Below are 45,579 nucleotides of genomic sequence, written 5' to 3' on the forward strand. Positions count from 1 at the left end.
TTAAAGGAGTTGGGCCAGGTCATTGTAATGGTGGGAGACGGTATTAACGATGCCCCGGCGCTGGCGGCAGCGGATGTGGGAATTGCCATGGGGGTGATCGGCAGTGATATCACTGTGCAGGCCGCCAATGTGGTGATTCTAAATGATGATATCTTAAGTGTGCCGCGGATAATCGCTTTGGGGAGTAAGGCATTGTCGGTGATCCGGCAGAATATCGCCTTTGCTCTGGTATTCAATACCGCAATGATAGGATTGGCATCTTACGGGATCATCAGCATGATTGCAGCGGCGGTCTTTCATCAAACAAGCTCACTTGTGGTAATACTTAACTCAATGAGATTATTGAAATGGAAAAAGAGCTTTTGATTTTTAAAAGTTAACCCTAAAGATTGTTAAAATAAAATCTGCCTTGTAAAAAACAACTGCACTTGTGTAAAATTACTAAACATTAAATGCTGTGGAGGTCTGGATTATGAAAAAATCAGCAACTTTATTGTCAATATTAATGCTTGCCTTGATATTTTACGGATGCCAGAAAAAAGAGGATGTTATAAAGATTGGTATCGCAGAAGAAATTAGGGTCAAACCTTGAAAGTAGAAAGCAAATCGCTTTAAATCCTACATTCAAGGTTTAACTCTAATCCCTTGCTTCAAAAATAAAAAATTTTAAAAATAAAAAAAGCGCTTGACAAATTAGATTGAATATGTTAGACTAATCTAACAAATAAAGATGTGTCTAAATAGGGCTTACTGAAAAATGCTAAAAATTTGGATACTATATAAAACGCATTAAATAGGGGTCTGATGAGTTTTTCAGCAGACCCTAAATAATAGTTAATATGGAAAATAAAAAGAATAAAAAGTTAAGTTCACATATGGAAGATTATTTGGAGGCTGTGGTTTTGTAACTGTAAGCATTAGCGGCTGCGGACTGCCGCCTGACAGGCATGTTGACACTCTTACTGAGACGGTTTACAGCGCACTTTATGAAGCAAAAAGAAGCGGCAGAAACCGCGTAAATGTATACGGGGAGGAATTATGAAACCTGTTATTTATCTGCCGGAAATTGAGAAGCTTTTTTGCAATATTGGCCCTTGCACTAGTGCCTGCCTCTCTATGCACCAGTTGAGCGAATCTCTCGGTAATGCCGTTGACGCGAGAGACGGACTTACTCATAACCACTCTCAACAGGTGGCGGTTATAAGCCGTCTAATCGCCCTCGCAATGGGATTTAACACAAAACAGGCGGATATTATTCATATCACGGGACACTTGCACGACATAGGCAAGATTGGGATACCCGACGATGTATTGAAAAAATCAGGCGTATTTACGGAACAAGACTGGAAATGGATGAAAAGACATCCTGAAATCGGGGCCAAGATTTTATCGCCTGTTAAGGTTTTTAAGTCGGACGGCGCAATATGGGAAATAGTTTTATACCACCATGAAAGGTTTGACGGCTCTGGTTATCCGTCCAGGCTCAAAGGCAGGGATATTCCGATAGGCGCAAGGATTGTAGCGGTTGCCGACACGCTTTCAGCTCTGATACAGGACAGGGCTTATAGAAAAGGAAGGAGCTTTGATGATGCGGTTGAAGAAATCCGGAGGCATTCGGACAGTCAGTTTGACCCTCTTATCGTAAAAATTTTCATAGAGATAAACGACGATATCAGGCAAGGGCTGGAGGGAATATGGTCGTAAGCATAATTGACGGAAGGATCCGCATCAGGAAAGCGTGTATTAAAAACACAAAAGCAACAGAAGGCGCAGGTGTAGAATAAGAAAGATAAAACAAGGACTTTAAAGAAGATAATTTTTTAATGTGAAAGTTAGAAATGTCTAACATAGTTATATATCTAAAACAAATGAAAGGATATAATTTATGTTGGAATTCTTTTTAAAAGGCGGCCCTTTGATGTGGCCAATTGCTTTATGCTCGGTGGTAGCCGTTACGGTTGTTTTGGAGCGGTTGTATCACTTTCACCGGGCAAAGGTTAATGTGCCTAATTTTTTGTCCCGGATAAAAAAGTTATTGCAAGAAGATAAAATAAGCGAAGCGGAGAAATTATGCTGTGATTATCCCGGGCCTATGTCGCATATTTTAGCTATAGGTATCCACATCCGTGCAAGGCAATATGAGGAGAAAGAGAGGATAATTGCCCAGGCAGGTTCAAGAGAATTAAGAAGGTTAGAAAAAAATTTAAGAGCCCTGGGAATCATTGCTCATATCAGCCCCCTTTTGGGACTTTTGGGTACTGTTACCGGGATGATAAGAGCTTTTATGAAGATTCAGGAATTAGGCGGAAGGGTTGATGCTTCAGTTTTAGCCGGCGGTATCTGGGAAGCGCTTATAACCACTGCGGCAGGATTATTCGTAGCTATTCCCTCAATGTTCTTTTATCATTATTTTGAGGGAAGGGTGGATAATTTCTCTGCCCAGATGAAAGATGCGGTCGAGTCGCTAATGGAGTGGTTAGGAATTGGAAGACCCTGCGCAGAAAGAAAGAGTGAGCAGTTGAAGGAGGACGTAGAATATGGAGTTTGAAGGACGAAAGAAGATAAGTATGCATTTAGATATTGCTCCCCTGATTGATATTGTATTTTTGTTGCTTATTTTCTTTATGCTCACCGCCAATTTTATAGTGCAATCGGGAATAGAAATAACCTTACCAACTGCAAAAACTGCCGCGCTCCAGGAAGAAGAAAATGTTAGCGTATTTATAAACCATGAAAACGAGATTTTCCTTAATGATAGAAAAATCAGCATTGATGAGTTAAAAAATGCCCTTGAGCAAAGATTAGAAACTACTCCCAAGAAAACTGTAATTCTGAAAGCTGATGAAAAAATAGACTTAGGCTTAGCAGTCCGGGTTATGGATATTGCCAAGCAGGCAAAAGCAGAAGGGTTGGTAATTTCTACTAAGTTAGAGCAGAAGAGCACAAGTGCACAGGAACATAAGTAAGATGGAAAATAGAGTAGTAAAGAATGCATTTCTCATTTCTTTCTTGGGACATTTAATTCTTTTGCTCTTGCCGGGATTTAATTTAGACAAGTTTCAGCCTGGGGAACTCGAAGAAATGCCTATCCGTATAGGAATAAAAACGAGCTCACTTCTGCCCGAAATAGAGGAGATAAGATTGCCAGAGCCTGAGCCAGGGCCTGAGCCAGAGCCGGAACCAGAGCCTGAACCAGAGCCCGAACTTGAACTTGAATCCGAAAAAGAGATAGAAAAAATAATAGTAGAAGCTCCAGAGCCGCAGCCGCCTGTCGAGATATCAAGCGTGAATAAAGAGTCGGGATTAATCCCTGCAGCGCCTATAGCCTCAAAACCGTCAATGCCGTCCGCTTCAGCAGGCACAGGCGCGGATATTGATAAATCCGTAATTATAAGGGCATTTATAGACAAGATTGAATCGATGAAGCATTATCCTTATATTGCCCGCCGAAGGGGAATAGAGGGAGCAGTCCTTATACTGGTGCATTTAGACAAGACAGGCGAGCTCAAAGATATCGTATTAAAGAAGTCTTCCGGTTATGAGATTTTGGACATAAGCGCGGTTGAGCTTATAAAAAAGGCGTGTCCTTTCAGACACGGCTACAATGCGGGGTTAAAGATGGAAATACCGATAACCTATAAACTCTTGAGGTGAAGGGTATGAAACAATCATGTTTGGAAAAAACACAAAAGGGAATAAAAATCTCCCCTAACCCCTCTTTTTCAAAGAGGGGAACAGTTATAGCCCCCTTAGCAAAGGGGGGAAAGGGGGGATTTTCAGATGAAAATATTCGGCGCTCAATGTGTATATACAAAGGAAATAAGGTGCAAAAAGTGCAAAAGACTGCTTATGAAAGGCGAGATATTAGCAATAGAGATAAAATGCCCTAAATGCGGATACATACAGACAATAGGAAAGGAGGTGATAGTGACCGAAAAATAGACATAGAAAGTTGTCATTGCGAGTGAAACGAAGCAATCTCAAGCTTTTACAGAAAGATTGCCGCGAACCCTTCGGGTTCTCGCAATGACAGGCAATTCCTTTGTTTAAGCCCCCCGAGGGCTTGAAAAATGCCAGAGGACTCCGAGTCCCTAAAATAGGCTGTCACGAAAGTCGTTCCAGCCTATGATTACACAGATTTTAGAAAAGATTACACAGATAATACCGACGATGTTTTTAATCTGCGTAATCTGTTTTTTAATCAATGTAATCAAGGGCGGTACTTTTGTGACGCCCTATCCCTGAAAATAAAGGAGGAGGAAAAAATGTTTAGAAGGATGATTTTTGTTTTGGCTGCGATGTTAGTTATATCAGGTTTTTCTACTGCACAGGCAGGGGAAGGCGATGCTATTCTGAAAATCCTGTTGAAGAAGGGGGTTATCACCGAACAGGAATACAAAGCAATTAAAGAAGAGTTGAAAGCGGAGCCTCAAAAGACGCAGATGAAGGAAGAGATAAAAAAAGAGGTTATGGAAGAAGTGGCAAAGAAAAAAGATGAAGGACTTCCTGAATGGACTAAGAGGATAAAACTTTCAGGGCTTATAGAAGGAGATTACCACTGGAAAAAATACAGGGATATTTCCGATAAGAACTCTGATTCTACATCTGACCTCTATATAGGCACTGTTGAGCTCGGGATGGAAACTAAAGTTGCGGACTGGATTTCAGCTAATATAGTCTTTCTTGCCGAGGATATAGGCAAAAATGGTGAAGCAAATGTAACCGTTGATGAGGCGACCATAACACTTCAAAAAGAGGACTTCCCGCTTTATCTCGTCATTGGAAAGAGGACGCAGCCCTTTGGTGTTTTTGAAAACCACCTCGTGACAGACCCGATGACGCAAGATGCCTACGAGACCAATAGAGTAGGAGTAACGGTCGGAGCAACCGGGCCGTTAGGACTTGATGTATCGGCAACCATCTATAAAGGCGAGGAGCAGATGGATAAACTCATCGACGACTCAGAACTGTTTGAAGCAGCCAGAGTCGGCGACCCCGGAGATGACGTGGGATCCTATATCTTGTCCGCATCTATTTCTCCCGAAGATCATCTGAAGTTTTTCGCCAGCTATATATCGGAGCCGGGCAGGGGAAAGAGGAACAGCACGGCAAGCTTCGGTCTCAGCACAGCCATACCCGGCATCGAGGGTTTCAGGCTTGACGGTGAATATATGAAGGCTCTTCAGAGGGAGAGATATCTGGGTCTCGGTGAGGCGTTCAAAGAGGGAGTCTTCTCCGTAACCGCGTCATATGTATTCAATACGAGGGAGAGACGTAAGGATTTGGGAGGAGCAACATTAGAAGAGCGGAAGACCCATCTCCTCGAAGAACCCTTGGAACTCACCTTCAGGTATGAGCGTTTTGACGACGATGAACTGGCAGAGAAGACTTCTTCATGGTCGGCGAAAAACAGGTACAGTCTGGGCGTGAGATACCAGTTTTACAAGGATGAAGAGAAAGGCTTGACGGCATTTGTCGGAACAGAATACAGATATACGAATTACAGGCTTCACAGCAGCCTGACAAACACAAGGGCGGATAATAATAAGGAGATGTTCCTGAAACTCGGGCTGAGTTTCTAAAGAGCATTATGAAAGAAACACGCAAAAAAGAGCTATGGCGCCAGCTTGGGCTTTTAAACATAGGTGAAAGTCAGATATAATGAACATTATATCAGGAGGATAAAATGAAAAAATGGATATTGGTACCAATAAGTATAGTGGCCTTGGTGGCTATTGGCGTTGGTGTGATTATTCGGGCAGTGGCGCCGCAGGTGCCACCGCCACTAGCTGGACATATTCATATGACCGATGGTGGTGGTTATCGAGAGATAATGGACACTTTTGTTAGGAATCAGTTTGATCTGCCGGTGAGTATTTATATCACCGGATCATCAGGGGATTTGCGTGATTATATGAGAGTAGCTCTTGCCAAAGGGAGCATTGGGCGAGGAACACTTTTCTCTTATAATCATCTAGAGGTTCACCGACAGTTTGAAGCGGCACGTCCCTTTGTTGCCGAGTTCCCAGGACGTTTCCCGGTGCGAGAGGAATTTGCTGAGCTGGTTGATCCAAAAGGAGAGTTGCATGTAGTCTGGGTTGATGCTATTGTTATCATCTACAACCCCGGCTTGATATCTCGTGAGAAAGTTCCTTCCACCTTGGGCGAACTGGCCAGGTTTGATCAAAAGATAGGTGTTCCAACTACCGGCTGCATTGGAACCTGGGGGAAGATGGCACTTTATTATCACTTAGGAGAAGAAAATTTTAAAAAACTAATGGCCAATGCCGCAGTGAAAAGTAGCATAGGTGATGTAACAACAGCTGTATGGGATGGTACTGTGGCAGTGGGCATTTCTACCCTAATGGATGTAATGGTAAGAGATGGTGATGTTGGAGTGATTTGGCCTGAGGATGGAGCGATTGCTAAGCCAGCCCTTATGGTTATCCCCGATAACCCAACAGATTATCATCTCCGGCTGGCGGACATTATTATGAGTCCAGAAGCAGCCGAGCTGTTTACGAGAGAGTTCAATATGGCTTCAGCGCTTCCAGATGGACCTGTGCCGGCGATAGTAGATGAAAACGATTTCAACTTTATCTTTATCCCCGCTCAGGCGATAATCTGTGAAATAACTGAGAAAAAGGTAAATCGGATTGTTGGGGATTAAAGAAGGGTAGTTAGGGGCGGGGAATGGACAGTCAAGTGCGTAGGTCTAAACTTAAATACTTGCTCATGGCGCTGCAAATATTTTTTTTCCTTGTTGTCGGCCTTATTCTTTACCGCAAGAGAGAATTACTCCATCGCTTTTGCCGTTATCCGTTCCCCTTTATTATGTGTCCTGTATGTGATTACCCCTGTTTTTTTCAGGGTTATCGCTTGCAGGAGATAATAAAATATGGGGCAGTGGTGACGGGTTTGATAGGTGGTCGCATTTTTTGCGGCGTCGCTTGTCCGTTCGGTGCTGTTCAGGATTGGTTTCATTCTTTAAAGAGGCGAGTGCTTTCCCTAAAGGTGTTCCGCTCTAACAGACCTGACAGTAGGCGGCACCTGCGCATTCTTAAAAGCGGTCTACGGCTTCTTGACAGTGGTTTGCGGTTTTTGAAATATCCCTTTTTCTTGGTGGTGTTTACTTATTCCCTGATTCGCTTTGCGCTAGCCTTCGACTTTATGCCAGAATGGGGACTTGTTCCAGCGATGACATTTACGATGCAGGTTAGAGAATTAGCCGGGGATGGACACATTAATTTTTGGTATTTTTCTCTCAGTTATGTTAATTTTGTGATATTTTTTCTTATCATTGTTTTTGGTGCCGGACTGGTTTTGCATCGCCCCTGGTGCAAATATTTATGTCCTGTTGGTTTGCTTTTTGCTTTTTTAAATAAAATATCATTTTTAAAAATAAGCTTAGAAAGAAAAGGTTGTACGGGATGCAGAAAGTGCCTGGAAACCTGCACAACCGGGAAGAAATTTAGCGAACTGGAACAGGGTTTTGTTTCTGTGGAATGTGTTCGTTGCTATGACTGTGTGTTAACCTGTCCTGAAGGGGTGGTAAATCTTAAGGCCGGTGGCAGAGAGATTAGGTTGCAATAATTTTTACCCCGTAAAACAATGAGATGCTTAACCTTTTAAAACAAGAATCTGTAGCGAATAATTTTTAAGATATTGAAATAAATGTCCGAAATCCGAAGTCTAAATTTCAAAAACACAAGTTCAACGGGAATTGGAAGCGCTCAGACGGGATGATACTGTGAGGTAAGTTACGATATTCTGCTGCTTTTTTTTAAGGCAGACCACTACCTTGCTCCGTTCGTAAGACACGAGAAGTATGATACTTATGCACAAGTGCCCGCCCCGGTTACAGCAGAAATCTTGCATATGACAGAATAGATAAACCGGTAGGTCTGACATAGGGTCTGATAGGAGTTTTTCAGCAGACCCCATATAAACTCTATACTCTGCTTACATATGTTCCTGTTCTTGTATCTACTTTTATTTTATCTCCTTTTTCTACAAACAGAGGAACCTGAACAACTGCGCCTGATTCCAATTTTGCGGATTTTGTTCCGCCTTTTGCAGTATCACCCCTGACACCCGGTTCTGTTTCTGTAACAACAAGTTCAACAAACATCGGAGGCGACACCTCAAGAAGCGCACCATCGCAAAACGATGCACTGATATTCATATTTTCTATTATATAATTGGCTGCTCTTTTAACCTCTTCACTACTCAATTCAACCTGTTCAAATGTTTGCTGATCCATAAAATAAAATGTGTCCCCATCTTTATAAAGATATTGAAGTTCCTTTTCCTGTATATATGCATCCTCAAACTTGGTGCCTCCGTCAAAAGTTCTTTCCAATACGAAACCTGTTTTTATTATCCTTAACTTTGTTCTTACAAATGCAGCACCTTTTCCGGGTTTTACATGTTGAAATTCAATGAGCCTTACAACCTTACCTTCTAACTTAAATGTAAGTCCGTTTTTAAACTGTTCCGTTGATACCATTTCTCCCTCTTTTCTCCTGCTCGTAGACTGCCGCTTGTATTTCGTATACCGCATTACGTCGTCCGTAACCTGTATTTCGTTTTTTTAACAGTATACGGAAATGATATACGGCTTTTACCAGTCACCCGTTATATTATGTTGTGCAACAGACTCTCAGCTTAATACCTCACATCCGCTTTCATGGACAAGAACCATTTGTTCATACCTTACCCCGCCTACACCTTTTATATATATTGCAGGTTCTATTGTGAGCACCATCCCCTCTTTTGCAATATCTTTTGAACCCGAGCCAACATCAGGAGCCTCATGAACATCTATGCCAACTCCGTGTCCTAAACTATGAATAAAGTTTTTGCCAAACCCCTTTTTTTCAATATACCCTCTTGCAATACTATCTATGTCTTTTAATTGGACGCCAGCCCGTATTTTTTCTATTACAATCTTTGATGCTGTTTCAACAATGCTTTTAATTTTTGTAAATTTAAGCCCCCTGGCCCCCGATGTGTTAGTATATGTTCTTGTAATATCAGAACAATATCCTTTTAACCTGCATCCGCAATCTATAAGAACAATATCTTTTTCTATATTTATATCCTGCGGTGTTGCATGCGGATAGGATGACCTTTTACCGCTTGCAACAATTATCGGAAATGAAACAGCCTCTGCGCCTTTTTCTCTTATTTTTTTTTCTATCTCCCATGCAAGGTGTCTTTCGGTAATCTTGGACCAGTCTAATTTAATAATGTCTTGAATTGCAATTTTTGTTAATTCTATTGAATCTTTTATACTCCGTATCTCCTGCTCTGACTTACAGATCCTTAAAGACTCCGGAATACCACTTGCATCAATGAACATAGAATTCGGAACACAGGTCTCCCATTTTTTAATCTGTGAACAGTAAGTTTGTGAAAGGTCATATCCTATTTTACTTTTCAAACCGATGAAATTTTGTAAATACTTTTTAAAAGTAGCCCACCGCACCTCAATGACCTTTGAGTCTTTAATAACAGGCCTTGCCTCTTCAATGTATCTTGCATCAACAAAAAAGAAAGAACTTTCTTTTGAAATAAGAAGAACCGCCTCTTCACAACGGAAACCTGTAAGATAAAATATATTTGAGGGGTTTGTAGTTATAAGAAAATCCAATCCCCTGTGTCTTAATATATCCTGTATATTATTCATCCTTTGTTTAAACATATTGTTTTTTCAATTTATCTTTTCAATCTCTCAATTTGTTTTAGGTAATATTCCGCTTCTTCATATCTTTTAAGAGATATTAAAACATCTGCCAGGGCTTGATAGTATCTTGCTTTTGTAGGATACCTTTTTATTGCAGTTTTAAATTTTTCTATTGCCTTTTCAATTCTTCTTTCATCCCAGTGGCTGGTCTTTAAATACATCCTACCCAGTGCAAAATGGTAAAATGGCATATACGGGTCAAGACGGACAGCCTGCTTATATGCCTTTAGTGCCTGTTCTGCCAGGGTTCTGTCAGCTCTTTTTTCAGTCTGGACACCAATATCAAACTGCCTTTCGTAAATCTGTGCAAGAGCAAAATGATAATCAGCCCTTAAAGGGTCATAAGATATCGCAATTTTAATCCTTGATATCGCAAGATTAAAATCCTGCAGTTTTAAAGACCTGTCAATAGGATTAATAACTGTTTCATATATAATCTCACCCAACATCGGACGGATAAGTATAAATATCAAAAATATAATAATACTGAGACAGCCCAAAAAATTTATTATATCCTTTGGCTTTGTATTTATTGTAAATGTTTTTCTTTCTTCTAACCTTGCGAAAATCCCTAAAAGTAAAAATACAAGAAATACAATTCCCGGGACATAAAGGTTAAAATCACCCATACCATGAAATATAAATGCAAATATTGAAGTGTAAAGACCTATTCCTAATATTCCATTTTTTTTTGCAATGCTGAACCCTTTAAAAAGAAAAACGGCCCATATCAATGAAAACATTACAAGTCCGACAATGCCACATTCTGAGGCGACCTGAACAAAACTATTATGTGCAAGTTGGGTTTCTTCCCCTTCTAATGATTTATAGGTTGGAAACACAGCACCGAATGTTCCGGGACCAAATCCAAGTATCGGACGATCTTTAAACATCAAAAACCCGACCCTCCAGTATTCAATTCGTACCTGTGCAGACCTGTAATATCTATAAACCCCTGGCATATCTGAGGGTTTTTTCCATAACAGAAAACCAGATAGAATAATAAAAACCACACTTAAAAAAACTAATATCCATACCTTAAATTTAAGTATCTGTTTCCAGCCCATTAAAATGAAAAATAGCAACAGGGATATGGGTGCAACAATCCAACCTCCTTTTGAAAATGTAAGAAGAAGTACATACACAGAAATAAGAAGAATGAATATCCACAGTACTTTGAACCTTTTAAAAAAACTATCAAAACTAAATACAGCAATCCCCACAACAGGCAGCATCAAAACAAGATACCCCGCAAATGCAGGAGCATGTACAAATGTTGAAAAGACCCTGTTCTGCATCAGCCTTGCCATAAGGTTAACATTTTGCAGTAGTTCTTTATGGTGCAGCCTTACATATTCACGGGTTATTTCAAAACCCCAGAAGTATTGATATACACCATAAATAGATACTATAAAAAGAACAACCATTGATATTGTAAGCAGTGTCTTCCTTGCATTTTCATTATCACTTATCTGAACAACCGCAAAATAAAGAATAATATACTGAAACCACTGATATATAAAAGTAATACTTCTGTGAATATTTACCGTAAAAATAGTACAGAGCAGAAGAGACAAAAAAAATCCGATTAAGATAAAATCAAGAAAAGTTCTTCTTATTATTATTCTGCCATTCCAGACCTGTGGAAGAATAATAAGGGCAAAAACGGTAATTACACCTATCTGAAATATACTATTAGACCACGCATATGTTAGACCACAGATAAGGGGTCTGACAAATAGAAGAATACACAGGATAAGAAATCCTAATCTTTTACCTTCTGACATTATTCCCTGCTCTTTCAAGAAGAACAATTATTGCAATAATTGCAAGTGCCTGAATAAATATCCAGTATCCACCCCACAGGGTAAGGTCTTTTAACACAATAGCACCTGCTCCTAAACAAAGTGTGGCAAGATATATGAATAAAACTGCTTGTTTCTGTGTCATTCCAAGACTGGTAAGTCTGTGTGAAAAATGTTTTTTATCTGCTGCAAGGATACTTCTTCGTTCTTTTAATCTTATCCACATCACAGAAAATGTATCAAATATGGGAACTGCAAAAAGAAGAAGTGGCATAACAATAACAATCTTACTCCTGTCATCATATCTATAATATGTGGCAATAAGAGATATTGAAGCAAGAACAAGCCCTATAAAAAGACTTCCGGCATCTCCCATAAATATCTTTGCTGGAGGAAAATTAAAAATAAGAAAGCCTGCTGTTATTCCCATCATTAAAGCAAGTATCAGTGATACAAAAAACTGACCTCCTCTGAAACAGGAAACAAAAAACATACAACTTATCACAAACGCCACCCCTGCTGAAAGCCCATCCATATTATCAAGAAGATTGAAAGAGTTTGTAATTCCGACAATCCAGGCAATGGTAAGTATAAGACTTAAAATCGGAGCATCTATAAAAAGAGACATCCTTATTCCACCCCACCAGAGTATAAAAGCAACAAGTATTTCTATGAGAAGTTTTTTTCTTGAATTTAAGGGATGCAGATCATCCCACAGTCCCAGAAGAAAAACAGTTGTTGCTGCAAGCATTACTATCCTTAAAACAGGTATAACTGTTTTAAGCCTTGCATAATGTGAAAACAAGAAGTCTGCAGTATCAGAGGGCAAATAAAAAAACTGCCGATTTAAAACCTCAAATAAAAACAATCCCAAAATTATTGTGACGATGAATGAAAAAAACATCGCAAACCCACCTGTTCTCGGCATAGGTGCGGTGTGTATCTTTCTTTGTGAAGGATGATCTACAATATTAAACACGTGGGAAATAAATCTTGCCAAAGGAATAAACAGGATACACAACACGAGGCTTAACAAAAATACACATCCGCTTATTAAAAGCCAGAATATTTCATTAATATCTTCCCCCTTTTTAAGTCGTTTATCAAACCCATATACTCCTGTTCTATGCTGTCTACCATTGTTTTTATATCAAACCTTTCTCTTACAAATTCCCTTCCCTGTTGACCAATCCGTCTTCTTAAATCCGGGTTTTTCAAGAGTTCTATTATTTTAATGCGAAGCCCGTTATAATCTTTTGCTTGGACAAGATAACCGGTAAATCCATCTTTTACGACCTCACATGCTCCATCTATATCAAATGCAATAACCGGCTTGCCACAGGCAAGTGCCTGCGGAATTGTTCTTGGAAGTCCTTCCCTTAGCGATGTATGAATAAGTATATCCATCGCACCAATAAGTTGTGGTATTTCAGACGGAGGAACAAGCCCTGTCCATATAAATCTCTTTTCTATGCCCTGCTTTTGTGTCTTTTTTTCAAGACTGCTTTTTAAATATCCTCCACCTACAAAAAGAAAATATGTATTCGGAAAACTTTTTATAATCTCTTTTGCACACATAAGGATATAATTATGCCCCTTTAAGCGGACAAGCCTTGCAATCTTTCCTATTACAAAAGCATCCTCTGGGATGCCTATCTTTTTTCTTATACTTTTTGAATCTTCATTAATTTTTGAAAATTCATCCATCTCAATTCCGCTGTATATTGTTACAATCTTATCATGTTTTGCAATTTTAGCACTTATTGCTTTATCTTTCATAACATCTCCGACAGTTATTATCTTACTTGTAAATCTTGCCGTGTACCTCTCAAGGCTTAAATATAAAAGATTAAGCAAAGGGTTTTCAAACCTATGGAAGGCAAGTCCATGTATTGTGTGAGCAATAATCGGAATACCACACCTTTTTGCAGAGATCCTTCCTAAAACACCAGCCTTTGAAGAATGCGTATGAACTATATCAAAACCACCATTTTTTATCAAATCTGTTATTTCTCTATATGCTATTAAATCATAAACAGGATTTATCTCTCTTACTAAATGCGGAATTATTTTTATATCCACATTATTTTTATATGCCCTTTCCAAAAGACTCCCCTCACTTCCGGATTGAGGTCCTGTTGCAAGAACAGATTTATACCCTTTCTTCATTAAACCCTCAACCGTAAAAAGTGTATTTTCCTGCGCTCCCCCTACAATAAGACGGGTAATAATGTGAAGTATTTTTAGTTGTTTCATAACTACGAAAAAATACCTGTCTATCCCCTGACAAGTCGGGGCAGGTTGGGAATCTTAAACAAATTCATTTCACTTTATACAAAACCATTGCCCCTTTTTTGTCAGTAAATACAGGTTCAAGATATTCTGTCATAAAAGACTGAAAAAGCGGGAAGTTGAAATCATTAAGATACCCATAGCCTCTTGAAAGTCTGTTAATCTCACTAAAATTTATATAGATATGTGTAATACCCTGTTCCTTGATTTTGTCTGCAACCTGTGATGCAGAACTGCTTTGTGAAATAATTTTTTCCATAGGATTTCTGTTAAAAACCGAGCTTGATAAAACATCTCTGTCTATGTAGAATGTCTGCGCATCACCAAAAAACAAAACCTTTGAGTCCTGTGGTAAAAGATTAATTGCATTATAGATAGGATATGCAGGAAGTATCCTTGAAAGATAATCAGAATAATTTTCTTTACCAAACAATATTGCTAATGGTTCAAAAGACGCCCATAAAAAAGACATAACAACAAGATTTTTCAAAAGAATAACAACGATAAAGCCTCTTAGCACCTTTGAGCCTATCTTAAACAACATCTCAGGATACAAAAGCAGCGTTTTTTTAAATTCTACTATTGTTCCTATACTGCTTCCGAGAACCAGCGCCATAGAAGGAAGAACAGGAAGGAAGAACCTGTCTATCCTGTGTGTTGCAAGTGCCCAAAAAAAACAATATGCCGAAATCCATAAAACAAACATTCTTGCTTTTCTGTCACAAACAGCCCAAAAAATACCAAGTGGAAGAAGAATAAAATATAAAGCACTCTCGCCGATACCACTCCCCAACAATCTTTCTATAATTACCCTGAACATATCAAGCCCTATGCCTCCTACTCTATGTGCATAATTAAACCTTTCTACAAGATGTCCATCCCATACCCTTCCCTGTTCGCTTAAAATTCCAAACACATTATGTAAAAGAGGAAAAACAGGATTACCGGTTGCTATGATATTTCTTATAAGCCAGGGACAAAAAACTATTAGTATACAAATTTCAAATACAGCAAACAATAAAATTTTTTTAAAAAACACCGCTTTTTGAAAAAATATAAGTATTCCACCTAATAGTGCTACAAATAAAACAGCCGGATATTTAATTGAACAGGCGAAACCGGCAATTATACCGGCAAGGATAACCTTTTTAAGGTCAAGCGCATTTTTTGATATGTTTTCTATCAGTATTGAAACCGCAAGGAATGTATACAGCGCAAGCCCCACATCAACAAATGTTTGTGCAGTATTTAAAAATATTTCTCCTGATACATAAAATATAGAAGCACAGATCAGCCCGCTTGTTCTTCCGCCCCATCTTTTACCCATCTGGTATATTGCAAATAAAAGCAGAATACCTGTAAAAACATTAAAAATCTTTGCAAGACTGACACCCCCTGCTGCAAGTCCTGAAAGATATAGCATCCCCATACCAAAGGGGAAATATGTATAGACATTCTCCGGGAAGGGATATATTCTTCCATGCCTTAACCATATCTTTGGTGCAGCAAGATGGTAATTCAAAGAATCATAACTTATTTCAGGAACAAATGCGCTGGTAATAGAAAAAATTATAGAAAAAAATATACATCCTAAAAGAAAATATTCAAACAATGAAAGTTCTCTAAGTATTTCATTTTTTCTTTTAAAAAAAGCCAATATACTTGAAAGAAGAAGTTTTAAGCTTTTCCGACCCACAACCAGCATCACAAGAAGAGGCATAATAAGTATCTGATTATTTAAAGTAAAAAGCGAACCTACAAGAAATACATATGTTGAATATATACCCATACCTATTGCAATGCTTGAAATCCATTTTAAGAAGATATCATCTTCTTTAATAAACAAAAAGACAATATAGTGTCCAAAACAGGCAAAGGCTATAAAAAACACACATCCTGTAAGAACAGTGAGTATGGGTTCAAAAAAAAGATAAGAGAATAAGTCCCTGTATGAAAAAAGTGCAACAAGAAGAACCCCGGTGCCCCATATTAAAAATATAAATTTTATAGCCAGAATGTCTTTTGTAAAAAATTTATTTTCCATATTTTATTCTAACGCCTTTAAAAAATTCAAAAATCCCCCAACAAGTTAAGGGCAAACTCGTGAAACTTGGGATGGCAACTGGTCCTCTGGCAACTGGTGCTCTGGTGCTCTGGTGCTAAAGGAATATCCCCCTTATACCTTATAAAACTGCCGATTTATATTCAATCCTTGAAAGAACATTTTCACTTAAAAACCTTGATAACTGGTTATTGCCTTTATTATTCCATTTATTTGACTGATGATGCATAGAAAGAAAAAGGTGATACTTTGCCCTTGTAATTGCCACATAAAAAAGCCTGTGTTCTTCTTCAATCTCTTCTTCATCTTCCGTATCGGAATAGTTTGGGATAACCCCGTCCATCAAGCCTATAAGAAAAACACACTCCCACTCAAGCCCTTTTGCAGAGTGGATTGTAGAAAGTGTAAGCGTATCCTCAGGAGCACTGTTATGGATAGGGCCTTCAATGGCAAAATCCGAAAGCATTTCCTGTAATGAATTATACCGTGAAGATATCTGTCCCAATGTATTAATGTCCTGTGCCCTTGTCATCCAGTCATCATAGTTTTCTTTTAATATGGGAAGATAGTATTCAAGCATTCTCCTGAATGCCTGTTCCACGCTATGTCCCGACATATACAGACTATCAATTACAGCCCCAAGCTTTTCAAGGTTCTGCGTGTATTTATGCCCCTGTAAAGATAAAAAGGAACCCCGCAACGTTTTTTCCCTTGAGAATTGCGAAACAAGATTTTTATAAATCTGTTCGGATGTTTTAGGTCCTATCCCCTCAATAAGCCTTAATATCCTGTTCCACGATATCTCATCTTTTTGATTTACCAGTATCTTTAAATATGCAAGTATATCCTTTATGTGCGAACTTTCGTAAAATCTTTTCCCGCCAAAAACCCTGTATGGAATGCCCCTTTTGCTTATCTCAGCCTGAAGAGGGATTGATATGTATGACGACCTGAAAAGAACGGATTGTTCGGACAACGGAATACCCTTTTCTTTCAACTCTTTGATAGTATCTACAATCCACTCAGCCTCATCACAGGCATTATCAAATGCAAAAAGTTTAGGACTTTCACCCTCGCCTTTTTTTACGGATATAAGACATTTTGAATATTTATTTTTCATATTCTGCAACACGCAATTACCTATATTAAGTATGGATTGCGTGCTTCTGTAATTTTCTTCTAACTTTATTACCCTGCACCCCGGAAACTTTTTCGGAAATTCCATTATATTTTTATGCGATGAACCCCTGAACCCGTATATGCTCTGTGCATCGTCTCCTACAATCATAATATTCTTTTTTTCACCCGATAAAAGATATGTGATATCACCCTGCAACATGTTCGTGTCCTGATATTCATCCACCATAACATACTGATACCTTGATGTAATTTTCTTTTGTACATCCTTATTTCCAAGAAGAAATTTTAGGTATAACAAAAGGTCGTCATAATCAAAATATGCCGAATCTTTCTTATACCGGCTATAAGACTGCATAATCCCTTTCAGTTCTTTTACATAGTCAAGGAAATAATAGTACTGCTTCATCAGGATATCTTCAATGGATATAGATTTATTTACAACCTGACTGAATATATTTTTAATGGTCCCCTTTTTTGGAAACCCTTTTACCTTTTCTATCCCCATCCTCACCGTACACCGGTGTATGGCGTCTTCTGCATCTACCTCATCAAGTATTGAAAATGATTCCGGGATATTTAATACACTCCCGTATTTCTTTAACATCTTGTATGCAAAAGAATGAAAAGTTCCGCCTTCAATATTCTGGCATCTCCTGTCATGTATGGATGCGCGGGAAAGCATAGAACCCGCCGCTCTTCTTGTAAATGTAAGAAGAAGTGTTGAAGCAGGACTTATATTATTCAGAACAAGGTTTAACACCCTGTATTCAATGACCCTTGTCTTGCCGCTTCCTGCTCCGGCAATTACAAGAACAGGACCCTCAATGGTCGTAACGGCCAGATACTGTGAAGGATTAAGTAGTGTCTTTAAATCCATAGTTTCTATTATACAATATATCTATTTGATATAATAATATTTTCAAGAAAAGGAATACTATGTTTAATAAATACATACACATAAGAGGGGCACGGACACATAACCTTAAAAATATTTCTGTTAAGATTCCGTTAGGAAAATTAACGGTTATAACAGGTGTTTCCGGTTCCGGGAAATCAAGCCTTGCAATAGATACGCTGTATGCAGAAGGAGAAAGAAGATATGTAGAGTCTCTGTCTTCATATGCGAAACAATTTCTTGAAAGGCTCCAAAAACCGGATATTGATTCTATTGATAACCTCCCTCCTGCTATTGCACTGGAACATAAAAATAGCATCAAAACATCAAGGTCAACTGTTGCGACCTTTACTGAAATACATGATTATCTTAGACTTATCTTTAGCAGAATTGGAAAAATAAATTGCACCTTCTGTGAAAGGATTGTAAAAAAAGATGGTCCCTCAGATATAGCAAATTTCATCTTGAACATAAAAGATGCGGAAGTAGTTCTTATCACATTTCCGATAAACATAATTCCATCAATAAAACAAGAAGAATACTGGTCAAATCTTATAGCATCCGGTTTTATCAGGGTGATGGTAAAAAACAAAGTATATGAAATATCAACAGACCCACCTAAATACATAGATGGGGTTGAAAAAATGTATGTGATTGTAGACAGGCTTAATACAGACCTATTTCTGCCTGACAACTGGCCTCTAATAAAACACAGGCTCATATCATCAATAGAAACTGCATATCGTTTTGGCAAGGGAAAATGTTTTATTATTTATAACAAAAATTTCTTTCCTTTCAGCAATGAACTTCACTGTGCATGGTGTGATATAAAATATCAAGACCAAAGGCCAGCCCTTTTTTCATTTAACCACTCATACGGTGCCTGCCCTCAATGTCGTGGTTTTGGAGATATAATAGAACTTGATGAAACACTTATAGTGCCTGATAAAAGAAAAACCATAAAAGAAGGAGCAATAGAGCCCTGGAACAGCCCCATATATTCATACTTCAAAAAAGAAATTGAAGAGTCTGCAAAGATATACAACATCCCTCTTGATATCCCTTATGAACAGATAGAATCTGACAAAAAGAAGATTATATGGGAAGGAACAGATAATTTTACAGGTATAAAACCATTTTTTGAATGGGTTGAATCAAAGAAATACAAGGTGCAGATGCGTGTATTCTATTCAAAATACAGGAAGTACACAAGATGCCCGCAATGCAACGGCAGGAGGCACCGCAAAGAAGCGCTTCTTACAAAAATAGGTGAAAAAGATATCTCTGAGGTTTGTTCAATGACAATCCCAAAAGTACTAAAATTTTTTGAAAACTTAAAATTAACCAACGAAGAATTAAAAATCTCACAAATACTTATTCAAGAAATAAAAGGAAGACTTAATTACCTTATTGAAACAGGGTTGGATTACATTACACTTGACAGACAATCAAAAACACTTTCAGGCGGGGAAACACAAAAAATTACACTTGCAAGCGCATTAGGCTCTTCGCTTTCAAATACACTCTATGTGCTTGATGAGCCAACAATAGGTCTGCACCCCAGAGATACATACAAACTGCTTTCTTGTCTTAATAATCTGTGTAAAATTGAAAACACAGTTGTTATTGTTGAACATGACAGAGACTGTATCAACCATTCTGATTGGATTATTGACCTTGGCCCTGAGGCAGGAGAATTAGGCGGAAAGATAATATATGAAGGAGAACCAGAAGGCATAAAATCGGCAAATTCACTTACGGGAAAATATCTTTCTTTTAGAAAAAGTGTTTATATAAACACAAAAAAAAGAACGCCTCCAGGGTGGCTTGTCATAAGAGGTGCCTGTGAAAACAATCTTAAAAACATAGATGTAAAGATACCGCTGGGGCTTTTCACATCTGTAACAGGCGTTTCCGGTTCCGGTAAAAGCACACTTATTGATACCTGTATTTATAGAAATATTGCAAGATTAAAGGGTATTCAAACAAAAGACCCGGGAGAAATAAAAAGCATTGAGGGTAAGGAAAGAATATCTGGCGTAAGGTTTGTCGACCAGTCCCCTATAAGTAAAACGCCCCGCTCAACACCTGTCACATATCTTAAAGCATTTGATGGTATAAGAAAAATTTTTGCTTCAACCAATGCATCAAAAAGAAAAGGGCTAACAGAGGCACACTTTTCATTCAACTCACAGCAGGGTAGATGTCCTAAGTGTAAGGGGACGGGATTTGAAATAATTGATATGGTATTTCTTGCCGATGTATTTGTCTCCTGTGATTTTTGTCAAACAACCAGATACAAACAGCAGGTTAGGGATATCAGGTTCAAAGATAAAACTATTGCAGATATACTTCAGATGAGTGTTTCTGAGGCAATAGACTTTTTTAAACCCTATAAAAATATAACAAATCCTCTTGGTGTTTTAAGTGATATAGGGATGTCTTATATAAGACTTGGTCAGCCTGCAAACTCTTTGTCAGCAGGAGAATCACAGAGATTAAAATTAGCAAAAGAACTTTTATTCTCACACAAATCAGACATCCTGTATCTTTTTGATGAACCAACAACAGGGCTTCATTTCAACGATATACAAAAACTTCTCATTGCCCTTAACAGGCTTGTGGATGAAGGGAACACAGTTGTTGTCATAGAACATAATATTGATGTTATTTCATCTTCAGACTGGGTAATAGACCTTGGACCCGAAGGTGCTGATAAGGGGGGCTATATTGTTGCAGAAGGAACGCCTGAACAGATTGCCCATTGCAAAAACTCATATACAGGAAGATATATCCACTGCCCATAACCAAAGAGAACAGGTAGCTGGTGACAGGTGACTGATAGCTGATGACAAATGCCAAATGTCAAATCAAATCCAAAATCCAAATGACAAAAAGTATGACCTGTTGATATCTATTTGATATTTGAACTTTGGGGTTTGTCATTTATCATTTATTTGGAATCTGTCATTGCCATCTCTTTACTTTTTTCCAGATTTTACTGTCAGAATCAATTGTTACTTCCCCTTTTATCTTTCTTCTAACTATAATACCAATCTCAAAGACCTGGCAAAAATCGTTTTATCTTGTCTGAAAATAAAGTATGTTAGATAGAGTGTTCCCTGCACTGTTGCGCACCTCTATCTGCCAGCGATATCCTGTCCCTTGCGCCAGATCACGAGTTACCGTATATGAACTCTCGGTCTACCACTTATCCAGCCTGAACTATAGATGACATTAGCTGGTCCATATGGCTCACGACTGATGGCTACTGCATACGCTGTTACACTGGGGTCTAAACTGCCCCATCGGAGTATTGGTCTGAGGTCAGCAATAACAGGTCCCGGTGGTGATGGACTACCTGGTATTGATAATAGTGGTAAAGGTCCACCCTGTAGACCAAGCCCCAACTCCAGCTGCATTGCTGGCCCTTACTGCCCACCAGTACTGAGTGGCGTTAGCCAGGGCAGGACTTATAACTACCGAGGTAGAAAGGAACAATAAGAACGGTAGGGACTCTATCTATGTTTTCAGCAGTCTGGACTATAATTGCAGGTCTAACACCTTGCTGTTCGTGCCCGCCAGAAGCAGGAATTTCAACGAGATAAATATCTCCGAAAATCACGATAAATTAGCCTCAAAATTACTTAGTGCTTCGTCGCTTAAAGTATCCCATTCGTTAAATTCTTTCTTGAGATGGAAATCCGCTTCCCTCTGCAGAATGATACTTTTTTTAAAGATGCGTATAATATTGAGAAGATTAAGAATCTGTTCATCAGGTATATTCTGCAACTCCTTGATAATTTCTTCTTCATATTTGATTTGCGTATGCATTTCTTACCCTCCTTTCAGATAGGGATAATTATAGATCCATTATATCATAATGGCATCAAGCATGGTTGTTTAAATTTTATGATGTGAGAAGGGCGAAGCTTTTTTAGAGCCTTACCCTTCAGAATCTGTTATCTGCCGTTGCGGGTAGTTTTAGTTCACCAAAGTTTTGGGATTTTAGGAATACGCGGCTTCTTCGGTTCCTTTCGTTTCTCCTCCACTGGCTTTTCTGTCGGTTTCATCTCAGGAATAGTTGGTATCCCATACGACATTTTCTGGTATCCTGCTGGAATTTCAAAAAGAGAATCTGGTTGTTTCCCAATGTTTAGATTTTTATATTCCATTGTCCAATTGCCGTCCTCACCCGCTGACTTTATTGGAAAGCCAGAATCGGTAGTAATCCATTGAAAGATAGTCTCTTTCTTATCGCCCACTTTATAAACTATCCTGTATTTATTGGTTGTTTTTTCATCTATTGTTTCTGTGCCCATAAGTTTTCGTTCAACCTCTCTCCCCCCGGCATCTTGTCTGTAGTAGCCACTACATTTTCAGGCTTTAATGACTGTTCCATATACATCTTCTGGTCAGGCATAAGTATCCAGACTACATTCTTATCCATCCTTGTTATGGTGATAGCCTGAGGCATTTCCATTCTTGTTTTTTCTTTTGTAACAAAAATCTTTCCTGTGACAACTCCAGATTTCGTTGTAGAAACCATGTCAGCAGAAAAATCCTGAGCGAAGGCAATTCCTCCAAAAAGGAAAATTAAAGCTACAATCACTAACACGCCTAAAGTTATTCTACTTTGTCTTTTCATAATGTGTGCCCTCCTTTTTCCTCCCTGCCCGCCCCTACCCACTAAATCTTTGGCAGTGGGAACTCTTCAATGGCGGGAGCACCAGGCACCAGTTCGCCTCTGATTATAATCCCTCATATTAAAAAACAAACCCGGAGCTGTTGAGTTGCTTCCCTGTAGTAATATAATTAACAACTCTGGGTTCGTCATGTTCTGATGTTTTTCCCCGTTTGCACGAGGACAAGATTGTTTTTAAAAATGTTAGTAAGGTTTTTTGTATTTGTTTGTCATCATGCAAACCCCCACTTAATAACAAGTCTATTATATAAATTAAGTTTTGCCAAGTACTTTTTCTAAAAAATTTTTTTGCCTGTTCTTGTTTATCCCCGCCACTGAGAATCTGGCGAGCAGGCACGGGCAAGTCAACGCTCCTTCAGGCTTACTGCACCGCAAGGAAGGACGATAGGGTTTTTCACATAGAATGGATTCTCGAGATAAAGGCAGTCGAGTAAAGGCAAAGGGGTTACGGCTGTGTCGCGTCGTCCGCTGAAGTTATTATGCCCGTTTTCTGGATTCGCGTATTGCCTTTAATATTTCTCTTCTTGTAATACTTTTGCTCAAACCCGGCACATCAAAGGGAGAACGGCAAGAGCGTGTTTTAGGCGCAATAGAAAACATATCGCCTTTGCGCCGACGAATAACAACCTCCTCGCTTTTAGACTCTTCAAGGATGTCTGTCAGTTTCTCGCGGGCCTGTGAATAGGTATAAATCTTCATAATTTATTCCACCACCTTTATTCCAAGTTTTCCTGCAATATCACACATACTATCATCAAGGCTGATGAGAGGTAATTTGTTTTCTATGCAGCACTGCAAATAGTACGCATCATAAGCATATATATTGAACCGCAGAGCAATTTTCATCGCCTCGTGAATTTTTACCGAAACCAACCTGACTACTATGCGCTGCGACAGGTCGAACGCCCGAAGGACTTCTCGATCATTAAGACGCCCTTTTCTTTTTACAGCGATTAATGCATTGCCGATCTCATAGGGCAAAACTTCAGGTGAAATAATGCTTCGTCCGGTAGTTTTATTAATAATCCAATCACGGTCGCTCTCGTCGAGGACAACAGCAAGAAATGCGCTTGCATCTGCTACAATTTCCATAGTTTAATTGTACAACTCAGACATGGAGTTGTCAATATGTATTGTCGAGGGCACTATTATTAAGGCTAACGCAAAACTCAGCTGTGCGGGCTGTTTATGCCGCGTCCGCCTTGAGGCGGTACGGTAGCTGTCCCTCTTTATTAGAGTCCTTAATAAATGTCAATAATCAAGACCCCACTCCCCTCTTTTCCCTCTTTTACTTTTGATGCCGGCTTTTTTAAATTCTGCCTCCATTCTCTCTGGTCCATATGGAGGATATTCTTTTACAAAGTTTAGAATCTGCTCTTCTACTTCTTCTGATACTTTATTGGGCATCTTTGGTCTTCCTCTTATCTTTGACCTTAAACCTTCATCTCCTTCTTTATCTCTTCTCTTCTTCTACTTGTAGAACCACTTTCTACTTACTCCATATCTTTTGCAGAGGGAGGTTATTGGTTCCCGATTTTTATATGGCTCTTCGAATATTCTCAGTCTCATTCTATAAAGACACTCTTTTTCTCCCATACCCGAACCTTCTTTTTGTTAGTATTCTACCGGAGGTTCTGGCATGCGTCAAAGAAATCTTTTTTCTCTCTTTTCCTGCCCAAAATTCTGCTTATTTAAGAGCAAATTTTGGGCAGGTAGAACAAAGATTTGTTACCACCACTTGAATATATTACAATTATTTGGAATTTGTCATTTGTTATTTGACATTTATCATTTATTTGGAACTTGTATTTTGTATCTTGGTGCCGAGGTGCTTGGAAATTATGTTCACAGGCTCTATAACACACTGCCTTTTTATTTTTTCTCCTATGGGCTTAAAAATATTTTGTAAATGTCCAATATTTTTTTTATATGGCAATATTCCTAGTATTTCAGTTTTACTAATTTTTTTTATTATGTTTGGATTGTCTTTCTGGATTATCCTGTTTTCTTTTATAAAATTATTGAATATACAACCTATAAAATTTATTTTTTTAAAATGTATCTGATGGATAGATAAAAGACTATGATTGATACAACCCAGTTTATTACCGACAACAAGTACTACGGGGATATTAAATTTTTTTATCAGGTCTATAGAAAGATAATTACAATTCAAGGGAACCATCAATCCGCCGGTTCCTTCTACAATAATAAAATCAAATATAGATTTTAATTTATAGAAATAAGTTTGTATTTTTGAAATACTTACGGTTTTATTCTCCATCCTTGCAGCAAGATGGGGTGATGCAGGAAACTTAAAAACATAAGGACACATCAAATTTTTATACCTGTGGTAGGTGTTGCTATATTTATCAGAGGTCAAAAATTTAAGATGGGTGTTGATATCCTCTGCTGATGATGAACCTGTTTGAACCCACTTCTGTGTAACAACACTATATCCTTTTTCCAGTAAAAATTTAGCCAGAAGCCCTGTTACCACACTTTTCCCAACGGATGTATCTGTTCCTGCTATAAATATTACATGCATTGCTCCTGCCCTCGTATTAGCCTCTCATTAGAAGGACTCTTTCCTTATCTTTGGGACAGTCCCTTACATAAAAATATTTGATATGTTGCTGTTATATCCTCAAAATGCTGTTTATAGATTCCTTCTGCATAATTTATTTTCTTTTTGTCCCAGTAAAAACCTCTGCTATCACCCTGAACACCTGTGTACTTTATTTTTTTTAAAAGTTCTAAAAAAGATGGATACATTTCCTTTATATTTAACTCTTCAATATAAAATGTTATAAAAACCCTTTTTAAAATCTGCTCTAATTCAATTTTACTTAAAAAACATGAAGATGCTGTTCTGGAATTAGTATTTGTTAGTTTCAGAATTTTATCTAACTCAAAAAAAGTGCCTTTTCCGAATATAGAAAAAATAAAAAGACCATTTTTTTTTAACATTTGTTTGTATCTTGACAAACACTGTTCTAAATTCTCAAGCCATTGAAAACTTGAGTTTGCTGCTACAATATCCATATCCTTAAAATCCAGCTTTTTATCCTCTGCATCTGCAATAAAAAAATTAACACCATCTTTTATCTTTATTTTAGCCAATTGAACCATCTGGGCAGAGATGTCAAAAGAAAATATATCTGCATCTGTAAAACATTTCCTTAAAAGCATTGTAAAATTCCCTGTCCCGCACCCTATTTCAAGTATATTTGGCCTTTCAAAACAAAAACCATTTACAAGCCTTAAAAGTTTTTGACCTGCACAATACTGTATATTTGCATACTTATCATAAAAGGCTGCATACCGTGAAAAATTTTTAATTATCCTATCCTTATCCATCTTATTCCAGTTGCCTGTTACCAGTCATCCGTTCTATGAGGTTTTTGCAACCGCTCAAAGGATCTAAAGGTTCACTAATTCACTGATTATGAACTCAACTGCTTTTTTTTTATTTCTATTTGCAGATGTATTGATTTCTTTTATCTGATTCTGTATCTTTTGTTTTATCTTTTCAATTTCTTTTTTACCTTCCTCATCAATCTGGATTGATATTTTTTCTGCTTCTTTTTCGGCATCTATAATTGCTTCTTCTATGGCCTGTTTTGCTTTTTGTTTTGAAGATGTAATTCTTCTGTGCGCTTCCCTGTGGGCAGATGAGATTATCTGGTCTGCTTTATTTTCTGCTTCCTGTATTTTTGATACGATATCAAGTGCCATATTTTTCCTTTATCTTATCTGAACACCTAATTGTTTAACAATGTTATCTTTTACGCCGTTATGCATATCATCCACCTCTTTGTCGGTAAGTGTTTTGTTTTTTGAACGATATACTATTGAAAGGGCAAGACTTTTTTTCTTTCCAAATACCTGTTTTCCCTTATATTCATCAAATACGAATACATTTTCTATAAAATCGTTTGCGTTTTTTTTTACACACTCTGTTACATCCTGAACTGCTATTTTTTTATCTATAACAAATGAAATGTCTCTTGTAACAGAAGGATATTTGGGAAGTTCGGTAAATACAATGTTTTTGTTGATGTTGCTTTTTATTGAATCTATGTCTAATTCTACCATCCATACATCAATATCTATCTGAAATAAACAGGCCACGCTTTTTTTTACCCTACCTAAATACCCGAGATGTTTGCCGCCGTGTTCAATATTCCAACACATTTCTTCTTCAAACATGTGAAATTCGGATTTTGTAAAATTGATATTTTCTATTTTTAAGTATCCGAGCAAAGAAATAAGGATACCTTTTAAATCAAATATATCAATCTGTCTTTGCTTTTCTTTCCAGTTTTTTTGTGTCCTACCGGAAACTCCAATACAAATCTTTTCAACCTTTTTTATATAACCATCGTCTTTAATATAACAGTGCCCCACCTCAAACAACCTTACACCTTCAATTCCTCTGTTAAGGTTTCTTGATACTCCTGACAGTATACCCGGTATTATCGTAGGTCTTAAAACCCCCTGTTCGGAACTTAAAGGGTTTAATACAGAAACAACAATGTTTTTATCAATGCCACAATTCTGAACTGTTTGAAGGCTATGAAGTGAATATGTATAAGCCTCATATAATCCTATATCGGATAAATATATTCTTATGTTTTTAAGAAAGACGTAATCTTCATCTCCTGATAAAAGTGTATCCTGTCTTACAATTGATATTTTTTCAACCGACAAGGTGTCTCTAAAATTTGTTACAGGAAGTGTTGATTTGAAGATATCATATCCCGATATGCGGGCAACCTCTTCACAAAGGCCCTGTGCCGTGTAGATATCCTGCCTTCTTGGGGGAATGCTTACATACAGTTTTTCTCTTGATACTGTTTTTATATCAAAACCAAGCCCTTTGAATATCTTTCTTGCAGACTGAGGTTTAATATTTTTCCCAAGAAAATTGCCTGCCCACTTGCAATTAAATAATATTTTTTTTGGTTTTAAAGGTTTTTTCCCTTCATCCAATGTTTTTCCAACAATCTTTCCACCTGCAATCTCAGATATCAAAAGAGCAGCCCTTCTTAAGCCACCAAGAACACAACCTGGGTCAACCCCTCTTTCAAACCTGTATGAAGAATCTGTTGAAAGCCCTATGGACCTTCCTGTGTTTCTTATTAAAACAGGATTAAACATCGCACTTTCAAGAAACACATTTTTTGTATTTTCTGTAACCTCAGAGCCTGTTCCTCCGATAATGCCAGCAAGTGCAAGGGGTGTATTTTTATCTGCAATAACAAGAAAATTGTTTGAAAGTTTTCTCTCAATACCGTCAAGTGTTTTTATCGTCTCACCTTCTTTTGCAAACCTTACATAAATGGAATTACCCTGTATAAGGTCAGAATCAAAGGCATGGAGGGGTTGTCCTGTTTCCATTAAAACAAAGTTTGTTATGTCAACAATATTGTTTATAGCCCTTAAACCCACAGATGTTATTCTCTTAATAAGCCACTCAGGGGATTTTGCAACCTGGACATTTTTAATAATTTGACCCGTATACCTGTGGCAGGATTCTTTTGAAGATATATCCACAGACAGGGTTTCTTGCTTGGATATTTTAAGTGTTTCCCACCGAAGGGTTGCTTCTTTGACAGGGTCTTTTATTGTTTTGCCCAAAACCGTTGCTACCTCTCTTGCAACACCGACCATACTTAAACAGTCTGCCCTGTTTGTTGTAACCTCTGCTTCAAGTAAAAAATCTCCAAACATAGGTAGGCTTTCTACCTTTTCTACTTTTAAACCGCAAGAGGTAAGCCTTTTTGCAAGCTCATCAGCTGTCCAGTTAAATTCAATATAATCTTTTAACCAGTTATATGAGATATTCATGTTTTAAAATTGTCTTAAAAATCTTATATCATTTTCAAAAAACAATCTTATATCGGGAATAAGGTATTTAAGCATCGCAATTCTTTCAACCCCCATACCGAATGCAAAACCGGTAAACCTTGCCTTTGAATAGCCAACATTTTGAAAAACATTTTGGTGTATCATTCCACAACCAAGTATTTCTTTCCATCCGCTTCCGTTACATACACCACAACCTTTTCCCGAACAAAATATACAGGACATCTCAACCTCCGCACTGGGTTCTGTGAAAGGGAAATAGTGTGGAATAAATCTTGTTTTTACCTCTTTTCCAAAAAGTGATTTAAGAAAAACCTCTATAACTGCCTTTAAATCTGTGAACCGCACATTTCTATCCACAAAAAACCCCTCTATCTGATGGAACATAAAAGAATGGGTTGCATCTACTGCATCAGGCCTGTAGACCCTTCCCGGAGATACAACCCTCAGGGGAGGTTTTATTTTTTCCATCACCCTTCCCTGAACAGTTGAGGTCTGACTTCTTAATAAAAGATTATTTTCTTTATCAGGCGCGGGAATATCAAGATAGAATGTATCAAAGGCATCTCTTGAGGGATGGTTCTTGGGGATATTAAGCATTGTAAAATTATATTTTTCAGATTCTACCTCGGGACCTTCTATAACAGAAAAGCCCATTCTTATGAAAATATCGCATATTTCATCTATAACCTTTGACAGTGGATGGACACTTCCCTGAAAACCTACAACCGGCATTGAGATATCTATGAAAGGTTTTTCTTCATCGTGCCGAAGAGCGGATAATTTATCATTGATAGTTTGTTCTAATTGCTTGCGCCAGATATTTATTGCTTTTCCAATAACAGGTCTTTCTTCAACCGGAAGATTACCGATACCTGTTAGCATTTCAGAAATAACACCTTTTCTGCCAAGATATTTTATCTTTATCTTTTCTAACTCTTTTATATTTTTTGCAGACTCTACTTCAAGCAATGCAGACTCTCTTATTTTATCAATACCAATGGTCATATCTTTGCAGATGTCGCAGTTTTTGTTAACTCTGTAAATGAAGAGGGGTCGTTTAGTGCTATCTGGGCAAGGACCCTCCTATCTAATTCAACCTTTGCTTTTTTAAGTCCGTTTATAAAACTACTATACATAATATTATTCGCCCTGCATGCGGCATTTAAGGCAACTATCCACTTTTGCCTGAAATCTCTTTTTTTTACCTTTCTATCTCTTGTGGCATAAACAAGGGCCCTTCTTTTTGTTTGGAGTGCATGCCTGTAATGTTTGGACCTTCCAAGATATGCACCTTTCATACTTTTCAAAAGTCTTTTTCGTCTTTTTAGTCTTGCTACATTTGTTTTTACTCTTGACATTTTATCCTCCAAATTTTATTTACATAGTATTGATTAATATGGTAGCAATGAAAGAATCCGTTTTTTCTCAACATTGCTTATCTGTTTTACACCGGAAATTTTTCTCTTTCTTTTTCTATTTTTTGATATTAAAAGATGTCTGTGCCCGGACCTGCTATGAATAATCTTCCCCCTTGCAGTAATGCGAAACCTTTTAGCAGCTGCTTTTACAGTTTTTAATTTTTTCAATTAAATCCCCCCTTATTTGGGTTTTAAAACAACAACTATATTCCTACCATCCTGAACAGGTGCTTTTTCAATTCCAGTCCACCCGGAAGAATCCTGGATAAACCTGTCAAGAGTTAACCGCCCTTTTTCCATATGTATCATTTCTCTACCTCTGAAAGTCATTGTTATCTTCACTCTTTTGCCCTTTTTTATAAAACCTTCCATATATTTAAGTTTTACAAGATAATCATGTTCTGCAATCTTTGGCCTGATTTTTATCTCTTTTACATCAGAAGAGTGTTGTTTCTTTTTTGCCTCTCTTGTTCTTTTCTCCTGCTCGTATTTAAACTTTTTAAAATCCATTACCCTGCAAACAGGGGGTGTTGCATTGGGAGCAACCTCAACCAAGTCAAGACCTTGTTCTCTTGCCATTCTTAATCCTTCTGATAACGTAACAATACCAATCTGCTCACCATTTGCACCTATAAGACGAATCTGAAGTGCCCTTATTTGTGTGTTAATCCTTATAAAACTAGAAATCTTTAATCACCTCCTCCTTGTTTGCCCGGAGCACCAGTTGCCTGTTTTTATTCCAAGGCCTCCTGCCTGCGGTAGGCAGATGTTGTATCGGGGTTATGCGATAAGCCCCTGCAGAGTTAGGTATTCTAACATCCTATTACAAAAGTATCAATTGTAACAATAAACCATGTTATCTACTTTACACTTTTTCTACCCATAATTTTTTAAATTCTTCAGTTATTTTATAACCCAAAGGCGTGTTTATGTTCACCTTATCAGTATCAGTGGTTTTTTCTGTTCCGCCTATATGTAGAGGAGATTTTTGTTTTGTTCTTTGCGAAAGGAATTCCTGAACACCTACAACCCTGGCTCCGCTTTTTTTTACAAATTCTCTTATTGCAATATCATCTGTTATAAATACCATCTGTTTTGGATTGCCTTTGTTCACAAGCTTTTTTATAACATTATCTGCTGGCTCATCTCTTGAAAATATAACACTGCAACCACTATGTCTTTCTATTCCTATTACGCCGCTTTTGCCATCAAAAACAACTACTAACCTGTTTCTTTCGCTTCCGGCACAATTTTTAAGCCTCTGGATAACCAATCTTCTTCCCTGCTCCAGTGAAATATTTTCGCATTCTTTTATTTTGTGCAATATATTATAACCATCTGCAATAAATATAATAGACATCTATCTTATCTGCCTCTTCGCAAATGTGAACCTGAAACTCTGCACCAGCCCTTCTCTTGAATTTTCAATAATAAAAGGGGTATCTGTTTTAATATATGCTTTTATAGGTTCTACTGCTGGCGGTAAAAGGTCCGACTTAAGAATCGAGTCTATACCATTTTTAACAATCCCGCCCACACTTACCACACCTTCAACTGAAGAGTCATTTCTGCTTATAATCCATATCTGTTCTGTTCCGTAGCTTATTCTGTAGATATTTCCGACAAACGGTATAGATATACTATCTTTTACTATGCCTGTTATACGAACAGACTGATTATTAAGTTGAGGACCATTTTTTAAGATATAATATACTTTATCAAACGATGCACACCACAAGAAAAATGCTACAAATATCAAAACGCTTACAGTTATAACCAATTTAATTTTTATTACCGTAGATTATTTTTTCTATAAATCCCATAATGGTCCTTCCACTACATTATAAAATCAATTATTATACCTGTCAACTCATAAAAATACATATTTAGACCGTTGACGCTTCGCTAAAAGTCATCAACGGTCTTGATTACACAGATTTTTGAAAGATTACACCGATTTTGTCGTCGGAGTTTAATCTGTGTAATCCGTTTCAATCTGCGTAATCAGAGATTGTTGGGGTTTTTCAACAATCTCATATTAGGAATGAGAAGAGATTATAAGGTTAAGGTTGAGAAAACAGGTGATAGGTGACAGGACTTCTCGCCAGTGTGTATGGCAGGGTTTTAAGTTCTTAACTTGTCTTTTGCAAAGATGAGGAAAAATGCATAGTATTTTTTTAAAATAAAGAATATAATAAAAATATGGCGATATTGGAAAAAGATAAATTTTTGAGATTCCCTGATATACTTCTTATTCAGGCCTCTGCTGGTTCAGGAAAAACACATACACTTGTGCTTCGTTATCTTCAGTATATCCTTTCAGATAATATCGCACACAATGACATATCCAGTATACTTGCAATTACATTTACAAACAATGCGGCACTTGAAATGAAACAAAAAATATTGAAAAAACTTAAAAATATTGCTATATCCGATAAAAAAGACCCGGAGATTCTTGAAATTGTTCAAATAAAAGAAGACCTATCAAAAAAAGCATCGGATACAGTTGAAAATATACTTAATAGATACTCGGATTTTAGAATTCAAACAATAGATAGTTTTATGAACAGGGTGCTTAACTGTTGCACTTTTGATATCGGACTTCCACCATCGGTTGAAATTACAACCTCTTATTTTGAACTGATAGACTATACACTTTCATTAATCTTAAAAGAGGTTGTTGGGTCTGAAGAATCACAAATTAAAAAAGATTTTGAAGATTTTCTTTCTGTTATTAATCTTATAGAAAAAAATACATTTGTGTGGGATCCTGTTTTTAAAATAACCAAGATATTCAATACACTTTTAGAAGAAGAGGCTAAAAATCTTGGGGAAATAACGGTTGAAAGACAAAACCCAAAGCCCGATAACGCCTTTGACAGGTTTGTAAAAAAATTTGAACTTGTAGAAAATCTTATAAACAATCCTTCTCTTATAAAATCCTCCCATAATCCAGAAGATTATAAAAAAATAATAGAGGAAAAAAACCTTCAGGCTCTTATGTCAAAAACATTTTCAGAACGGACAATGCCTGTTAAAAAAACAACAAGCCCAATATATGAACAAGCAAAAGTCAAATGGGAATCAATAAATGAAGACTTAAAAGAAATTGCCGAATATCTTTCCATTGCCAGATACCAACCGTATTTAAGGCTATATAAAAATTTTAAGGAAAGGCTTCTAAAGATCAAATTAGAAAGAGGATGGATATATATAAGCGATATAAACAAGATGCTTTCTGATTATATAAAAAAAGATACTGTTCCAATGGTATATTTTGGGCTTGGAGATTATCTTTATCATTTTATGATAGATGAATTTCAGGACACGGATATTATCCAGTGGAAAAATATAACACCGCTTATAGAAGAAGGACTTTCCCGGGGCGGCTCACTTTTTGCAGTGGGCGACCTAAAACAGGCAATATATATGTTTAGAAATGCCGATTACAGAATAATGTCAGAGTTTATAAACACCATCAATAACAATTCTCAACACTACAAATATCTTACCAACATCTCAAATAAATGCCGGGTTAAAGACCTTGAAAAAAATTTTAGAAGTGGAAGTGTAATTGTTCAATATGTAGAAAATTTGTTTAAAAACAAATTAAAACAATACATAGAAGATGATAGAACAAATCTTACAACATATACCCAGTATCCGCTTGAAGAAAAAAAGAACAAAGGATATGTTCTTACAAAAATTATCAAAGAGGAAAAGGAAATCTCTACGGAAAAAGATGTGCTTTATGGTTTAATTGAAGATATTAAAAAAAGGCATAGTTATAGGAATATTGCAATACTTTCAAATACCAATACAGATGTTGAAACAATACTTGAATGGCTACAGAATAAACAGATTCCCTCCTGTTCTTACAGCTCTCTGGATATAAGAAAAAGAAAAATCATAATGGAAATAACAAGCCTTTTAAAATTTCTTGATAAACCAACCGATGACCTTTCATTTGCCACTTTTATTTTGGGTGATATATTTGTTAAAAAAACAAAAACAGTCGGAGATGATGTTCTGAAATTCCTTTTTGATTCAAAAGACAAAAAAAAATCTGAATACCTGTATGTCCTGTTTAGAGAAAGTAATTTATTTAAAGATGTATGGAACAAATATTTTGATGTGCTTTTTAAGAATGTGGGCTTTCTTCCCCCATACGATCTTATCTGGCTTATCTTTTATAAATTTGAAGTACTTGAAATTTTTGAAGACCAGACCGGTTTTCTTATGAAATACCTTGAAGCAATAAATACAATTGAGGGGAAAGGGAAAAACAGTATAAATGAACTATTAAAAATAATAGAGGGCAGACAGAGTCAAGAAGAAGCCATCCTTGATATTACGCTTCCGGATTATATAGATGCAATAAGGGTTATGACCTTTCATAAATCAAAAGGTCTGGATTTCCCCGTTGTAATAAATCTTATATACAGCAAACAAAGACAACGGGATGCAATCTACTTTAAAAAAACAGAAAATGCAATAAGTGTCCACTATATAAACAACAGTTTTGCTAAAAAATCTCCTGTTCTTGAATCTATCTATAAAGAAAAACAAACAGAAGATAGAATCCAATTTTTAAACACACTATATGTGGCAACAACAAGGGCAAAAGATGAATTATACAACATAGTTATAAAATCTACAAAGGCGGATGCTTTTTTAAGTATATTTGACGAGTATGAAAATGGACAAAGAGCATAAAAACATAATCTTAACACCCTCGTATAATCTGATTGAATATACAGCAGATATTATACTGAAAGACAAACACTTTGAAAGTCTTGTGGTATTTCCGGGCAAAAGGCCGGGCCATTTCCTAAGAAAAACGCTTCTACAAAAAGGGGATGTTTCACCTCAAACCATATTTTCAATGGATGAGTTTATAGAGGATGCTTTCAAAAAAATAGGACCAGGGTTTCAAGATATAACACCCCTTGACGCTATATCAATCATCTTAAAAATACAACCTTTTGGCATGAAAGGTGAAAACACAATTGAATCTTTTATACCATGGGGATTTAAGATATTTTCAGATTTTGAACAGATGTATATTGAAAATACAAAAACCCGAAAGATAAGAGAAATAGAGACCATACTGGATGAAACATTTCCTGAACAGATAAAAGAAAGGTTCGGAAATTTTTCAGCCTGCTATGAAAAATTTTATCAATACATCCTGGAGAATAAAAAAGCAACAAGGTCTTTTAAGTATAAAGAGATTTCAGAACAAATTCAGCCCGCTCTTTTAAAAAGATTTAAAAATATAATATTTGCAGGATTTTTTGCACTTACAGATTGTGAAAAGACCATCTTTGATAAAATAAAAACACTGGATAATTCAACTTTTATATTCCAAAAATCAGAGTCATTAGGAAAAATGTTTAAGGTGGCTGAATCTGGTTACATTTCAGACACAAACGATACAGAACCGGTATTCCATTTTTACAGGGCATTTGATGTCCATTCACAGATATTTGAGCTTAAAAAACATTTTAGCCAAAAATCTTACCCCTCCGCCGACAGGCAGGGTGCCCCCTCTGATGTGATATGTATCCCTTCTGTGCAAACACTTTTTCCTCTTTTGCAGTATGTTCTTCTGCCGGGTGGAATAAAACACAACATATCAATGGGATACCCTCTTTTTAGAACACCTCTGTTTCTTCTGTTGAATATCTTAAAAAACACAATACAAACAATGCAGTCTGTTCGTATAGAACAGACTTCCAAGGGAAAAGAAGAACAGGTATTTGTTCCGCAGTATCTTCTTTTTGTACTGCATCCATATATAAAAAACATATACCTGAAACAGTCAAGCACCGCTTCTCGTATAATATTCCATACAATAGAAGATTGCCTTATAGATAATGGAAACAGGTTCATAGGATTGGATAGCATAGAAAATGATGAAAAGATTCTCAAAACCAGCTATGAGAAGATTAAAAATGCATTAATAAAAGAGATAGAATATGAAGATATTAAAAAACATCTACGGGAAATACATTCAACCGCACTAAAACCATTTTTTAGAATAGTCAATATCAGGGACTTTTCAGAAAAAATTCAAAGCCTGATATATTTTATATCCAAACAAAGTCCTATAAATTATCACCCCTATGCTGTTGAGTTTATAAAGACAGCCATAGAAGCATTAGAAGACTTAAAAATAAATCTTTTATCAGAAGAAAAATTTTCGTATATTGAGGGTTATTTTAACCTTCTTGAAAATTATATAAAAACAATAAATATTCCGTTTGAGGGAACACCGCTTGAAGGACTTCAGGTTCTCGGTTTTCTTGAAACGAGAAATATAAAATTTGAAAATGTCTACATACTTGATGTAAATGAAGGAGTAATTCCGGATACGAAAAAAGAAGACACAATACTTACACATAGTATAAGAAAGTATCTCGGGCTTCCGACATATGAGCAAAGGGAAATAATCTCAAAACATTATCTTGACACACTCATACTGTCTTCAAAAAATGTCCATATATTTTATATTGAAAATAAAGACAAAGAAAAAAGCAGATTTGTAGAACAGATAATCTGGAATATACAAAAACAAGCCCAAAGTATAGAGGTTGCAAACTGTAAAGATATATTTCTTCCTGTTCAGTTTAGTCAGAAAAACACAGAGCCAATCAAAAAAAACAAGGATTATATTGACTTTCTTCTTAATTTTAAGTTTTCCCCATCCTCAATTGATACATATCTTCACTGCCCTGTCCAATTCTTCTATCAATATATTTTAAAGATTTCAGAGAAAGAAATAATAGGAGAAATAGAGAAGAAACATATAGGTTCAGCGGTTCACAGGATATTAAATATATTCTTCACACCAAGAAAGTTAAAGCCCCTTGTGATAGGAGAAGAAGATTATAAACAAATCCAACAGATTACAGATATTGTATTTGAAGAAGAATATGGAAAATCCATAGAAGGAAGGCTGTATTTGATAAAGATGCAGATTAAAAAAAGAATGACAGACTATCTAAAATATGTCCAAAGCGGTAAAGAAAAAATAGTTATCCAGGAATGTGAAAAACTATATTATGCAGGTATAAAAATAAACTCTAAAACCATAACCCTGAAAGGAAAGATTGACAGGGTTGACAGAAGAGATAATGCTATATTTATCATTGATTATAAGACAGGTTCGACTGTTAAAATACCAAACAAAAAATTTTCAATTACAGAAAGAGAAACTTGGGCAAAAACACTTAATTCTATTCAACTTCCATTTTACATATTTCTGTTTTTGGAAAATAATAAAATACATAATATTGAAAACATAAACAGTCTGCTTGTTGAATTATCAAGAGCAGATATAGAAGAAAAAATGCTGTTTGAAAATAAACAAGTCAGAAGTATCCGAGAGCAAATTTTTCAACAATACAAAGAAGCAATATCCCAGCTCATTGAAGAAATCCTTCAACCTGGTATTGACTTTTATCCGACACAAAATCCTGAAAAAGAATGCCCTAACTGTGTGTTTAAAACTATATGCTCAAAACAATACTTATAAATAAATATCCGCCCCGAGCCTAGTCCCGCCTGTGACAAGAAGACAGATAGCAAGCAGGCGTTGAAGGCCTGAACCTTAACCATTCCACCAATTGTAATTATAACAAAGCATATAATTAGACCCCCTAACCATTATGCAGGAATTTACTGAAATTCCTATATATATAATCAGTTATCTTATCGGTCTTTCTTTCAGCATCTTAAATGTTATACCGCTGCTAGCATCGGGAAGTTTCTGAACCGATTCTGTAAGAAGAAATTCACCTTTTCTTATCCATTCTTTCAAGATGTTTGCAATCTGTTTTGCCTTTGCATAACTTGAGAAAGATGCGGTAGGAACCTCTTTTCCTTGAACTATGATTTTTCCGCTTCTTAGCTGTTTGTAATTTACCTCACCCAAACTTCCGGGCACACACTCAGGATAGTTCTTACTATAATCAACAATCTGTGTCCATATTGCTTCATCTTTTATAGCAGTTGTCTTTGCAACCCCTTCATCTAATACAGGTATCGGTATTCCTATCCCAACACTAAGACTTACGCCATATCCTACAAAAGATGCTCCGATTAACCAATCCGGACTCATCTGTTTTAAGTCACCCATAACAGCAATTGTTCCTGCAGGGGCCTGTGGAACACCGTTTTCTTTTCTCTTCACCGTCGGGTTATGCTGCGTGCCCTGCCATACAACATACCCTGTTCCCCCGCCAAGGAATATCTTTGTTCCAATACCGATTGTTCTGTAATGAGGATCTTTTAACAAGGGTGAAAGCTGTCCTGCGCTGCAATAATTGGCATTCCCAAGATTTGGCTTTAATATACCCATATATGTATATATTGTTCTGTCAGAAGAAAGATTTACTGCAACATTATAATTTTGATAACAATTTCTTGGATTAAAAAGAACGGCCTCATTTAAGTCTTTTATGTTTATAAATGTTTCAAGGTGTTTATTAGGATAACAGTCTGTCCCGTAGGTGCCAACTACGAGTTTAAGATCTTTTCCTGCAACAAGGTCGTGTATTATATGACCTCCCCCGTACTTAAATTCACCCGGATAAATGCTGTTTTTAGGATCATCTCTGGGAAGAGCAGTTGCACCTATCAGTATATCAACAGCAGCAAAACCGGCATATACAGGAACATTATTAATAGTGGCTTCTCCTCCTCCGATCTTTATCCTTGGTTTTGAATGTCCTATATTAAAGTATGCACCCGATGAACACATAGGACCAAATGTCCCTGTTGTCACAACATCAACTTTTTGTGCTGCTTTTGATGCACCTTTTTCGCCAACAATATCTATCATCTCCTCAGCAGTTACTATAACTGCCTGCCCTTTTCTTATCTTTTCATTTATTTCGGTAATTGTTTTTGCCATTGAGCCCTCCTAAATTTCTTCTTCAAGAAACAATTCAGTGGTAAGATACCTTTCGCCCGCATCAGGAAATATCACAACCATTGTCTTGCCTTTGCTTTCATTTCTTTTTGCAATCTCTAAACAGGCCCACACAGCAGCACCTGGATGATATGCCACAGAATATTCCTTCCTTTCTTGCAAGCAGTCTTGATGTTTTTATTGCATCCTCATTTGAAACAGGAATTATCTCATCAATTATGTTTTTGTTTAATATATCCGGAACAGATCCTGCACCAATGCCCTGTATTTTATGGGGACCTGGTTTACCTCCTGAAAGAACAGCAGATGTTGCAGGTTCAACTGCTATACATTTAAGAGAAGGTTTTTTGATTTTAAAACCTCACCCGCACCTGTAAGCGTGCCACCTGTCCCAACGCCTGCAACAAACATATCAATCTTTCTATCTGTATCATTCCATATCTCCTGTGCAGTTGTTATTCTATGTATTGCAGGGTTTGCAGGATTTTTAAACTGCTGAGGTATAAAAGAATTTTTTGTTTTATTGACAATCTCTTCTGCTTTTTCTACAGCCCTTTCATTCCTTTTTCCCCGGGGGTAAGAACAGGTTCACTTCCAAATATCTTTAATAGCTTTCTTCTTTCAAAGCTCATAGTCTCAGGCATAGTAAGTATAAGTCTATATCCCCTAACAGCACAAACAAAAGCAAGGGCAATTCCGGTATTACCGTTTGTAGGCTCAACTACAATAGAACCCTTCTTTAGCAGACCTTCTTTTTCTGCCACATCTATCATAGAAACTGCAATCCTGTCTTTTACGCTGCTGCAATGGTTATAAAATTCAAGCTTGCCCACTATATCTATATTTAATCCTTCAGAAATTCTTTTTAAACGGACAAGCGGTGTATTGCCAACTGCCTTTGTAATATCTGAAAATATTCTTGCCATAGACCCTCTATTTAGAGTGCAGATACATATTTTCTTACCTTCATATCCGGTATTCCAATGCTCTTAAACTTTTTGCACTATCTGTAAGCACTTTAAAATTAAAACTATCAGCAATATCAGTAGCAGCCTCACCTGTCTTTTCCCATATAGAAAGGTCATTTAATAGCCCACCAGCGTCTGCTTTTTTTCAGCAAACCGCCGATTTCAACCCATTTTTGAGCTGTAATTCAGTTTTGCTCCACCCAAAAAAATCTAAAAAAATCACCTTACCCCTTGACAAACATCATATCTTTGTGGTATAATCCTATATACAAGAGGGTGTATAGGATTATGGTAGACTTTCAGGCTGCTGTAGATACTTCCGGGCTTTACGCTAAGCGAAAAAGGTTGCGAGACCAGCTTATAAGCCTTGGGCATATTATTAAGGGCTCTGTAGTAGAGCTTCGCATGTGCTGTGGCAAACCTAACTGCAGATGCAAAAGAGGACAGAAGCATATTACTCCTTACCTTTCTACTCATATCGGTGGCAAAAGCAGGCACATCTACCTTTCTCCTACAAGGAAGAAAGATGCTACTGAGTGGGTTGAGAATTACCATAAAGCACATGAGATTATAAATGAACTCTCTAAACTTAATGCTGAGATATTGAAACGGCGAAAGCCTCGTTGAAAGAAACCTCCCGGGCAAGTGACAGCACACTTGCCCGTGGAAACATGGGAGGTCACCTTGAACGATCTTACAGCCCATTCTCTTACCGGAGTTGGAAGAAAGCTTAACCTTATCAATGTCCGGGTTAACCTGAAACATCATAAACCTTTCCCTAAACCTCCTATATGGAGACTTTCTCATTATGCCTATAAGAAAAGATTCGTCAATATTTCTCCTCAGGGCTACTACGATAAATCAAAGTTAATATCTTCCCTGATTGACTTCTCCTTTGTCCGGAGTTTAACTGCTCACTGTTATAGCCCATTTCCACCGTTTTGCTATGACCCTCCTTCTCTCTTCCTCCTTGATATGTTCCGCTGGTTAGATGGTTTCTCATCAATGGCTCAGTTCTGTAATAGGCTGCATCACAAGGAAAATGGAAGATGCTACCGCACTTATGCCGGTATCTCTTTGGATAATATACCATGTCCGGCAACATTCTGTAATTTCAGAGCCAGGCTTGGCGAACCTCTTTATAATAGAATCTTCCATATCCTTGTTGAGATTGTAGAAGCTCTTGGCCTTATCACTGCTCGTATTCTTTCCCATGATGGCAGTCTTTTTCCCACTGCTGCCCGATATAAGGGTTGTAATTATGCCTGCAAGGATTGTCTTGAGATAAGAGTAACTGATAAAGACTTCATTCATAGGGAAAGAGATAAGATCCTTAAACTCCTTGAGAATCCTTCTAAAATTGACCTTACCAAAGAAAGAAGGGCTTATGCTAAATGCCCGAGAGTGGATTCTCTTCCTCAAAATGTCCATCCTCCTTCAATCATTGTCATGGCTTATAAACTATTCCCTTTTGACCCGGAGCTTGTTAATGAAAAAGACCAGACAGCCAAATTGCTTGGTGTGGAAGAAGATTTAGCCAGGGCTAAATTCATGCTCATTCCCATAAGAAGCAATATCTCAAAAGTAGAACTTAATCTCAAGGGTAATCCTTTCTATGTTAAGTGTCCCAAAGTTCCTGCTGACCTTACTGCTAAGGTCGGATACCGAAGAAGTAAATATAATCCCAATAAGAAAGAAAGGGTCTTCGGTTTTCTTACTACAATTACCACTTCAGTTGAACCTGAAACCGGCCTTGAATTGCCCATTGCTGTCCTCACAGAAGATGGCTCACACCATGATGGTAATTTCTTCATTGCCTTAAGAGAACAAATTAAAAGACATCATCCATGCCTTGAAACTCATATTGATGTCGGTGATTCTGGTTTCGATGATACGGATAACTATGATTACTCAAGAAAAAATGACTCCCTTCCTATCTTTGCTTACAATCCCAGAAATGAAGACCTTACTCAGAATGCTCTCTACAAAAGAGGTTATGACCATAACGGTTATCCTTATGCTCCCTGCAAAGCTACCTGCAAGCCCAATGGATATGATAAGGATGAAAAAAGGTTGTCCTTTATCTGTGCCAAACAATGCCTTTTTTCTCCACAGGCAGTCCCAGAGCCTATTGCTGATTGCAAATACCTTAATAATAGCAATGGCTTTGCCACACACATGCCTGTAAGCAAAAACCCAAGGCTTATCACTGAGATACCCAGAGGTTCAAAGAGATGGAAGAAGATATACAATATCAGAACCTCTGCTGAAAGAACAAATAGTACTGCTAAAACTGACCTTGATGTTATTGATAAACCAATAGTTATGGGGGTCCAAAGAGCTCGTATCCTTGCGGTTTTAGCTTGTATTGCAACGCTCATTAAGAAGTTGTTACATTTCATTATCAATATCACTCTTACGCTTAGAAAGGCTATTAAGTCTTCTGATTCCAAAAGGAAATACTGGAAAGCCCTTAAGTTGCGTGCTCCTCCTGCCTGTATTGCCAGTATCATTAATAAAACCTAACTTCTCCATAAGAATAACTTCCTCTCACTTACCTGCCTGTGCCGGCACAGCAGACAGGTGGCATAGGGGGAGTGTTTTCTCTTGTAGCCACTTTCCCTCCATCTATCCCAAATATCCAGAAATATCATCAAAAATGTCAGTTCCTGTTGATGCCATGGTGACTTTCAATGCCAAATGAGTGGTCATATGCTACCTGAGCCCCCGCTGGAAGGGGCTATTAAATGACCTTAAATGGTTATAAAATTGCATTCTTTAAATTTCTTACTTTTCCGTGACAGGCACCAATTCAAACGTGTCCACGTAGATCGCCGAGACATTTTCAGGATTATTTTCGGCTACGACATAGACAATTTGTCTTACGTCAGGGCGATACTCAATAACATCCGGCAATTCGTACCATTGCCATTCCCGATTATTTACTGCTTGTGCAGGTATGGCAATTAGCTGAACGTTATCGCCCGCCCAATCATTCATATTGAAATAAGCATGCGCATAGCTAAACGCATTTCCAATATCCCCTTTTTTGTCAACCTTGACTCTTACCCGCATTTTGTATTTCAGACCAGTGCCTTCGGTTTCTTTCAAAATATCCCGGATAGACCAAAAGATGGACTGCCCCATAGTCCACGTTTTATCAGCTGTCTGCTTAACGCAGACATCAAACACCATTCTGGTCGGTCACTTCGGAGTACGTCCTGTGATCATTTGGTAGAAACACAGCCTGTATGCTTTTTGTTCCCTGCTTACGATCGGGCTGCAACTGCCGACGCAAAAGAGCTTCGATTTGCGGAAAAAAATCCAAAACTAAATCATCCCGTCCCCATATGCCGGCTCCCGAGCGCTTGGCTCCGATGCGGCGTGCGTTTTCCATAAACCGCCTACAAATCGTTCTCATCCGATCAGAAACTGCGTTAGACTCATCAATAAGGGCTACTGGCTTCCATATCCCTGCCGCATGAAACTCTTTGCGTACCCTGACAACCAGACGATTTTTACCCGGCGCAATCAGATTGCTAACCGGAATAGAGAAAGGTTGATTCCACATTTTTTCCGGCTCAACGGTCTGACTGCCAATCAGCTTTCCATTCAAAAATACATCACAGTAGCCATCGACTGCCCCAAAATGAAAAGACAGTTTGTCCATGGTCGATTGTGATTCGGGAACCTCAAATTCTACCGCATACCACGCCACACCGTGATAGTCATACCCCTGCTCTGTCCAGGAATCGTTTACCTTTATTTTATCCCAGTCCTTAGGACATTGTTCAGCCCAATTCTCTTTGATCCCAACATCATTCGGATCGATTTTGAAATACCATTCCAACGGAAGCGTCATAACAACACCTTCGGTTTGGAAAGCACGTCGAATCATTAAATACCAAACTGCCAAACGTGTGTTCGCCACATGTTGCTTGAATAGATCATTCTCAGCTGCGTTTTCGGCTCTTTCTAAAATGGAATCCGCTTGCGACAGGAACGCATCTGTGTATTGCATTTGAGGTTCAGCCGAAAGTCGCAGAGGGATATTTTGTTCCCTGAACGTTTTATCCACAAAGTCGATATATTCCAAAATATACGGAGCGCCTTGCCCATAATAAAGCCGACAGAATTCCTCGATTACCTTTCGCCCGTCTGTTGTTTCAGGACGCCACATACATTGGGCCAGAAGATAATTCCGCAAGGCACGCAGTTCAGTTGCTTCCGCATAAGTAGCTTCTGCGAACATACCTTTCATGCCCATTTCTCTAAACAGTCTGATATTTTTATCAATAACCGGAAAATTTGGATAAGGTTTAATGTTCGGATGGTCGGCAAGATAATAGCTCCATACATAGAAGCCTTCCGGAAGCATTTTTGACCAGGCGGACATGCTTTTGAAATCAGGGACATTAAACTCACTGGAAGGGTCGTTCAACATGCGTGCGAAATCTACAGCCAAAGGTGCAATCACAACGACGACGTTTTCTTTCAAAACTGTTTTTTTAGGCGGTACAATCGTCTCGCCATAGGCCAATGTGGAAATCCTGATATTGTCATTTGGATAGTTAACTTTAACGGCCTCGGCTATACTATTTACAAACCGATACAAAGTCCCGCCTCTGCTCCCTTCTTCCTCGTTGATCTCTTCGCATTGCGGACATTCGCAGTGATTTTGGTTGTCATTGGGCGCGACGGAAACAAAAGTTAAACTTTCTGAATTATAGTTCGGAGATTTCTTGTACTCATCAATCCATTTTTTTATGGTCTTAATGGATATGGACAAGACGTCCGGGTTCGTCAAGCACAACTGGCCATGCAACGTATCAACCGTTTTTATTCGAACACCATCCACCAGCGCGTAATATTCGGGATGTTCCTTAAAATAAACATCCGAAGGAACCAGAAGACCGAAGGAGTGGTTTGCAGCGCCGATATATTTTGCGCCACCCAGTTTTTTCTCCATCGGCACACAAGACCAATTACCATTCAGCCTTGCTCTGACCGTCCACTTTTCATTTTCATGCCACTTTTCACCTTCATGAGGATTCACAACATTACGCTTTTCAAGCGGTGGATCATAGCGCCGCGATTTAAAATCCAGCGACAGTGACGGCTTGGAGGGAACATGATTGAAATTGGCAGCCAAAAAACGGCATCCCAATTCCTGCTCCAGGAAATCATATACCCCATACAGCACCGCTCGATCGGAATTGCCAAGAAAGACCAGTTTGGAGCCGTCTCTGTAAATGACAAATCCTTCCAGTACGGCGGGGCGCAAATCCTTCGGGATTTGCCCCATGCTGAAACGCACTGTTTTTCCGATGACGATCTCCTTGTCTCGAGCCGCCATCGCATCCGAAACAATATCATACGTTGCGCCAGTCATTTTGTTTAGGAAATAGCGCATCTCCTCTGCGGCATATCTAATCGCAGCCGAGGCGTTTTTGCCGATAACGATCACGTATTCGGTCTTACTCTTCTCAGCCAAAACCAACGGTGCCGGTTCTTGCGCCTGCACGCTTCCAGCACTCAGCATTGTTGTGCACGCGCCCAAGAAAGCGCCCAAGAAAAAGATGGGACAAACACCTTGATAATTTTTTTTCATAAAACACACCTCTCGTTTTAGTTTTTTGATTAACTAAATTATTGCTTTTTTATGTCCTGGCTTCAAGATGTGGTTACAGGTTGACACTCCAGAACCTCTTCTTTTTCATTTTCTATCTTA

Annotated in this window: 43 protein-coding genes and 1 pseudogene; 15 read left to right on the forward strand and 29 right to left on the reverse strand. The window is 37.7% G+C overall.

The genetic code is table 11. The features are described from left to right. The 9 genes from B9J78_05740 to B9J78_05780 form a co-directional block, all read left to right on the forward strand. Window positions 1-366: hypothetical protein (locus B9J78_05740; protein ID MBA2124414.1), on the forward strand; the 366-nt coding region annotated here is incomplete at its 5' end. A 672-nt stretch (window positions 367-1,038) separates the two neighbouring features. After that, complete coding sequence (locus B9J78_05745; protein ID MBA2124415.1) at window positions 1,039-1,704, forward strand: hypothetical protein; 666 nt, start codon at window positions 1,039-1,041, stop codon at window positions 1,702-1,704. Window positions 1,705-1,885: 181 nt separating this feature from the next. After that, the gene (locus tag B9J78_05750) at window positions 1,886-2,548 is read left to right on the forward strand and encodes a hypothetical protein (GenBank protein ID MBA2124416.1); all 663 of its coding nucleotides are present in this window, start codon (window positions 1,886-1,888) and stop codon (window positions 2,546-2,548) included. After that, entirely contained in the window at window positions 2,538-2,966 is a 429-nt protein-coding gene (locus B9J78_05755; GenBank protein MBA2124417.1) for a hypothetical protein, read from the forward strand. The genes B9J78_05750 and B9J78_05755 overlap by 11 nt, the downstream gene beginning before the upstream one ends. Window position 2,967: 1 nt before the next feature. Continuing rightward, a complete protein-coding gene (locus tag B9J78_05760) occupies window positions 2,968-3,654 on the forward strand; it encodes a hypothetical protein (GenBank protein MBA2124418.1) in 687 nt (228 codons plus the stop codon). A gap of 126 nt (window positions 3,655-3,780) precedes the next feature. After that, window positions 3,781-3,942: a hypothetical protein gene (locus tag B9J78_05765; protein ID MBA2124419.1), complete on the forward strand. Its 162-nt coding sequence runs from the start codon at window positions 3,781-3,783 to the stop codon at window positions 3,940-3,942. Between the two features lie 323 nt (window positions 3,943-4,265). Beyond that, entirely contained in the window at window positions 4,266-5,582 is a 1,317-nt protein-coding gene (locus B9J78_05770) for a hypothetical protein (GenBank protein MBA2124420.1), read from the forward strand. A 104-nt stretch (window positions 5,583-5,686) separates the two neighbouring features. Next, window positions 5,687-6,670, forward strand: coding sequence for a hypothetical protein (locus B9J78_05775; protein MBA2124421.1), 984 nt, complete (start codon window positions 5,687-5,689; stop codon window positions 6,668-6,670). A gap of 23 nt (window positions 6,671-6,693) precedes the next feature. Then, window positions 6,694-7,593, forward strand: coding sequence for a hypothetical protein (locus B9J78_05780; protein MBA2124422.1), 900 nt, complete (start codon window positions 6,694-6,696; stop codon window positions 7,591-7,593). 358 nt (window positions 7,594-7,951) lie between these two features. Here the strand turns inward: B9J78_05780 and B9J78_05785 are convergent, their stop codons facing one another. From B9J78_05785 to B9J78_05815, 7 genes are all read right to left on the reverse strand, one after another. After that, window positions 7,952-8,509, reverse strand: a complete 558-nt coding sequence (locus B9J78_05785; protein ID MBA2124423.1) for an elongation factor P — start codon at window positions 8,507-8,509, stop codon at window positions 7,952-7,954. Window positions 8,510-8,662: 153 nt separating this feature from the next. Further along, entirely contained in the window at window positions 8,663-9,706 is a 1,044-nt protein-coding gene (locus B9J78_05790; GenBank protein ID MBA2124424.1) for a hypothetical protein, read from the reverse strand. Window positions 9,707-9,720: 14 nt separating this feature from the next. Further along, on the reverse strand, window positions 9,721-11,535 hold the full coding sequence (locus B9J78_05795) for a hypothetical protein (protein MBA2124425.1): 1,815 nt from the start codon (window positions 11,533-11,535) through the stop codon (window positions 9,721-9,723). Continuing rightward, complete coding sequence (locus B9J78_05800; protein MBA2124426.1) at window positions 11,522-12,577, reverse strand: hypothetical protein; 1,056 nt, start codon at window positions 12,575-12,577, stop codon at window positions 11,522-11,524. Before B9J78_05800 ends, B9J78_05795 begins: the two co-directional genes overlap by 14 nt. 29 nt (window positions 12,578-12,606) lie before the next feature. Continuing rightward, window positions 12,607-13,809: a hypothetical protein gene (locus B9J78_05805; GenBank protein MBA2124427.1), complete on the reverse strand. Its 1,203-nt coding sequence runs from the start codon at window positions 13,807-13,809 to the stop codon at window positions 12,607-12,609. 64 nt (window positions 13,810-13,873) lie between these two features. Continuing rightward, on the reverse strand, window positions 13,874-15,889 hold the full coding sequence (locus B9J78_05810; protein MBA2124428.1) for a hypothetical protein: 2,016 nt from the start codon (window positions 15,887-15,889) through the stop codon (window positions 13,874-13,876). A gap of 139 nt (window positions 15,890-16,028) precedes the next feature. Beyond that, complete coding sequence (locus B9J78_05815; GenBank protein MBA2124429.1) at window positions 16,029-17,924, reverse strand: hypothetical protein; 1,896 nt, start codon at window positions 17,922-17,924, stop codon at window positions 16,029-16,031. A 59-nt stretch (window positions 17,925-17,983) separates the two neighbouring features. Here B9J78_05815 and B9J78_05820 point away from each other — a divergent pair, with 59 nt between their 5' ends. Then, the gene (locus B9J78_05820; GenBank protein ID MBA2124430.1) at window positions 17,984-20,749 is read left to right on the forward strand and encodes an excinuclease ABC subunit A; all 2,766 of its coding nucleotides are present in this window, start codon (window positions 17,984-17,986) and stop codon (window positions 20,747-20,749) included. Between the two features lie 375 nt (window positions 20,750-21,124). On the opposite strand, the gene B9J78_05825 is transcribed toward B9J78_05820, so the two are convergent. The 8 genes from B9J78_05825 to B9J78_05860 form a co-directional block, all read right to left on the reverse strand. Then, a complete protein-coding gene (locus B9J78_05825) occupies window positions 21,125-21,364 on the reverse strand; it encodes a hypothetical protein (protein MBA2124431.1) in 240 nt (79 codons plus the stop codon). Between the two features lie 35 nt (window positions 21,365-21,399). Further along, on the reverse strand, window positions 21,400-21,570 hold the full coding sequence (locus B9J78_05830) for a hypothetical protein (protein MBA2124432.1): 171 nt from the start codon (window positions 21,568-21,570) through the stop codon (window positions 21,400-21,402). Beyond that, window positions 21,564-21,776, reverse strand: coding sequence for a hypothetical protein (locus B9J78_05835; GenBank protein ID MBA2124433.1), 213 nt, complete (start codon window positions 21,774-21,776; stop codon window positions 21,564-21,566). The genes B9J78_05830 and B9J78_05835 overlap by 7 nt, the downstream gene beginning before the upstream one ends. Before the next feature lie 155 nt (window positions 21,777-21,931). Further along, complete coding sequence (locus tag B9J78_05840) at window positions 21,932-22,264, reverse strand: hypothetical protein (protein ID MBA2124434.1); 333 nt, start codon at window positions 22,262-22,264, stop codon at window positions 21,932-21,934. After that, a complete protein-coding gene (locus B9J78_05845; protein ID MBA2124435.1) occupies window positions 22,246-22,632 on the reverse strand; it encodes a hypothetical protein in 387 nt (128 codons plus the stop codon). The genes B9J78_05840 and B9J78_05845 overlap by 19 nt, the downstream gene beginning before the upstream one ends. A gap of 76 nt (window positions 22,633-22,708) precedes the next feature. Beyond that, window positions 22,709-22,990, reverse strand: a complete 282-nt coding sequence (locus B9J78_05850; protein ID MBA2124436.1) for a hypothetical protein — start codon at window positions 22,988-22,990, stop codon at window positions 22,709-22,711. A gap of 134 nt (window positions 22,991-23,124) precedes the next feature. Next, window positions 23,125-23,346: a prevent-host-death protein gene (locus B9J78_05855; protein ID MBA2124437.1), complete on the reverse strand. Its 222-nt coding sequence runs from the start codon at window positions 23,344-23,346 to the stop codon at window positions 23,125-23,127. 3 nt (window positions 23,347-23,349) lie between these two features. Next, the gene (locus tag B9J78_05860; protein ID MBA2124438.1) at window positions 23,350-23,739 is read right to left on the reverse strand and encodes a hypothetical protein; all 390 of its coding nucleotides are present in this window, start codon (window positions 23,737-23,739) and stop codon (window positions 23,350-23,352) included. Between the two features lie 431 nt (window positions 23,740-24,170). On the opposite strand from B9J78_05860, the gene B9J78_05865 reads away from it, so the two are divergent. Continuing rightward, window positions 24,171-24,389, forward strand: a complete 219-nt coding sequence (locus B9J78_05865; GenBank protein ID MBA2124439.1) for a hypothetical protein — start codon at window positions 24,171-24,173, stop codon at window positions 24,387-24,389. Between the two features lie 50 nt (window positions 24,390-24,439). Here the strand turns inward: B9J78_05865 and B9J78_05870 are convergent, their stop codons facing one another. From B9J78_05870 to B9J78_05915, 10 genes are all read right to left on the reverse strand, one after another. Further along, the gene (locus tag B9J78_05870) at window positions 24,440-25,195 is read right to left on the reverse strand and encodes a dethiobiotin synthase (GenBank protein MBA2124440.1); all 756 of its coding nucleotides are present in this window, start codon (window positions 25,193-25,195) and stop codon (window positions 24,440-24,442) included. A gap of 44 nt (window positions 25,196-25,239) precedes the next feature. Continuing rightward, window positions 25,240-26,007, reverse strand: coding sequence for a hypothetical protein (locus tag B9J78_05875; protein ID MBA2124441.1), 768 nt, complete (start codon window positions 26,005-26,007; stop codon window positions 25,240-25,242). 63 nt (window positions 26,008-26,070) lie between these two features. Continuing rightward, the gene (locus B9J78_05880; protein ID MBA2124442.1) at window positions 26,071-26,385 is read right to left on the reverse strand and encodes a hypothetical protein; all 315 of its coding nucleotides are present in this window, start codon (window positions 26,383-26,385) and stop codon (window positions 26,071-26,073) included. Window positions 26,386-26,394: 9 nt separating this feature from the next. Then, the gene (locus B9J78_05885; GenBank protein ID MBA2124443.1) at window positions 26,395-28,500 is read right to left on the reverse strand and encodes a phenylalanine--tRNA ligase subunit beta; all 2,106 of its coding nucleotides are present in this window, start codon (window positions 28,498-28,500) and stop codon (window positions 26,395-26,397) included. A 3-nt stretch (window positions 28,501-28,503) separates the two neighbouring features. After that, window positions 28,504-29,526 carry a phenylalanine--tRNA ligase subunit alpha gene (locus B9J78_05890; protein ID MBA2124444.1) on the reverse strand — a complete coding sequence of 341 codons (1,023 nt, stop codon included), beginning with the start codon at window positions 29,524-29,526 and terminating at the stop codon, window positions 28,504-28,506. Next, entirely contained in the window at window positions 29,523-29,879 is a 357-nt protein-coding gene (locus tag B9J78_05895; GenBank protein ID MBA2124445.1) for a 50S ribosomal protein L20, read from the reverse strand. The genes B9J78_05890 and B9J78_05895 overlap by 4 nt, the downstream gene beginning before the upstream one ends. Window positions 29,880-29,912: 33 nt before the next feature. After that, the gene (locus B9J78_05900) at window positions 29,913-30,107 is read right to left on the reverse strand and encodes a 50S ribosomal protein L35 (protein ID MBA2124446.1); all 195 of its coding nucleotides are present in this window, start codon (window positions 30,105-30,107) and stop codon (window positions 29,913-29,915) included. A 12-nt stretch (window positions 30,108-30,119) separates the two neighbouring features. Next, a complete protein-coding gene (locus B9J78_05905; protein MBA2124447.1) occupies window positions 30,120-30,614 on the reverse strand; it encodes a translation initiation factor IF-3 in 495 nt (164 codons plus the stop codon). A 190-nt stretch (window positions 30,615-30,804) separates the two neighbouring features. Continuing rightward, window positions 30,805-31,299 (reverse strand): hypothetical protein, encoded by a 495-nt coding sequence (locus B9J78_05910; protein MBA2124448.1) that lies wholly within the window; start codon window positions 31,297-31,299, stop codon window positions 30,805-30,807. Next, window positions 31,300-31,719, reverse strand: a complete 420-nt coding sequence (locus B9J78_05915; GenBank protein ID MBA2124449.1) for a hypothetical protein — start codon at window positions 31,717-31,719, stop codon at window positions 31,300-31,302. A 422-nt stretch (window positions 31,720-32,141) separates the two neighbouring features. Between B9J78_05915 and B9J78_05920 the strand changes: the two genes are divergently transcribed. Then, the gene (locus tag B9J78_05920; GenBank protein MBA2124450.1) at window positions 32,142-34,658 is read left to right on the forward strand and encodes a hypothetical protein; all 2,517 of its coding nucleotides are present in this window, start codon (window positions 32,142-32,144) and stop codon (window positions 34,656-34,658) included. After that, complete coding sequence (locus B9J78_05925) at window positions 34,636-37,482, forward strand: hypothetical protein (GenBank protein MBA2124451.1); 2,847 nt, start codon at window positions 34,636-34,638, stop codon at window positions 37,480-37,482. The genes B9J78_05920 and B9J78_05925 overlap by 23 nt, the downstream gene beginning before the upstream one ends. Before the next feature lie 171 nt (window positions 37,483-37,653). On the opposite strand, the gene B9J78_05930 is transcribed toward B9J78_05925, so the two are convergent. Then, window positions 37,654-38,862: a hypothetical protein gene (locus B9J78_05930; GenBank protein ID MBA2124452.1), complete on the reverse strand. Its 1,209-nt coding sequence runs from the start codon at window positions 38,860-38,862 to the stop codon at window positions 37,654-37,656. Window positions 38,863-38,871: 9 nt separating this feature from the next. Then, window positions 38,872-39,806 (reverse strand): annotated as a pseudogene (locus tag B9J78_05935) (cysteine synthase A). Window positions 39,807-40,136: 330 nt separating this feature from the next. Between B9J78_05935 and B9J78_05940 the strand changes: the two are divergent. Then, the gene (locus tag B9J78_05940) at window positions 40,137-40,475 is read left to right on the forward strand and encodes a hypothetical protein (GenBank protein MBA2124453.1); all 339 of its coding nucleotides are present in this window, start codon (window positions 40,137-40,139) and stop codon (window positions 40,473-40,475) included. A 57-nt stretch (window positions 40,476-40,532) separates the two neighbouring features. Further along, complete coding sequence (locus B9J78_05945) at window positions 40,533-42,374, forward strand: hypothetical protein (protein MBA2124454.1); 1,842 nt, start codon at window positions 40,533-40,535, stop codon at window positions 42,372-42,374. 261 nt (window positions 42,375-42,635) lie between these two features. On the opposite strand, the gene B9J78_05950 is transcribed toward B9J78_05945, so the two are convergent. Beyond that, on the reverse strand, window positions 42,636-43,043 hold the full coding sequence (locus B9J78_05950) for a hypothetical protein (protein MBA2124455.1): 408 nt from the start codon (window positions 43,041-43,043) through the stop codon (window positions 42,636-42,638). Further along, the gene (locus B9J78_05955; protein MBA2124456.1) at window positions 43,033-45,459 is read right to left on the reverse strand and encodes a hypothetical protein; all 2,427 of its coding nucleotides are present in this window, start codon (window positions 45,457-45,459) and stop codon (window positions 43,033-43,035) included. Before B9J78_05955 ends, B9J78_05950 begins: the two co-directional genes overlap by 11 nt. Window positions 45,460-45,579: the final 120 nt, after the last annotated feature.

It is taken from the genome of bacterium Unc6, assembly GCA_013626165.1.
In the GTDB taxonomy this organism is placed as follows: domain Bacteria; phylum Omnitrophota; class Gorgyraeia; order Velesiimonadales; family Velesiimonadaceae; genus Velesiimonas; species Velesiimonas alkalicola.

What these genes read in the sequence shown, in the direction of transcription:
- B9J78_05745 (MBA2124415.1), top strand. Translation starts at nt 1,039, where the DNA reads ATGAAACCTGTTATTTATCTGCCGGAAATTGAGAAGCTTTTTTGCAAT.
- B9J78_05750 (MBA2124416.1), top strand. Translation starts at nt 1,886, where the DNA reads ATGTTGGAATTCTTTTTAAAAGGCGGCCCTTTGATGTGGCCAATTGCT.
- B9J78_05755 (MBA2124417.1), top strand. Translation starts at nt 2,538, where the DNA reads ATGGAGTTTGAAGGACGAAAGAAGATAAGTATGCATTTAGATATTGCT.
- B9J78_05760 (MBA2124418.1), top strand. Translation starts at nt 2,968, where the DNA reads ATGGAAAATAGAGTAGTAAAGAATGCATTTCTCATTTCTTTCTTGGGA.
- B9J78_05765 (MBA2124419.1), top strand. Translation starts at nt 3,781, where the DNA reads ATGAAAATATTCGGCGCTCAATGTGTATATACAAAGGAAATAAGGTGC.
- B9J78_05770 (MBA2124420.1), top strand. Translation starts at nt 4,266, where the DNA reads ATGTTTAGAAGGATGATTTTTGTTTTGGCTGCGATGTTAGTTATATCA.
- B9J78_05775 (MBA2124421.1), top strand. Translation starts at nt 5,687, where the DNA reads ATGAAAAAATGGATATTGGTACCAATAAGTATAGTGGCCTTGGTGGCT.
- B9J78_05780 (MBA2124422.1), top strand. Translation starts at nt 6,694, where the DNA reads ATGGACAGTCAAGTGCGTAGGTCTAAACTTAAATACTTGCTCATGGCG.
- B9J78_05785 (MBA2124423.1), bottom strand. Translation starts at nt 8,509, where the DNA reads ATGGTATCAACGGAACAGTTTAAAAACGGACTTACATTTAAGTTAGAA.
- B9J78_05790 (MBA2124424.1), bottom strand. Translation starts at nt 9,706, where the DNA reads ATGTTTAAACAAAGGATGAATAATATACAGGATATATTAAGACACAGG.
- B9J78_05795 (MBA2124425.1), bottom strand. Translation starts at nt 11,535, where the DNA reads ATGTCAGAAGGTAAAAGATTAGGATTTCTTATCCTGTGTATTCTTCTA.
- B9J78_05805 (MBA2124427.1), bottom strand. Translation starts at nt 13,809, where the DNA reads ATGAAACAACTAAAAATACTTCACATTATTACCCGTCTTATTGTAGGG.
- B9J78_05810 (MBA2124428.1), bottom strand. Translation starts at nt 15,889, where the DNA reads ATGGAAAATAAATTTTTTACAAAAGACATTCTGGCTATAAAATTTATA.
- B9J78_05815 (MBA2124429.1), bottom strand. Translation starts at nt 17,924, where the DNA reads ATGGATTTAAAGACACTACTTAATCCTTCACAGTATCTGGCCGTTACG.
- B9J78_05820 (MBA2124430.1), top strand. Translation starts at nt 17,984, where the DNA reads ATGTTTAATAAATACATACACATAAGAGGGGCACGGACACATAACCTT.
- B9J78_05825 (MBA2124431.1), bottom strand. Translation starts at nt 21,364, where the DNA reads ATGCAGCTGGAGTTGGGGCTTGGTCTACAGGGTGGACCTTTACCACTA.
- B9J78_05835 (MBA2124433.1), bottom strand. Translation starts at nt 21,776, where the DNA reads ATGCATACGCAAATCAAATATGAAGAAGAAATTATCAAGGAGTTGCAG.
- B9J78_05840 (MBA2124434.1), bottom strand. Translation starts at nt 22,264, where the DNA reads ATGGGCACAGAAACAATAGATGAAAAAACAACCAATAAATACAGGATA.
- B9J78_05855 (MBA2124437.1), bottom strand. Translation starts at nt 23,346, where the DNA reads ATGAAGATTTATACCTATTCACAGGCCCGCGAGAAACTGACAGACATC.
- B9J78_05860 (MBA2124438.1), bottom strand. Translation starts at nt 23,739, where the DNA reads ATGGAAATTGTAGCAGATGCAAGCGCATTTCTTGCTGTTGTCCTCGAC.
- B9J78_05870 (MBA2124440.1), bottom strand. Translation starts at nt 25,195, where the DNA reads ATGCATGTAATATTTATAGCAGGAACAGATACATCCGTTGGGAAAAGT.
- B9J78_05875 (MBA2124441.1), bottom strand. Translation starts at nt 26,007, where the DNA reads ATGGATAAGGATAGGATAATTAAAAATTTTTCACGGTATGCAGCCTTT.
- B9J78_05880 (MBA2124442.1), bottom strand. Translation starts at nt 26,385, where the DNA reads ATGGCACTTGATATCGTATCAAAAATACAGGAAGCAGAAAATAAAGCA.
- B9J78_05885 (MBA2124443.1), bottom strand. Translation starts at nt 28,500, where the DNA reads ATGAATATCTCATATAACTGGTTAAAAGATTATATTGAATTTAACTGG.
- B9J78_05890 (MBA2124444.1), bottom strand. Translation starts at nt 29,526, where the DNA reads ATGACCATTGGTATTGATAAAATAAGAGAGTCTGCATTGCTTGAAGTA.
- B9J78_05895 (MBA2124445.1), bottom strand. Translation starts at nt 29,879, where the DNA reads ATGTCAAGAGTAAAAACAAATGTAGCAAGACTAAAAAGACGAAAAAGA.
- B9J78_05910 (MBA2124448.1), bottom strand. Translation starts at nt 31,299, where the DNA reads ATGTCTATTATATTTATTGCAGATGGTTATAATATATTGCACAAAATA.
- B9J78_05920 (MBA2124450.1), top strand. Translation starts at nt 32,142, where the DNA reads ATGGCGATATTGGAAAAAGATAAATTTTTGAGATTCCCTGATATACTT.
- B9J78_05925 (MBA2124451.1), top strand. Translation starts at nt 34,636, where the DNA reads ATGAAAATGGACAAAGAGCATAAAAACATAATCTTAACACCCTCGTAT.
- B9J78_05930 (MBA2124452.1), bottom strand. Translation starts at nt 38,862, where the DNA reads ATGGCAAAAACAATTACCGAAATAAATGAAAAGATAAGAAAAGGGCAG.
- B9J78_05940 (MBA2124453.1), top strand. Translation starts at nt 40,137, where the DNA reads ATGGTAGACTTTCAGGCTGCTGTAGATACTTCCGGGCTTTACGCTAAG.
- B9J78_05950 (MBA2124455.1), bottom strand. Translation starts at nt 43,043, where the DNA reads ATGGTGTTTGATGTCTGCGTTAAGCAGACAGCTGATAAAACGTGGACT.
- B9J78_05955 (MBA2124456.1), bottom strand. Translation starts at nt 45,459, where the DNA reads ATGAAAAAAAATTATCAAGGTGTTTGTCCCATCTTTTTCTTGGGCGCT.